The sequence below is a fragment of the Pelomonas sp. Root1237 genome (genome assembly GCF_001425055.1).
GTDB lineage: Bacteria > Pseudomonadota > Gammaproteobacteria > Burkholderiales > Burkholderiaceae_C > Pelomonas.
The window spans coordinates 57,672-112,647 of record NZ_LMDK01000021.1 but is presented as its reverse complement, the minus strand read 5'-3'; the positions used below and the strand labels follow the sequence as shown (position 1 = coordinate 112,647).

Below are 54,976 nucleotides of genomic sequence, written 5' to 3'. Positions count from 1 at the left end.
CGCCCACGGCCTTCTCCAGCTGGCCGCTTTCGTACAGCGCCGCCGCGCTCAGGAAGGCGCGGGCCATGGTGTCCATGCCGCCGATATGGCCTTCGAGCTGGTCGGTCGGGTCGATGGACTGGCGGCGCACCTTGGCGTCGAAGTTGGTGCCGCCGGTCGTGAAGCCGCCCGCGCGGATGATCTCCAGCATGGCCGGCACCAGGGCCGCGTGGTTGTTGGGGAACTGGTCGGTGTCCCAGCCCAGCTGCTCGTCGCCGCGGTTGGCGTCGATGGAGCCGAAGATGCCCAGGGCACAGGCGGTCGCGACCTCATGCTCGAAGCTGTGACCGGCCAGCGTGGCGTGGTTCACCTCCAGATTGACCTTGACCTCGTTCTCCAGGCCATAGGTCTTCAGGAAGCCGTAGACCGTGGCACTGTCGTAGTCGTACTGGTGCTTGGTGGGCTCCTGCGGCTTGGGCTCGATGAGGATGGCGCCCTTGAAGCCGATCTTGTGCTTGTGCTCCACCACGGCCGACAGGAAGCGGCCGTACTGGGCCAGCTCGCGCTTGAGGTCGGTGTTCAGCAGGGTCTCGTAGCCTTCACGGCCGCCCCACAGCACATAGTTCTGACCGCCCAGGCGATTCGTCCACTCGAGCACGTGCTTCACTTGCGCTGCGGCGTAAGCGAAGACCTCGGGGTCGGGGTTGGTGGCCGCGCCGCTCATGAAGCGCGGGTTGGAAAACAGGTTGGCCGTGCCCCAGAGCAGGCCGATCTTCTGATCCTGCATCTTCTTGGCCGCGGCTTCGAGCAGGCCGTCGAGGATGCGGTTGGACTCAGCCAGCGTCGCGCCTTCGGGGGCCACGTCGCGGTCATGGAAGCACCAGTAGGGCAGGCCGAGCTTGCCGAAGAGGTCAAAGGCGGCATCCAGCTTGATCTTGGCGGCTGTGACGGCGTCAGCCTCGGCGAACCAGTTGCGCTGGTGGGCGGTGGCTCCCAGGCCGAAGATGTCCTCGCCCTTCCAGCAGAAGTTGTGCCAGTAGCAGACGGCCGGTCGCAGGTGCTCGGCCAGCGTCTTGCCCATCACGACGCGCTTGGCGTCATACCAGTGGTAGGCCAGCGGGTTGGTGGACTGGGGGCCTTCGTAGGGGACGGTGGGGAGGTCGGAATAGGCGGTGCTCATGGCGGGTCCTTACTGCGGGATCAGGGAAGGGTGGTGAAAGAGGTCAGGCGGTGGCCGGTACGGCATTGGCCGGGCCGTCGTCATCAGGGCCGGCGCCGGCCTTCTGGCGGCGCTGGGCCAGCTCGTCGGCCATCGTCAGCGTGGTCTGCTTGGTCAGCTTGTTGGCGAGCATGCAGACTGTGCAGGCCGCAAACAGCAGGCCGACAAAGATGCTGGACATGAAGCGGTAGCCCTCAACGGCATTGGGCGCCGCAGCCTGCTGGGTGTCGTAGCCGAAGAAGCCGGCCAGGATCCACAGCAGGGCCGCCGAACCGATGGCCAGGCCTGCCTTCAGCGAGAAGCCGATGGTGGCGAAGACCATGCCGGTGAAGCGCCGGCCGGTCTGCCACTCTGAGTAGTCCGCCGCGTCGGCATACATGGCCCACATGACGGCGCAGGTCGGCGCATAGACGACGGAGCCCAGGAAGGCCAGGCCCACCATGCCCCAGGTAGCGGTGGGCGGCAGCAGGTAGAGGGCGGAGGCAGTCAGCGTCGACAGCGCGAAGCAGGTGATGGCGACCGTGCGTTTGCCGAAGCGCGCGGACAGGCCCACCGACAGCATGATGACGACGATGGTGGTGCCTGTGCCCACCATGTTGACGATGCTGTTGAACACGTCGGCCGTGTTGGACTGGGCCAGGCCGTCGCGCGTGCCGTGCACGATGTAGCCCAGGCTGTCGGCCAGGCTGCCAGTGCCTGCCGCGTCGGGCGTCGTCAGGCCCAGGGCTGCAACGAAGTCGAACATGGCGGCCTTGTCGGCGTAGTGGTGGTAGTAGTTGTAGTGGGCGCCGCCGCGCAGCGCCAGCAGCGCAAAGTGGAAGAGCGTGTAGGCCACCAGCGCGATCCACGGGCCGTTCTTCAGCAGGTCGCTGAAATCCTGCCTGGGCGAGGACTTGGCCTGCGCGATGGGCTTGATGCGCTCCTTGGTCGTGAAGAAGGTGACCATGAAGAGCAGCAGGCAGGCCGCGGCCCAGATCGTCATCGTGACCTGCCAGCCGTGGGCGCGGTCGGCGCCTTGCGCGAACTTGGCCACCAGCGGCAGCGTGAAACCGCCCACGACGAACTGCGCGACGTTGACCGACACGAAGCGGTAGGAGTTGAGCTTGGTGCGCTCGTTGAGGTCCGCCGTCATGACGCCGCCCAGCGCCGAGTAGGGCATGTTGTTCATCGAGTACAGCGTCATCAGCAGCGTGTTGGTGATGCCCGCATAGGCCACCACCATGCCGGTGCTCCAGCCCCAGGCCGGGTCGGGTGACGTGTAGGCCAGCACCATGACGACGGCCCAGGGCACCGAGGTCCACAGCACCCAGGGGCGGAACTTGCCCCAGCGCGTCTCGGTGCGGTCGGCCAGCACGCCCATGACGGGGTCGAAGATGGCATCCCACAGCCGCGGCCACAGCAGGATGGCGGCCGCCGTGCTCGCACTCAACCCGAACACGTCGGTGTAGAAGTTGAGCTGGAACAGGATCATGGACATGAAGACCAGGTTCGCAGCCGCGTCGCCGCAGCTGTAACCGGCCTTCTCCATGAAGGACAAGGGCTGGTGGGTGGTGGCCATGGGGTGTCTCGTGTCGTTTTAAGAGAGGCGCGGTCTCAGGGCCGTGCTTCGTAAGAAAGGTAGTCGAAGTCCGCGGCAAGGCGCTGGCCCGACAGGTCCTGGCAGGCAATGCCGATGAAGTTGCCGGTGAAGCCGAAGCTGCGCGCGTAGCCATCGACGAAGCGCGTCACGGCTTCGTCGCTGAGCATGGCGGTGTCCAGCGCCGGGCCGACGTCCTGCCAGGCACCGCCCGCTTGATTGGCTTGAGCGAACTGGAACTGGTAGCGGTCGTGGCGGAACTCGACGGCCAGGTCGACCGGGCCCTCCGCCAGCACGACCGGCGTGGCCGGCTCGCTCAGCGCCGAGTCGCGGTTGACGGTCAGGCGCAGCACGCGCCGGCCGGAATCGACATCGCGGCTGACGTGCAGATAGGCGTGGTTGCCAGTGTTGTAGTAGGCCACCAGGCCGGCCATCTGCTGGAATAGCTCGGGTGCAAATTCCAGGCGCGTCTCGATGCGGCAGTTGAAATGCTGCTGGCGGCGCGCGACGAGGCTCTGGTCGAACAGGCTCATCAGCGATTCGCGGCCCTTCAGGCGCAGCCAGCCGGGGCGCTCGGTCAGCGAGATCCAGCTTTCGTCAAAGGGCACGCGCAGCGAGTTCAGGTGGTGGTTGAGCGTGACGCCGTCGAAATCGTCGCGCGCCGGCTCGGCCGGGAAGACATGCTCGGGAAGGCCCGGCCCGGCCACCTGCAAGTGCGGCGCATTGCCGCCGCCTTCGATCTCCGGCCAGTCGTCATCGCGCCAGTGGATGCGCTGGATGCCGGTCTCGCGGCCCAGCGGGCAGTGCAGGCCGACGTACTCGCCGTTCTGCCTGTCCGCGTTGGGGCCACTCCATTCCAGCGGGCGACCACAGAGGTGGGCGAGGTACCAATCGCCATGGGCCGTCTGCACGAGGCTGGCGTGGCCGCTGCGCTGCAGGCCGTCGGTGCGCTGCTGCCAGGCCGTCAGCAGCGGGTTGCCAGGCAGCGTCTCGTAGGGGCCGTCGATGTTGCGTGAGCGGGCCAGCGTGACGGCATGCTCGTAGAAGGTGCCGCCCTCGGCCGTCAGCAGGTAGTACCAGCCGTTGCGGCGGTAGAGGTGGGGCCCTTCGACCACGCCCAGCGGCGTGCCGGCATAGATGTTCTTCACCGGGCCGATCAGGCGCCTGGCTTCGTGGTCGTACTCCTGCAGCAGGATGCCGTTGAAGTGGTGCTTGCCGGGCTGGTGGATCCATTGCTGGTTCAGCAGCCACTGGCGGCCATCGTCGTCATGGAAGAGGCTGGGGTCGAAGCCGGAGCTGTTCAGGTAGATGGGCTCGCTCCACGGGCCGTCGATGCTGGGCGCGGTGATCAGGTAGTTGTGGGTGTCCTTGAATGCGCCGAAGGTGGAGCGCACGTCGGTGTAGATGAGCCAGAACTGGCCACCCGAGTAACTCAGGCAGGGCGCCCAGACGCCGGCCGAGTCGGGGTGGCCGAGCAGGTCGAGCTGGCTCTTGCGCGTGACGGCGTAGCTGTGGTGGCGCCAGTTTTGCAGGTCGCGCGAATGGTGGATGCGCACCCCGGGCCACCACTCGAAGGTGGAGGTGGCGATGTAGTAGTCGTCACCGCCATCACTTGGAACGCGGCAGATCGAGGGGTCGGCGTGAAAGCCCGGCAGGATGGGGTTGGTGATCATGTGTCGGTGCAGAGAGAGTCAGGCGGCCGCAGCCAGGCGGCTGGCGGCGATCAGGGGGCGGGTGAGACGGTAGCGGGCCAGGGCCGCGGCACCGACGGCGACGGCATCGACGCCGAAGCGCGACAGGGTGACCAGGGGCGGCGCCACGCCGGCGGCGCTGGCATAGGCTTCCAGCGTGCGGAAGGCGTGCTCGAGAAAGGGGGCGCCGATCTCGACGGCGGGGCCGCCGAGCACGATGCGGCCGGGGTCGTAGGCGGCGCAGAGATTACCCAGCAGCATGCCCAGATAGCTGCCGGCGCGGGCGACGGCTTCGATGCTGTCGGGCTGCCTGGCGCTCAGCCGGCGCTGGATCCCGGCCAGGCCACCGCCTTCTTCGCCAGCGGGCAGCATGGTCCGAAAGCCGATCATGGCTTCGGCGCAGCCGCGGCGGCCGCAGCTGCAGCGCGGGCCGTCGATCTCCAGCGTCGTGTGGCCGACCTCCCCAGCCAGGCCGTGAGCGCCGGTCAGCAGCCGGTCCTCGACGACGATGCCGGCGCCCACGCCCAGGCCCAGGCTCAGGTAGATCAGCGGGTCGCGACCGTCTGCGCCGAACTCCAGCTCGCCCAGGGCCGCAGCATCGGCGTCGTTCTGCACGAACAGCGGCACGCCTTGCAGCGGCGTGTTGCGCAGATGCTCGACCAGCAGCCGGCCGACGGGCAGGTCGCGCCAGCCGAGGTTGTGGGCGAAATGCAGATGGCCGCGTTGCTCGTCCACGCCGCCGGGCAGCCCGATGCCGATGCCGATGACCCGCTGAGCCGGCGTGTCCAGGCGCGCGTACACCTGCGTCAGTAGCCGGGCGGCGCGCATCAGCGCGAGAGGGGCGTCCCGTCCGGCGTCCAGCGGCGCGCGCGCACGGGCCAGCACGTCGCCGGTCAGCGAGGTGGCGACGACCTGCACGCCCTCCACGCCCAGCTCGGCGCCCAGCAGCACCAGCCGTCCGGGGTCGACGAAGAGGGGCGTCGGCCGGCGGCCCAGCTCGCCGGTCGCGACGACCTCGCGCTCCAGCAGCCAGCCCTCGTGGATCAGCTCCTTCACCAGCCCGCTGACGGTGGATTTGGTCAGCTGCAGCGACTCGGCCAGCGCCGCACGCGACTGCCCGGGCCACGCGCTCAGCTGCCGCACGACGGCCATGCGGTTGAGGTCTTTGAGCAGGTGCTGATCGGCGGTGAACTGCATGCGGGCCCTAGATGGTTTACAGCCCGTCGGCCGCGAAGGGCCGCTGCAGGGTGGGGAGGTGGTTGACGGTGGCCGCAACGAAGAGCCGCGCGCAGATAACCCAGCGCTGCCGGCCCGGCGGCGTGGCGACAGCCCCGACCATCACGCGGCTTTCAGCGCATCTCCCCGAAGCGCGAGGGCGTAGGGGCAGGTGGCGGGAGCCGGTAGGGCGGGATGAGAATTCAATGCGGTCTCCGTCTTGAGCGGCGTCCTTCCGACACCGCTTGCTATGGACTCAAATGTAGCGCTACCATTTTGCATTGCGCAAGCGAGAAATCTCTAACATTCCCGCGATTCCGGGGTTGCGACCCCGGTCGGCCCATACAGGAGACCTGATGAAGACATGGGCCCGAGGCCTGGCCGGCTTGCTGCTGGCGGCCGCGCTGCAACCCGCATGGAGTGCGGTGGAGGATGGCTTCGAACTGTGGCAGCGCTACCGCGCATTGCCAGCCGTGACTCAAAGCGAGGTGCTGACGCGGGCCCGCAGCATCCTCCCTGCCGAGCCGATGTCACCAACGCTGCAGGCCGCCGTTGCGGAATTGAAGCGCGGCGTGGCGGGCCTGACGGGGCGGGAGCCGGCCGTGTCGGCCCAGCTGGCGGACGGTGCTCTGCTGCTGGTCACGCCGGCCAGCGCGCCGGCCGGGCTGAACTTGCCCTGGGCCGAGCTGGGCCGCGAGGGCTATCTGCTGCGCAGCCTGAAGCTCCAAGGCCGGGCCGTGACCTTGATCGCGGCCAACGCCGACATCGGCCTGCTCTACGGCAGCTTTGCCTGGCTGCGCGCGGCGCAGACGGGCACCAACCTGGGCAAGCTGGACCTGCGGTCCGCGCCCAAGGTCGGCTTGCGCCTGCTCAACCACTGGGACAACCTGGACCGCACGGTCGAGCGCGGCTATGCGGGCGCGTCGATCTGGGACTGGTGGAAGCTGCCCGACATCCGCGATGGGCGCTACGTCGACTACGCCCGCGCGAATGCGTCGCTGGGCATCAACGGCACGGTGCTGAACAACGTCAATGCCAAGGCCGATTCCCTGACCGCGCCTTTCCTGGCCAAGGCGGCGGCGCTGGCCGACGTGTTCAGGCCGTATGGCATCCGCGTCTACCTGTCGGCACGCTTCTCGGCGCCCGTCGAACTGGGCGGGCTGAAGACTGCAGACCCGCTGGACCCGGCCGTGCGCGCCTGGTGGCAGGCCAAGGCCGACGAGATCTACCGGCGCATCCCCGACTTCGGTGGTTTTCTCGTCAAGGCCAATTCCGAGGGCCAGCCGGGGCCGCAGGACTATGGCCGCCACCACGCCGACGGCGCCAACATGCTGGCCGAGGCATTGGCGCCGCACGGCGGCATCGTCATGTGGCGGGCTTTCGTCTACGCGCCGGACGCGGGTGACCGCGCGAAGCAGGGCTATGCGGAGTTTCAGCCGCTGGACGGCCGCTTTGCGCCCAACGTCATCGTGCAGGTCAAGAACGGCGCCATCGACTTCCAGCCGCGCGAGCCCTTCCATCCGCTGTTCGGCGCCATGCCGAAGACGCCGCTGGCGCTGGAGCTGCAGATCACCAAGGAATACCTCGGCTTCTCCACCCACCTCGTCTACCTCGGGCCCCTGTTCGAAGAAGTTCTGCGCGCCGATACCCGCGCGAAGCCACAAGGAGCGACCGTGGCCCGCCAGATCACGGCGATGGCCGGCGTGGCCAACATCGGCAGCGACCGCAACTGGTGCGGTTCGCATTTCGATTGCGCCAATTGGTACGCGTTTGGCCGCCTGGCCTGGGACCAGGATCTCGCCTCGGCCGACATCGCCCGCGAATGGGTGCAGCAGACCTTCACGAGGACACCGCGTGCGGTGGACACCCTCGTCTCAATGATGCTGGCCTCGCGTGAAGCTGTCGTCGACTACATGATGCCCCTCGGCCTGCACCACCTGATGGGCACGGGCCACCACCATGGCCCGGCGCCCTGGGTCGACAACCTGGAGCGGGCCGATTGGAACCCGGTCTACTTCCACCGCGCCGGCCGTGACGGCATCGGTTTCGACCGCTCGCCGCGCGGCAGCAACGCGACGGCCCAGTACGCGCCCGGCTGGGCCGCCCGCCTGGCACGGCCGGAGACGACGCCCGAGGAGTGGCTGCTCTGGTTCCACCACCTGCCCTGGGATTACCGGCTGGCGTCTGGCCGCACGCTGTGGGCCGAATTGGTAGCGCGCTACGACCGTGGCGTCGCGAGCGTCGTCGACATGCGCGCGCGCTGGGCCACGCTGCAAGCCGACATCGACCCCGTCCGCCATGCCGACGTCACCGCCTACCTGGCAGTGCAGGAGACCGAGGCTCGCTGGTGGCGGGATGCCTGCCTCGCCTATTTCCAGTCCGCCTCGGGGTTGCTGCTGCCGCCCGGCGTGCGGCCCCCCGAGCGCTCGCTGGACGACTACAAAGCGCTGCGCTTCAACTTCGCGCCGGGGCGCGGCGGCTGAGAGTCCCCAAGCCAAATATGATTGCGCAAACAAACCCACCACCATCCGAGGGACCCTTTTGAAGCCAACCGCTCGCTCCGGGCGCAGCCCCAAGGTCGCGACCATCGCCGATGTCGCCGCGCTGGCCGGGGTGTCGCCGATGACGGTGTCGCGGGTCATCAACGGGGAGCAGAACGTGCGCCCGGGCACGCGTGAGAAGGTGCAGGCCGCCGTCGCCGAGCTGAACTACCTGCCCAACCAGGCCGCGCGCCACCTGGCCGGCTCCGAGCCCATCCGCATCGGCATGCTCTACATCGATCCGACGGCCGGTTATCTCAATGAATTCCTCATCGGCTTGCTGAACAAGGCCAGCCTGCGCCATGTGCAGCTCGTCGTGCAGCGTTGCGAGGCCGCGCGCGAGGGTGAGGAGAAGCCGGTGGCCGAGATGATCGCCAACGGCATCGACGGCCTCATCCTGCCGCCGCCCTTCTGCGATTCCCAGCCCTTGCTGAAGCTCGTGGCCGAGACCGACACGCCGGCCGTGGTCGTGTCCAGCGGCGTGCCGCCCGAAGCCGTCTGCGCCGTCGGCATCGACGACTACCAGGCCGCCTACGAGATGACGCGGCACCTGCTGAACCTGGGCCACCACCGCATGGGCTTCATCATCGGCGACCCCTACCAGAGCAGCAGCGCCCGCCGCCTGGCCGGCTTCCATGCGGCGATGGCCGACGCCGGCCTCAACATCGAGGAGGAGGAGGTCGTCGCCCAGGGCATGTTCACCTACCGCTCGGGCCTGGACGCGGCCGAGTTCCTGCTTTCGCAGGAGCGCCGGCCGACGGCCATCTTCGCCAGCAACGACGACATGGCCGCAGCCACGGTCGCCATCGCCCATCGCATGGGCCTGGACGTGCCCAGCGACCTGACGGTCGTCGGCTTCGACGATGCGCCGCTGGCCACGACCATCTGGCCCGAACTGACCACCGTGCGCCAGCCCATCATGGAGATGGCCGGTGCCGCGGTGGACCTGCTGGTGCGTCACATCCGCGCGCGCCGCACCGGAGTGCCTCTGCCCTGCGAGCATGAGCTCATGGATTTCGCGCTGGTCCGACGCCAGTCCGACGCGGCGCCGCGGCTGCGCCCGCCCTTGCGCATCGGCGCATGAGTGAGCCGCTCGTCTAAGCCCAAAGCGGGCCGGCTTGGGAGAGGCCCGCGCTCTGCCCGCAATCCACACGCATCGCCCTGAAATGAACCCTCTCTCCGCCCCGCGCTTCAAGCGCCTGCTGCTGACCGGCGCCGCCGGCAACCTCGGCCGCGTGCTGCGGCCGCGCATGAAGCATTACTGCGACGTGCTGCGGCTGTCGGACCTCGCACCCATGGACCCCGCCGGCGAGGGCGAGGAAGTCGTGCAGGCGCCGCTCGAGGATCTGGCTGCCATGCAGTCACTGCTGAAGGATGTCGACGCCGTGCTGCACTTCGGCGGCGTGTCCATCGAGAAACCCTTCGACGTGGTGCTGCCGGCCAATATCGTCGGCGCCTACAACGTCTACGAGTCGGCCCGCCAGCGCGGCGTGAAGCGCATCATCTTCGCCAGCTCCAACCACGTGACCGGCTTCTACAGCCAGGGCGAGACGTTGACGCCAAGGGCCGCGCCGCGGCCGGACAGCTACTACGGGCTGTCCAAGGCCTTTGGCGAGGACCTGGCCCAGTTCTATTTCGACCGCCACGGCCTGGAGACGGTGTCGGTGCGCATCGGTTCCAGCTGGCCCGTGCCGACGGACCGCCGCATGCTGTCGAGCTGGCTGAGCTTTGACGACCTGGAGCGCCTCCTCGTCGCCGCACTGAGCGCGCCCGTCGTCGGCCACAGCATCATTTACGGCATGAGCGACAACCGCTCGACCTGGTGGGACAACAGCGCGTCCAACCACATCGGTTTCAAGCCCCAGGACAGCTCCGAGCCCTGGCGCGCCGAGGTCGAGGCGGCCCAGCCCTATGTCGACCCGAGCCGGCCCGAGGTGCGCTGCCAGGGCGGCCAGTTCGTCATCCTCGGCCCCTTCGAGAAGGCGCCGGCAGACCAATGAAGATCCCCTTCACGCCCAACGCCCGCCGGCCCGACGCGGCCATCGAGGTGCTGGACGACGCCTTCCTGCCGCTGCGCCTCTTCCCTGCGGGCGTCGAGCAACTGGCCACCGGCCTGGCCTGGGCCGAGGGGCCGGTCTGGTTTGGCGACGGGCGCTACCTGCTCGTCTCCGACATCCCCAACAACCGCATCCTGCGCTGGGACGAGATCACCGGTGCCATCAGCGAGTTCCGCAACCCCAGCAACAACGCCAACGGTCACGTGCGCGACCGCCAGGGGCGCCTCGTCAGCTGCGAACACCTGACGCGCCGCATCACGCGCACCGAGTACGACGGCCGCATCACGGTGCTGGCGGATCGCCATCAAGGCAAGCGGCTGAATTCGCCCAACGACATCACCTGCCATCCGGGCGATGGCAGCCTGTGGTTCAGCGACCCGCTGTTCGGCATCGCCAGCGACTTCGAGGGCGAGAAGGCCGAGTCTGAATTGACGCCGGCCGTCTACCGCATCGACGGCGTGACCGGCGAGCTGACACTGCAGATCGACGACCTCAAGGGCCCGAACGGCCTGGCCTTCAGCCCTGACGGCAAGACCCTCTACGTCATCGAAAGCCGCGCCCAGCCGCATCGGTTGATCTGGGCCTATGACGTGGACGGCGTGTCCTTGAGCAACAAGCGGCTGCTGATCGACCCGGGGTGCCCAGGTGCCTTCGACGGCATGGCCGTCGATGTGCAAGGCAATCTCTGGTGTGGCTTTGGCAGTGACGGCAGCGCGGATGCGGATGCGGCGGTGCTGGACGGTGTGCGCGTCTACGGCCCCTTGGGCAAGCCGCTGGCGCATATCCACCTGCCCGAGCGCTGCGCCAATCTCTGCTTCGGCGGCGCCAAGGGCAACCGTCTCTTCATGGCGAGCACGCATTCGCTGTATTCGCTGTACGTGAACACGCGCGGCGCAGTCAGTTGACGGCATGGCCGCCCCACGAAAAAAGCCCTGGCGCTTGAGGCCAGGGCTTTTGGGGACTTCGGCGGATCACTGCGGGAGTGACCCAGAAATCAAATCAATTACAGATCGCGACGACGGCGCGAAGCAACAAAACCCATGACGCCCAGGCCTGCTGCCAGCATGGCGTAGGTTTCAGGTTCCGGCACCGGCATCGCGGTGGCCGAAGCCGAAATCGCGTAGGCCGACGGCGCCTGGTTAGCCAACGCGAACACGTTGAAGTAATAGTTGCCGGCGCTCAGGTTCGTGAAATGCCCGGTCGACGTGGACGTGAAGGCAAAGCCGGTGATGACGGTGTCGTCAGTGCCGCCCACGACGTGATCGGCGCCGGTGCTGACGATGCTGTAGAAGGCCGGCGACAGGCTGCCGAAGATCGTCGTCACATTGCTCTGCACGCTCGAAGCCGACGCCAGCGAGAACGTGAAGGTGTCGTTCACCAGGCTCGGCACGACAGCGACGTTGCCGCTGTTGACCGTGATTGCGCCCAGCGTGCCGGTGCCCAACACGAAGGGGGTGGCCTGCGCCGCAAGGCTGCCCAGGGACAGCACAGAGGCCAAGGCAAGAGACTTCAACATAGTTAATTACTCCCAAAGAAAGACCTGAACGAATTAGCAAGCATCGTGCCATCAGAGAAAACCCTGCTGTGGCGGTGATTTGCTTGCGGTCAGCTTTCTGGGTGTAAAGAACGCCGACACCAACGGGCCTTGTCATCGAGAAAGTAGTCCTCGCCCGGCGGCTCGATGGGCTCGCCCTCAAAGAGCCCCGCAGGGAACCCGTAAGCCCTTGGCAGCCGCGCGTCCGCGGTGAAGACATGCGATCCGCATGTCTTGCAGAACGAGCGCTGCAGGTTGGGCGTGGGACAGAACACCGACAGCCCCTCGGGGTTGTTCACGACGACCTGATCGCGCGGCGCTGTGATCCACGTGGTGAATGCCGCACCGCTCAGGCGCCGGCATTCGCCGCAGTGGCAGTTGTCCGGGCGGCGCAAAGGCGATGGGACCGTGACGGAGACGGCGCCACAGTAGCAGGAGCCGCGGGCGGCGAGAGGCGGGGTCATCGGCTTCAAGGCAAGGGAAGAGCCAGGACTATGCCCGTTGCCGCGTTGCTGAACTCCGTTGCCCGCTCGCGATCGGCGTGGGCAGGACTCACCGGCTGGCGGGGTGCCTTCTGCTGACAAGCCGTTGTCGCGACCTCCCGCCATCATGGCGATTCCCAATTTGCGCACGAGGCGCTCCGATGAAAAACGCCACCCTGTGGGAGGAATCGGCACAGGCCGGCACGGCCGCGCCGCGCGGCAACTGGATTGCCGTGGCCAGCGCCACCCACGCACGCCGAGGCTGCGCGGAACGCGGCGCAGGCTATATGCAGGTGTGCCATGGCAAGGTCGCGCCGTTGCGGCGCGTGAGGCCCGGTGACCGCGTGGCCTACTACGCGCCCACAGTCACCATGGGCGGCAGCGACAAGCTGCAGGCCTTTGTGTCGCTCGGGCTGGTCAGGCCCGGCGAGCCCTACGCCTTTGACATGGGTGGCGGCTTCGTCCCCTTCCGCAAGGACGTGGACTATGTGCCCGCACGCGAAGCGCCCATCGCCCCGCTGATCGACCGCTTCGAGTTCGTGCAGGACCGCGCGCGCTGGGGCTATTCGTTTCGTTTCGGACTGTTTGCCATCAGCGACCATGACATGAGGCTGATTGCCGATGCCATGGCTGCCGATGCAGATGCCCTTCATTTTCTGAACTGCACAGATGATCCCTCCCTCCATCAACTCCGCGGGTGACCGCAACGCCGGCGCGCTCGACCCCGCAGTCGCTGCTCGTGCCTGGGCCTGCGGCTGGGCGATTTCGCGGTGCACGCCAGCGCCGGTCCGGCGCTCCGGCTGCTTTCAGATTTCGGTCGGAAAGCCCGGGCAGACGACTCGCTATGTTCTTCCCGCCCTTGATCGACATCTCCTTCAAGAACTTGTCACCGAGACCGGCCCCGGCAGCTGGCTGAAGATCTGCGCACCACGTGAAAGCGTGTCTCCCTTGCTCTCCCATCATTGGCAGTTTCACGAACCCGAGTTTCTGATGAGCACCGATCTCAGGGGCGGCGACGCCACCGCCCCTGAGGGCTATCGCATGCAGACCGACAAGGTGGGAGAGGTCGCGTTTGCCAGGCTGATCGCAGGTTCAGGAGAAATCGCGGCCGGCGGCCAGGTGGCGATCGAGGGTCCGTTCGCCACCTTCGATCAAATCGTCACGGCCGAGGCCCACAGGAGGAAGGGGCTGGGGCGACGCGTCATGACCATCTTGTCAAGCATCGCGCTCGATCTGGAGGCAAGGCAAGGCGTGTTGGTGGCCACGGAATCAGGCGCTGCGCTGTACAAGGCGATGGGTTGGTCCCTGGTCTCGCCGGTCACTGCAGCGTCGTATCCAACCGCGCAGGCAGGCTGACGGGTGGTGGGGATGAGCCTTTTCACCTGACCGTCTTGCGTACCGGGTTGTCCCCTTCGATGAACCGAAGGTTTCAGCCCTGCCACGAAAGACCGCCATGTGCCGACTGCTCGCCCCGCTGCTCCTTGCCACGCTCACCCTCCTGGCTGGCGTGCCGCCAGCCGCCGCGCAAACTGCTGCGCCGACGGTCTCCGTCGGCAGCGACAACGGCTCGGCCATCAAGGGTGCGCGCCGTGTCGCCATCGACCAGTTCGGGATTGAATTCGTCACCACGCTGAAGGCGAGCGGCAGCGGCGGGGGCAACAGCACCTCGGTGCAGGCCGAACTGCGCGGCGTGCCGGATGCGGCGATGCAGGCGCTGACCGACCGCGTCTACCGCGACACCGTCGAGGCACTGACCGCTGCCGGCTTTGAAGTCGTCGGCATGGACACGGTTCGCGCTCGCCCCGAGTACGCCGAAGTCGAGGCCCGCATGGGCAAGCCGGCGCCCTACGTCATCGACGACACGGGCGCCGTCTCCAAGATCTTCGCGCCCACCGGCATGCCGGCCTTCTTCCAGACGGCAGGAGGCCGCGGCACGCTGAGCGACCGCATCACCGCGCTGGATGGCGCCAACGGTGCAAAGGCCAGCGCGGTGGCGCAGGCGCTTGACCTGCATTTCGTGCGCCTGCACTTCTTCGCGAGCTTCGGCACCGCCTCCGGCAGCAAGGGCTTCCTGGCCAATATCGCGCGTCGCTCACAGTCCTCCATCGAGGCCGGCCCGGTGCTTTACCCCAACGAGACCCAGCTGCAGATCGTGTCGCAGGAAGGGCAGCGCATCTTTCGCACGACGTCGCGCAGTGGCGTCAACGGCGCCTTCTACGTCGACCGCCTGGTTCAGGGCGCTGCCGACGGCTTCGCGCTCGTCGACACCACCACCGACGAGTCACGCAAGTCAGACAACACGAGCAACGCGCTGTCGATGGGCCTGGCGCTGCTGACCGGTGGCCGCTCGCGTGGCACCAGCAATGCGACTGCCGCGGTCACGCTCGACGAGGCCACCTTCGAGCGGGCCTACCTGCCCATGATCGGCAACGCGCGGGATGCGCTGGTGCAACGGCTGAAAAGCGCCAGGTGAACCGCTGCCCTCGCGTCAGGTCAATGGCGCGGCGCCCAGTTCGCGGCGCAGCCAGGCGCGGGCCAGCGCCCAGTCGCGCTTGACGGTGGCGAGCGACAGATCGAGCGCCTGCGCGATCTCGTCGTTTTCGAGCCCGCCGAAGAACTTCAGCTCCACCACCTTGGCCGCGCGCGGGTCGACGGCTTCGAGGGCCAGGATGGCCTCGTGCACGGCCACCACGTCGGGCTCGGCCTGCACGCCGATCTCCGGTGCACCGGTGATCGACAGCGACACCAGCTGCGCCTCGCGCTTCTCGGTGCGTTTGGCCAGCGCGTGGTTCACCAGAATGCGCCGCATCATGGTCGAGGCCACCGACAGGAAGTGCGCCCGGTTGGCCCACTGCGTGCGGGTCTGCTCGGCCATGCGGAACCAGGCCTCGTGCGTGAGCACCGTCGGGCTCAGCGTGTGCGCGTTCGCCTCGCGGCCCATGTGGGCGCGCGCGATGCGGTGCAGCTCGCCGTAGAGCAGCTCGAAGAGCTGGTTCGACGCGCCGGCCGCGTCCGTGTCGAGCCGGCGCAGCCACTCGGTGACATCGGCGGCGGCGGGGTTCGAAGCGGACAGGGCAGTCATAGCGGTCATGGCGCCGCGCATTTTGCGCGCGGCGCCGCGACATGCCTGCGAAGGATTGCTCGGTTCATGCGTGCCTGTTTTCAAGCCCGATGAGCCTTTTGGCCGCGCCACGCTGCGTACCCCGGCATGCCCCTCGAATCGGCGAGGGGTGCCACCCCTCCCACCGGACTCCACCATGACATCGACCCCTTGCCCAACTCCCCACGGCCTGCGTGGCCTCGTGATCGCGGCGGCCACCGTGGCCGTTGCCACCTTGGCCGGCTGCGGGGGTGGCGGCACCACGGCGCCCGCAGTACCGGCTCCTGCACCGGTCGCAACAGCGCCTGCGCCCGTCCCCGCGCCTGCACCCGCCCCAGCCCCTGCGCCCGCGCCTGCGCCTGCCCCGGCGGTTGTCAAGGCCACATTGACCGGCGTGGCTGCGAGCGGCGCGCCCGTCGTTGGCGGCACGGTCACGGCCACCTGTACCAGCGGGCCGGCCACGGTCTCGCTGCCGACCAGCGCCACCGGCACCTGGACCGTCGACGTGCCGGCCAACACGCTGCCCTGCGCACTGCAGGTGTCGGGTGGCAAGGTGGGCGGCGTGCCGAATGCGCTTTCGCTGCACAGCATTGCCGTGGCCGCCGGGCGCGTGAACATCACCACCCTCACCGACCTGACCATTGCGCGCGCTGCCGGCATGCCGCCCGCGACCTGGTTTGCGGGCCTGGCCGCCGCACCGGCGGGCACCCGGCTCGACACCGCCGGAGCGCTCACCCAGCTGATTGCCACCCTCACGGCCGGCAGCTACGTGCTGCCCACCGGGCCGTTCGACCCCTTCACCGGCGTGTTCGACGCCAAGCCGGGCGATTCCACGGACGCGCTGCTGGACAGTGTCATGGCCGCCGCGCTTGCCAGCCACAAGACCTACATCGACCTGATCGCCGACTTCAGCGCCGCAACCAATGGCATCTACCGCTTGCCGCCCGCGCTGACGGGCACCGATCCCACGCCACCGGCGCCGCACGCCATCGTGCTCACGCCCAAGGGGCAGGCGATGGCCGCAGACGTCGCGCCGGCCATCGGCACCTGGCAGGGCCAGCTCGGGCGCGTCTTCACGCCGGGCCAGGCGACGCAGGAGACCACCTCGTGCAGCATTGCCGTGGCCAAGGACGGCATGCTGACCGTCTCGGCCGGTGGACGCAGCCTGCAGGCCGCCGTCAACGGCGACGTGGGCGACCTCATCCTCAATGTCGTCAGCCTCACGCGGGTCCAGGCCAGCGATGTGCCGAACGACCGCTACGCCCAGCTCACCCTCGTCAAGGGTGTGATGGCGCAAGGCGTGGCGCGCCAGGGCGGCACCGGCTTCACCACGGCCACGGACCGGGTGGAGTGCTGGCTGAGCAACCCCAACCCGACCAGCGCAGGCGGCGCCAACGTCGCGACGCTGAACGGCGCCACCGCGGCCGACATGTCGGCGGCACTCGTCGGCCACTACACGAGCAGCAGCTGCACGCTGGACGTGTCGAGCAGCGGCGTCTTCCACCTGGTGAGCGGCAATGTTGACGTGACGACCCGCCTCGCCGGCGACGAGGACGACGTCATCGTCACCTTTGGCGAGAGCGTGGCGGTGCAGGCGCAGGACTACTTCACCGCCGGTGAACAAACCTGGGTGACGCTGGCCTACCAGCCGGCCAACGCGGCGCTGAACGTGCCGGCGTCGTACAGCGCCGACGCCAGCCACCGCATGCCGCGACCGGTCAAGTCGCTTGCGCAGTGCAGCGGCCTCGTCAAGCAGTGATGGCACGGGGGGCGGTTCCCCCGCTCCCCCGCATGCCGGTGCGTCACTACAGTCGCGTCGCCACCGCCCACCCCGAGCCCGCCGATGACCACCCCCACCCCCACGCCCGCCGACTGGGCCGCCCTGCGAAGCCTCTTCGATGAGGCGGTGGCGCTGCCTGCGGCCGAGCGTGCGGCGCATGTCGACGCGCTGCCCGTGAGCGCCGCGATGAAGGCCGAGCTGCACTCGCTGCTCGCCCATCACGCCGACCACACCGACGGCGATCCGCTGCTATCGCGGCCCATCGCCGAGAGCGTGGCCGCCAGCCTGTCCCGCGACGGCGAGCGTTTCGGTGCCTGGGCCGTCGTGCGCAGCATCGGCAGCGGCGGCATGGGCGAGGTGTACGAGGCGCGTCGCGCTGACGGCAGCTTCGAGGGCCGCGCGGCCATCAAGGTGATCAAGCGGGGCATGGACAGCGACGCCGTGCTGCAGCGCTTCGCGCAGGAGCGCCAGGCGTTGGCGCGGCTGCATCACCCGCACATCGCCCAGCTCTTCGACGCCGGTCTCAGCGCCGACGGGCTGCCCTATTTCGTCATGGAGTTCATCGATGGCCTGCCCATCGATGAGGCGGCGCGCTCACGGCCCATCGACGCGCGCCTCGCGCTCTTCCTGCAACTGGCCGACGCCGTTGCCCACGCTCACCGCAACCTGCTCGTGCACCGCGACCTCAAGCCCGGCAACGTGCTCGTCACGTACGACGGACAGGTCAAGCTGCTCGACTTCGGCATCGCCAAGGCGCTCGACCCGGCCGAGGCGCAAGGGAACGACAGCACCCTTGGCGCCGTCCGCCCCTTCACGCCCAACTACGCCAGCCCCGAGCAGGTGCGCGCCGAGCCGGTGGGCACGGGTACCGATGTCTACTCGCTGGGCGTGCTGCTCTACCAATTGCTGACTGGCCAGCGTCCTTACGGCCGCAATGCGCGCGGCCCCGCCGAGGCCGCGCGCGCGGTGCTCGACGAAGCGCCGACCCGCCCCTCGCAACTGAGCAGCCCCGACGCTGCGGCGCCCGATGCCCAGGCCTGGCTGATCACCCGGCAGCGCCTCAAGGGCGATCTCGACAACATCCTGCTCAAGGCGCTGGAGAAGGACGTGGGCCGCCGCTATGCCAGCGTCGAGCAGTTCGCCGCCGACCTGCGCGCCACGCTTGCGGGCTACCCGGTCAGCGCCCGCGCGCCCAGCCGCGGCTACTTGTTGTCCAAGTTCGTGCGGCGCAACCGCCTGCCGGTGGCCTTGGGTCTGGGCGTCGTGCTGGCCCTGGCCGGGGGCCTGGCTGCGGCATCCTGGCAGGCACACGTGGCCGGCCAAGCGCGCGCCGCGGCCGAGTTGCGGCTGACGGCGGTCAAGGGCATCACGGCCGACCTGGTGTTCCGCTTCGGCGATGCGATCGCCTACCTGCCCGGCGGCAGCAAGGCCCAGGATGCGCTGCTGGCACAGACCCTCGCCGCGCTCGACCCCCTGGTGCAGGGCGAGCAGCCCGATGGCGACCTGCAGGCGCTCAGCGCCGCCATCCTCGCCCGCCGCGCCGAGTTGTTGGGCAATGACACCACCGGCACGGCCGAACTCGGTGCCCAGACCGACGCGATGGCCCAGCGCGCCGTCGAGCTGGGCGAGCGCCTGTGGGCCAGCCAGCATCACGACTGGCGTTTTGCGCAGTGGCATGCCCGCGCGCTGCAGGTGCAGTCGGTTCGGCTGCGCAACACCGGCCAGCGCGAGCGTGCGGTGGCCAACAGCCGGCTCATCCTCCAGCGCCTCGAACAGGCACGCCCGTTTGCCAGGGACGACGTGCTGGGCCGCGCAGCCCTGGGCGTGGAGCTGGCCAACACCACCCTGAGCCTCGGGCAGACGCTGAGCGCGGCAGGCCAGCTTGACGAAGCCCTGGCCCTGTACGCCAAGGCCGAGCCGGTCTACCGCGAACTGCTGGCTGACACCGCCATGCATGCCGAGAGCGACCGCCGTGCCGCACCCGGCGAGATGAAGACCGAGGTCTACCTCCGCCACCAGCTCGGCGTCGCTCTGGCATCCCGCGCGCTGACGCTGCTGCGCCTGGACCGGCTCGACGACGCGCTGGCCCAGCTGCAGGCCGCGATGCCGTTGCGCCGCGCCAATGTCGAGGCCGAGCCCGCCAACATCGCCTGGCACGATGGCCTGCTGCAAGAGGCCAATACCCTGTCGCTTGTGCACCTGCGCCGTGGCGAATGGGCCGCAGCGCTCGAGGCCTCGACCCTGGCCTGGACCGAGAACGAGCGCCTGGCCCGGCAGGAGGGCCCGCAGAGCAAATGGGTCCAGTTGCCGCGGACGCTGGCCGCCCAGCATGGTCTCGCGCTCTGGCGCAATGGCCAGCCCGTCCAGGCGCTGGCAGTGGTCGAGCAGGGCCTTGCCGCGTGGAAGGCGTCGCCCGGCACCGCGCCCAATCCCACGGCCGACCTGCGCTGGAGTGCCCTGCAAGCGGTGTACGGCGCCCTGCTGGCCGAGCTTCACAAGCCCGGCGCGCAAGCGCAACTGCGCGAGGCCCTGGCCCGGCTGCAGCCGCTGTTTGACGACCCCAGCCTGGGTCGCCCGGCGCGGTTGGCCTGGGCCGAGGCAGCCGCCTGGCTGGTGGCACTGAAGCCGGCGGATGGCGAGGCGCTGCGCCGGCAGGCGCTGGGCGCGCTGGCGGCTGCGGCCAGCGTGACGCCGCTGGCGGCCGACCATGCCGCGTTGAAGGGTCGGCTGGAGACCTGAGCCGGCATCGGGCTAGCCGGTTGCGCGGTCAAGTCCTACACCTGCGGATCGGCCTTGCGAGGAGAGTCGGCACAGGTTCAAGGCGCTTCAGCGCCGTTGAATCGTGAGCCCCAACTACCAAGGAGACTGCCATGAGTCTAGGTGCCATTCTGCTCGTCGTGCTGATCCTTCTTCTGCTCGGCGCCATCCCGGCGTGGCCCCACAGCCGCGGCTGGGGCTATGGGCCAACGGGAGGGATCGGCCTGGTTTTGCTGATCGTGCTTGTGCTGTTCTTTATGGGCCGGATATAGCCGTCTCGACGTGAGCGCGTCTACCCTTGGCCGGTGTCGCCCGGCTCGTTGGGTGGCCGCCCTCGCCGGGGCGCCGGGCTGGCGGCCGGCTTGATGCCGCGCCGCGCCAGCGCCTCGCGCAGCAGCACTTCGACCTGCGCATTGGCCGAGCGCAGCTCCTGGGCTGCCAAGCGTTCGATTTGTGCCCACAGCGCCGGGTCCACCCGCAACGCGAAGGCCTTCTTGTCCGGGCTGGCCATGCCGCAGCGCGCTCAGGCGTAAAGCGTGCCAGCGTTGATGATGGGTTGAGCGTCCTTGTCCGAACACAGCACGACGAGCAGGTTGGACACCATGGCGGCCTTGCGCTCGTCGTCCAGCACGACGATCTCGCGCTCCGACAACCCGCGCAGCGCCTCCTCCACCATCGTCACCGCGCCCTGCACGATCTTCTTGCGTGCGCTGATGATGGCCTCGGCCTGCTGGCGGCGCAGCATCACCTGAGCGATTTCCGGGGCGTAGGCGAGGTGGGTGATCTTGGCCTCCAGCACCGCCACGCCGGCCTGGGCGCAGCGCTCCTGCAGTTCGGCGACCAGCGCCTTGACGACCTCGTCCTGGCCGGCGCGCAGCGTCGTTTCGTCGGGGTCCAGGTCTTCGCCGTCGTCGTAGGCGAACTGCGTGGCCAGATGGCGGATGGCCGTCTCGGCCTGCACGCCCACGTAGGTTTCGAACTTGTCCACCTCGAAGACGGCGCGCGCCGTGTCCTGCACGCGCCAGACGATGGCGGCGCTGATCTCGATCGGGTTGCCGCGCTTGTCGTTGACCTTGATGTGCGGCGCGTTCAGGTTGCGCGCGCGCAGCGAGATGCGCTCCCGCATCGCGAACGGGTTGGCCCAGCGAAGGCCTTCATGGCGGTCGGTGCCGACATAGCGGCCGAACAGCGTCAGGATTCGCGCCTCGTTGGGCTCCTGCATGTAGATCCCGATCAGCATGAGCAAACTGGCCGCGAAGAGGAGCACGGTCAGCACCATCAGCGCCAGGTTGCCTATGGACCACACGAACAGCGCCGCCGCCACTGCCGCCCCGCCCAGGCTGCAGGCAATGGGCACGAAGCCGCTGAACGCGCGAGCCGGCAGTTCGAGACGAGAGAGCTGTTCGAGGGCGGGCATGGCGATATCTCAGAAAAAGGAGATATCACTTTAATGCACTTTGCCCGGCGTGACCACACAGGGCCTGTTAACGCTACGGCAACGGGTCGCGTTGTGGCCAGAAAAGCCGCGAGCAAGGCGCAAAGCGGAGCCGGGTTGCACACCCGGCGAGCATTTGCAACGCTGGACGCGGCTTTTCTGGCCACAACCCGAAGGGAAGGCCCTCCGCCAGGGGCCACTCGGCGTTGCGTCACTGGCTCGCACCCGAGTGCGAGCGGCGTGCCGCGCCTTGATTGACCCCTGGCGGAGGGCCTTCGCGACCCATTGCCGTAGTGTTAGCAGGCCCTAATGGTTGTGCCGCGGCGGCGTGTCGATCACGCCGCGATACGGCACGGCGAGTTCCAGGCAAGCGCCGGTCGACAACTGCCCCACCGTCGAGCGGTAGATCTCCTGCCACGGTGTCTGGCTCGGCGGTACCGCAGTTGGTGCATCTTCAGCGCGGCGGCGCGCCAGCTCCTCATCACTGAGCAGCACATCGCAGCGGCCCGCGATCAGGTCGACGCGGATGACATCGCCCGTGCGCAGCCAGGCCAGCCCACCGCCGATGGCGCTCTCGGGCGAGGCATGCACGATGGAGGGGCTGTCCGACGTGCCCGACTGGCGGCCGTCGCCCAGCGTGGGCAGGCTCATCACGCCGCGCTGGATCAGCGCGTCCGGTGGCTGCATGTTGACGACCTCGGCGGAGCCCGGCCACCCCATCGGCCCGGCGCCGCGCATGACGAGGATGCAGCCCTCATCGATGCCGAGCGCGGGATCGTTGATGCGCGTGTGATAGTCGTCGGGGCTGTCGAAGACGATGGCCCGGCACTCAAAAGCGCCGTCCTTCAGGTAGCGCTCGCGGAAAGCCGCCGAGATGACGCTGGCCTTCAGGATGGCGAAGTCGAACAGGTTGCCGCTCAACACGACGAAGCCGGCGTCGGGCTTCAGTGGCGCGCTGACCGGGTAGATGACTTCACGGTCCTGCGTCTCGCGGCCGTCGAGATTGGCGGCCATCGTGTGGCCGGTCACCGTCGGCCGGATGGTGCGCAGCAGGCCGGCCCGCTGCAGCTCCCACATGACGGCCGGCACGCCGCCGGCGCGGTGGAAGCGCTCGCCGAGGAACTGGCCGGCCGGCTGCATGTTCAGCAGCAGCGGCACGTGCTGGCCCACCTCGGTCCAGTCGGCAGCTGTCAGCTCGATGCCGGCATGGCGGGCCATGGCCATCAGGTGCGGCTGGGCGTTGGTCGAGCCGCCGATGGCCGCGTTGACGACGATGGCGTCGAGAAAGGCGTCGCGGCTGAGGATCTTCGACGGCCGCAGGTCCTCGCGCGCCATGTCGACGATGCGTCGGCCCGTCTCATAGGCCATCTGGCCGCGCTCGCGGTAGGGCGCCGGGATGGCCGAGCAGCCGGTCAGCGACAGGCCCAGGCACTCGGCCAGCGCATTCATCGTCGAGGCCGTGCCCATGGTGTTGCAGTGGCCGGCCGAGGGCGCGGAGGCCGCAGCAATCTCGATGAAGGTCTCTTCGTCGATCTCGCCCGCCGCGAGCCGCCGCCGGCCGGCCCAGATGGCGGCGCCGGAGCCGACGAGCTGCCCCTCGAACCAGCCGTCCAGCATCGGGCCGCCGGACAGCACGATGGCCGGGATGTCGACGGTGCTTGCTGCCATGACCTGGGCCGGCGTCGTCTTGTCGCAGCCCGTCGTCAGCACGACGGCGTCCAGCGGGTAGCCGTGCAGGATCTCGACGAGGCCGAGGTAGGCCAGGTTGCGGTCCAGCGCCGCGGTGGGGCGGCGGCAGTTCTCGAAGATGGGATGCAGAGGGAACTCCATCGCGATGCCACCCGCGTCGCGAATGCCATCGCGCACGCGCTTCGCCAGCTCCAGATGGATGCGGTTGCAGGGGCTCAGGTCGCTGCCGCTCTGGGCGATGCCGATGATGGGCCGGCCCGAGCGCAGCTCCTGCGGCGTGAGGCCGTAGTTCATGAAGCGCTCCAGATAGAGCGCCGTCATGTCGATGTGATCGGGGTTGTCGAACCAGTCCTGGGAGCGCAGTCGGCGCGTCATCGTGCGCGGCTCCGCAAGTGCTTCATCAGCGCGCCGACGCCATGGGCCGTCGTGGCGGCTTGGGCGGAGATGTCCACCAGGGCGCCTTCGGCGTCGGCGGGAAGGAAGCTGGGGTCGGTCGGGGTCATGCGGCTCGCGGTGCGGTAGGGAGGCGGCCCGAATTGTGAGCGCTACCGATTGCGCCTGCCAAGCGGGGGGCGAAGCGGGCGGCGCTTCAAGAGAGGATGAGGTACTCGGGGTAGCGTTGCTGGATCTCTTCCACCGAGGCCAGCGTGCCCGACAGGTGCTCGCGCACGGCCTGTTGCGCGCCTTGCGCGTCACCCGATTCGATGGCTTGCAGGATGGCCAGGTGGCCGGCCAGGATGGACTCGGCCTTGCCCTCGCTCGGCGCGTGCAGCAGCCGCAGCCGGTCGATGTGGCCCGACATGCGCGTCACCACCGACCACAGCCGCGGCAGGCCGGCGGCGACGTACATCAACCGGTGGAACTCCTTGTCGGCCGCAATGAAGGCGGGATAGTCCTTGCTGGCGGCGAGGCCCACCTGGCGCGCCAGTTGGGCTCGCAGGTCGTCGATCACTGCCTGGTCGTGCGAGAGTGCCAGCAGGCGTGCGATTTCGATTTCGATGGAGCGGCGCAGGAAATGCGCCTCGCGGGCCGCCGGCACGTCGATACGGGTGACCTGGGTCGTGTACTGGGCGCGGATGAGCACCAGGCCTTCCTCGCTGAGCCGCATGAGCGCGTCGCGCACGGGCGTCTGGCTGACGCCGAAGCTCTGGGCCAGCTCGGCGCGGTCGAGGGCGCTCCCTGGCGCCAGTTCCAGCGAAATGATGGCGGCGCGAAGCGCTTCGACGACCTGGGGCGCCGCATGGCGGGTGGGATCTAGCGTGGTGTTCATCTCGAGGGGCGAGCCAAATCTGCCGTTGGCGCGCGGAGGCTGGGCGCCATTGTCATCGCGGGCTTGATGCGTCTTGGCGCGGCTGACGGGGCGCGGTCTGGCCCGTCGGCCGACAAGCCTGAGAGCGCTATCCAATGTTCGATCACCTTGCAATTCTTAGCCGCCTTTCTGTCTCGCAGCTCACTAATACATTAGTACACACCCTCGTTGACTGAGGTTTCCTATGGACGTAAATTGAAAATGTGCGCGCTACCATTTTGGTGGTGACGGCGTCATAGAACCAATCAGGAGACAAGATGATCAAGACCAATTCGCGGCCGCGCCGCCGCGCCCGCCTGGATCGACAGCTGGCCCTGGGCACTACGCTGCTGGCCAGCCTGATCACGCAGGCGTATGCGCAGACCGCGCCGGCACCATCGGCCCAGCAACTGGAGACGGTCGTCGTGACCGGCATCCGCAGCTCGTTGGCTGCCTCGGCGCTTTCGAAGCGCGAGAACATCGGCCTGTCGGACTCGATCCACGCCGAAGACATCGGCAAGTTCCCGGACAACAACCTCGCCGAGTCGATCTCGCGCATCCCCGGCGTCCAGGTGAACCGCGACGTGACGGGTGAGGGTTTGAACATCCAGGTCCGCGGCCTGGGTTCCAACTTCACGCGCATCCTGATGAACGGTAACCCCGTCGCATCGGCCTCCACGAGCTTCAGCAGTGCCGGTAGCGCCAACCGCGAAGTCGACCTGGACTTCATGCCGGGCGACCTGTTCTCGCGCATCACGGTGTCCAAGAGCCCCACGGCCGGGATGCTGGAAGGCGCTATCGCCGGCGTCGTGAACATGCGCAACGCCCGCCCATTCGACAAGGCCGGCACGCGCGGCACCGTCAAGCTGCAACTGGCCAAGAACGACCCCGCGCCCAAGCCCAGCACGCGCGGCACGGCGCTCTACAGCACGACGTTCGGCGACACCTTCGGCGTGCTGGCCGGCGTGTCCTTCGCCCGCAACAAGATCACCACGCGCGGCTTCGAGGACGGCACCGACTGGGTCACGCCCCGTCTGACCAACCCTTTGCAGACCGGCGCGGGTACCTCAACCACCAACGGTGCCTGGGGCATCCCGACGACTGTGCCCGCTGCGGCCGCCGGTACCTATGGTTCGACGACATTGGCAGCCGGCCAGTCCGTCGATATGGCGCTGCTGAAACAGCTGAACCCCAATGCCACGATCCAGCAACTGGACAACGGCTACATGCCGCGCCTGCCGCGCCCGGTGAACTTCACGGGTGAGCGCAACCGTGCCAATGGCCTGCTGAGCTTCGAGTTCCGCCCGACCTCAGATTTCGACGCCTACCTTGATTTGCTGACTGGCAGCAAGACCAGCAAGCAGGAGCGTGTCGACTTCGACATCAACGTCCGCAACAGCGCCGTCATCCCTTCGGCAATGAGCTATGACCGCAGCGACTGCGCGGTCTACTGCTTCGTGACGGGCGGCACCCTCCTCAACGGCACCGGTTTCCTTGAATACCGCCGCATGGACGAGAGGAGCAGCTTCACGTCCGTGAACCCGGGCTTCGAATGGCGCATCTCCGACAAGTGGACGCTGGACGCGCAGGCCAATCAGGCCAGCAGCAAATTCAGCCGCACCGCGCCCACGCTCCTGGTCCCGACCGACGCGGCCAAGCCGTTCACGGTGAAGATCGGCGCCAACGCCAATTTCCCGGTCTACACGCCCAACGGCTTCGACCCGAACAGCCCGGCCGGCTACACCTGGGATCACCACGGCAACGCGACGGGCGCCCAGATCAGCGTCAATCGTGAGGACCGTGAGATCAAGACGAGGGGTGCACGCTGGAATCTGGCCTGGGGAGACGAGAGCCTGACCCTCAAGGGTGGCATGGCCTATGACACCTACCACCGCCTGATCACGCCGTTCAACGACGATGGCCGTCTGCAGAACGTCGTCTGCGGCGGCAACCTGAACGTGCGCATGTACGCGCCCAACAACACCAACCCGAATGGCTGCGCGATCATTCCGATCACGGCCAACCCGGCGACGCAATACCCTGGCTACGGCCAGGGCGCGACGGCTGGCGGGCCCGCGCTGGCCTATCAGGGCTCGGCCGTGCCGGACATTTCCAAGTACCTGGTGCCCGGCCCCAACGGCTTCGTCACGATTGACTGGAGCCGCTTCGCTAGGGCCACCAGCTACGACAGCATCACCGCCGGCATGGTCCAGCTCGCGGGCAGCAACGCCCTCAGCGGTGCGTCTCCGCAGGACTTCGGTGAAAACGTCTTCGGCAACTACATCGAGGTGTCCGGCCAGACGCGCGTCTTCGACCGCCTGCTGCGCTATGACGCGGGCCTGCGCCGCACGCGCACCTCGCAGAGCGTCGGCGCATACACGGGCAACGTGGCCGATCCGCGCAATGCAGGCCTGGCCAACGGCGGCCTGTACCCGAACCTGGTCACGGAGACGACGGGCCAGACTTCCTACAGCAACACCCTGCCCAGCGGCACGCTGGCGTACAACTTGGCTGACGACATGATCGTCCGCGCGGCGGCTTCGAAGGCCATCACCCGTGCTGACCCCAAGGCGCTGCAGCCGCTGAGGGCGACGTCCAATGATGTGGCCCTGTCCAACGCCACCGCCACCAACCCGGGGCTGAAGCCCTTCGAGTCCAAGAACCTGGACTTTGGATGGGAGTGGTACACGGACAAGAAGGGCAGCTATGTCGCGGCGGCCTATTTCGAAAAGAAGATCAAGAACTTCCCGCGCACTGTCGTGCGCCAGATGACGCTGTCGCAGATCCGCCAAGAGTTCGGTGCCGACTCGCTGCAGTACGCAGCGGGCAGCGCGATCGACCTGGCGGTGACTGCGGCCGGCGGCCCCGACAAGTTCAACATTCCGCTGTCGCAGCCGCTCAACACGGAAGACATCATGAAGCTCAAGGGCTGGGAGTTGAGCTGGGCGCAGTCGCTGGACCGCTTCCTGCCGATCAACGGCTTCGGCTTCTACGCCAACTACACCCGTACCAAGCAGGATGCAGGCACCAGCGGCCAGGTGCCGATTGGCGCGGCGCCCTATACGGCCAACCTGACCGTGTACTTCGAAAACAGCCGCGGCTCCATCCGCCTGAGCAACAGTTACCAGGCCCGGACTCCGTTCGAGTCGAAGAACACGGATTCCATCCCGGCAGGCACCATGTTCAAGTACAACAAGGCCTACTACCAGGCGGACCTCTCGACCCGTCTCGAAATCGGCGACTGGGTGGGGTGGAAGCAGGGCGTGTCGCTCAACTTTGACGTTGCCAACCTGAACAAGGCCACGCAGAAGTCCTACATCCAGGAAGAGCTCGCCGTGCGTGGCTACTGGGATCCGGGCCGTACCTATCAGCTGACCGCTCAGATGAAGTTCTGACCAGAGGCAGGCCATGTTCGGCGTCGTCCACCTGACCCGCGCCTCGCAGCGCACCAGCTTCCAGTTGGCCAACGCGCCGTACGCGCTCTGCGAGCCGGGTCGCACTTGCCAGGTGGGTCTGCGCGCCAGCTTCTGATTCATCGCCTGTGTCTCCGCCAGTGGTCCGGGTGTGGCCCGCTGGTGTTTCGATGAGGGTCCTCGCCGGCCGATGGCGAGCGCCCTCATCTTTTTATTGGCACCGCCGCCCGCTCGTGCCGGAGCTCGGTGACGGTGCGGCCGGCAACGCCCCAGTTGTCGGTGTCGACCTCGTCGATGACGACGAAGGTGGCCGCCGGATCCTTGTTCAGCACGCGGACCATCAGGTCGGTCGCCTCGGCAATCAATTGCTTCTTTTGATCCAGCGTCACGCCTTCGCGGGTGATCTCGATGCGGATGTAGGGCACGGTCAGGTCTCCTGATGGGTATAGAGCTTGGCAACGATGGACCAGCGGCCGCCATCCTTGAGCAGGCTGAGCTGGTCCAGGTAGTCGAAGCCCAGCATCTGGCAGCGCGCCGTCGCCAGCGCGACCGAGCCGTCGATGCGCAGGGCCTGCAATTGCATGCGCTGGGTCTCGCCCTGGCTTTGCGGGCTGGCCCGCTTGGCCACCACCTGCAGATAGGGCTCGACGTCGCGCAGCAGCACCTGGCCGCTGACCTCGCCGTAGAGCCGCGCCTGCGAGTGGAAGACCTGCGCGAGCAGATCCACATCGCCACGGTAGAGGCCGTCGAAATAGCGCTGCAGCAGCGCCAGCAGTTCTTCGCGGTCGGTCATGGCATCACCATTTGCCGGAGCTCATGCCGCCATCCACGGGCAGCACGACGCCGGTCGTGAAGGCCGCGCCGGCGAGATAGAGCACCGCATCGGCAATCTCCTGCACGGTTGCGATGCGGCCGGCCGGCTGCAGCGTGTTCAAAAAGCCATGCATGTCGGCCGTGTACATCGGCGTGTCGACGATGCCGGGTGCAACGGCGGCTACCTGCACGTTGTGCGGTGCCAGCTCCAGCGCCAGGGCTCGGGTGGCGTGGTTGATGCCGCCCTTGATCAGCACCGGCAACACCGCTGGCACGCCCTGGATGGGTTGCGACGCGATGGCGGCCGTGATGTTGATGATGTGGCCGGCCTTGCGCTCCACCATGTGGCGGGCCGCGGCCTGCGACGGGTAGACAAAGCCCTTGAGGTTGGTGTCGACGAGGGCATCCAGCTCGGCCGGCGTGTAGTCGACAAAGGGCTTGGCGTTGAAGATGCCGGCGTTGTTGACGAGCACGTCGACGCGGCCGAAGCGTTCGATGGCCGCCTGTACGAGGCGGGTGCCGGTGGCCGGGTCGGCCACGTCGCCGGCGACGGTGAGCAGGTTGTCGGGCTTGCCGAGTTCGACGGCGGCCTGCTGCAGGCGCTCGGCGTTGCGGCCGTTGGCGACGACGTTGTCGCCCTGCTTCAGGAAGGCGGCAGCGATGGCCAGACCGATGCCGCTGGAGGCGCCGGTGACGATGACGGTGCGAGGAGAGTGGTTCATGGATGACTCCATTGGGTTGCGATGGACTCAAATCTATTGGCGACGTCGTGATCAATAAATAAGATCCTGGCCACTTCAGTATTTACATGATGTGATGGCATGAATCGGCAATTCGACGACCTGATGCTGGGCAGCCTGGAGCTCTTCTGCGCGGCGGCGGAGCTGGGCGGCTTCACGGCGGCGGCTACGGCGGCGGGCGTGACGCCGGCGGCTGTCAGCCGCACGGTGGCGCGCCTCGAAGAGAGGTTGGGCGTGCGCCTGTTCGTGCGCACGACGCGGCAGATCCGCCTCACCGACGCGGGCCAGGCCTATTACGAGCAATGCCGCCAGGTGCTGAACCAGCTGATGGAGGCCGAGCGCGAGGTCAGCGGCCGGCAGGCGGCGCCGAGCGGCCTGCTGCGCATCAGCGTGCCGACGACCTATGGCCACCACCGCCTGCTGCCGCGCCTGCCGGCCTTCCGCGAGCGCTACCCGGAGATCCGCGTGGATGTGCACGTCAGCAACCGCAACATCGACTTCGCGGCCGAGGGCTATGACCTCGCCGTGCGCGTGCGCGCGCCAGCCGACTCGACGTTGATCGCGCGGCACCTGGAGGACGCCGAGCTGTTGCTCGTCGCCGCGCCCGACTATCTGCGCCGGCGTGGCGAGCCGCAGTCACTCGACGAGCTGGCGCAGCACGACTGCATCCAGTTCGAGCTGCCCAGCAGTGGCCGCACCATTCCCTGGTTGTTCCGTGTCGACGGCAAGGACGCCGAACGCCAGACCACCGGCGGCACCAGCTGCTCCGACGATGTGCTGGCCGGCGTGACCTTGGCTCGCCACGGCGCCGGCATCTTCCAGGCCTATCGCTTCACGGTGGAGGAAGAGCTGCGCCAGGGCCGCCTCGTCGAGCTGCTGAAGCCCTTCGGCGGCCGCTCGCGACCCTTCAACTTGCTCTACCCGCATCAGCGGCATGTGCCGCTGCGGGTGAGGTGCTTCGTGGACTACCTGCTGGCGACTTAGAGAACCTCGAAGCGCAGGTCGATATTGCCCCGCGTCGCATGGGAGTGGGGGCAGAGCTGGTGGGCGCCGTCAAAGGCTGGCCATCGCTGGACTTGCCCCAGCCATCGCGGCCTCCGGCGGTGTGGGTATGGGCCGTGTAGACGACTTTCTCGATGGCGCGCATGGTGCCGGGGCTTGTGGCTGGATCAGGCCTCGGCCTGGAAGTGGCGCAAGGCCGACAGAGCCATGCGCACGACATTGCGGGTCTCGGTGACGCTGGCGCCCGCCTTGGCGCTCAGGCGCAAGCCACGCATGACGGTCAGCACGAAGTCGGCGGCAGCGGTCTCGTCGAGGCTGGGCGGCAGTTCGCCCTGCTGCTTGGCCTGCGCCAGCGCGGCGGCGACGTCGGCCTTGGAGCGCCTAGCGCCCTCGCGCAGGATGGCGGCGACCTCTTCGTCACTGGTGCCGATCTCGGCGGCGGTGTTGACCGACATGCAGCCGCGCGTGCGCGCCACGCCGCTGGAGGTGGCGATGGACGTCAGCAGCGTCTCGATGCCGGCCAGCGGCGAGGGCGCGGATGCCAGCACCTTCTGCAGCGACTTGGCGCGCTCGGCCTGGTAAAGGCGCAGAGCCTCCAGGAAGAGGCCGCGCTTGCTCTCGAAGGCGTTGTAGAGGCTTTGACGGCCGATGCCCATGGCCTCGACGAGGTGGGGCATGCCCGTCGCCTCGAAGCCCTGGCACCAGAACACCTCCATCGCGCGGTGGAGGACTTCGTCCCTGTCGAATTCGGAAGGTCTTGCCATGAATGAATTGGACTTGTTTTTGAACGATCGGTCAATAATAATGAACGCCATCGATTTCGCAACCCGCAGTTCCACGTCATGAACTTCGCCAGAAGGCTCTCCGTCGCCGCCGCGCTCGCCCTGTTCATGACCGCTCACGCCTCGGCCGACCCGCGCCTGGACGGTGGCGGCGAATGGATCAACTCACCGCCGCTGGCACTCGCCGGCCTGCGCGGCAAGGTCGTGCTGGTCGACTTCTGGACCTATTCCTGCATCAACTGCCAGCGCACCCTGCCGTACTTGCGCGCCTGGTCGCAGAAATACGGCCCCCAGGGCCTGGTCGTCGTCGGCGTGCATGCGCCTGAGTTCGGCTTCGAGCGCGATGTGAAGCGCGTGCGCCAGGCCGCGATGGAAGGAAAGCTCGACTACCCCATCGTGCTCGACAACGACTTCACCATCTGGCGCGCCTTTGGCAACCAGGCCTGGCCCGCGCTGTATTTCGTTGACGCCCAGGGCCGCGTGCGCCACCAGCAGCTCGGCGAGGGCGACTATGAGCGCGCCGAGCGGGTCATCCGCGAGCTGCTGCGCGAGGCTGGCAAGGCGCCGGAGGCGGGCATGGCCCAGGTTGCGGCGACCGGCATCGGCCTGGCGCCCGACATCGCCAATGTGCGCTCACCCGAGACCTATCTCGGCCATGGGCACGGTGCAGCCCGCGGCATCCTGCCCGACCGCCTCAAGCGCTATGCCGGTGGCACCCCCCGGCTCAATGAGTGGTCGCTGGCCGGCGACTGGACCGTGCGCCCCGAGTACGCCGAGCTGTCGGGCGACAGCGGCAGCGTGGCGCTGCGCTTTCAAGCGCGCGACCTGCACCTCGTGCTTGGTCCCGCAACTGACGGCAAGCCGCTGCCATTCCGCATCACCCTCGACGGCCAGCCGCCTGGCACCGACGCGGGCCTGGACGTGGGCGCCGACGGCCGCGGCCTGGCCAGTGGCGAGCGCCTCTATCAGCTGGTGCGCCAGCGAGGCCCGGTGCGCGCACGCACGTTCGAGATCCGCTTCGATGCACCCGGCGCCCGCGCCTATGCCTTCACCTTCGGTTGACTTCACTGAGGACTTCAGATGAACACCTTGCCCCTGCCCACGGTTCCGCGGCCGCAGCCGCAGCCGCGCCCGGTCGTCTCCTTCGCCCGCATGCTGGTGCTGGCTCAGCGGCGCTTTCGCGATCAGCAGCAGAAACCCGCGGCAGGCGTCTAGCGTCGCGCCCGCGCGGTGGCCAGCGCGCTGTCCAGCGCCTCCAGCAGCCGCCGCGGCTCCAGCGGCTTGGTCAGGTAGCGGAAGAAGCCTGCGGCCAGGCCCGCCACCGCGGCATCGGGCATGGCGTTGGCGGTCAGCGCGATGATGGGGATATGGGCTGTTCGCGGGTCCATGTGCAGGATGGACTGGGCCTCGCGCCCGGTCATGCGCGGCATGTTGTTGTCCATCAGGATGACGTCGGGCACATATTGCCGGGCCATCTCGACCCCGCGCTGGCCGTCGGGCGCCGTCAGCAGCCGGATGTCGCCGCGTGCGGCCAGCAGCTCCTCGACGAGCTGGCGGCTGGCGGGGTTGTCTTCCACATAGAGCACGGTGGCTGGCGCCTCGCCCTCACGCGGCGCGGCCGTCAGGCTGGCCAGGTCGCCCCAGTCAGTTTCGGCGTGCGGCACAGCGGGGAGTTCGCTGGCCCGCAGGTCGACCCAGAACACGCTGCCCTCGCCGGGCACACTGTGCACGCCGATCTGGCCGCCCATCAGCTCGACCAGGCGCTGGGTGACGACCAGGCCGATGCCGGTGCCTTGCTCGGGGCCGCCCTCCTGGCCGAGGCGGTTGAAGGGCTGGAACAGCGCCTCGACCTGCTCGGGCTGGAGCCCAGCGCCGGTGTCCTTCACCGAGATGCGCACATGCCCGGCATTGAACCGGTCGCAGTCCACGCGCACCGAGCCGCCGGGGCGGTTGTACTTGATGGCGTTGCTGACGAGGTTGAGCACCACCTGCTTGAGCCGCATGCGGTCGGCCAGCGCCACGCAGCCGCTGCTGTTGACGAACTGGGTGGCGATGGCGCGCTGGCTGGCCATCGGCTCGATCATCTTGCGGCACTCGGACAGCACATCATCCAGCGGTACCGGCTCGACCGACAGCTCCACATGGCCGCTCTCGATGCGCGCGAGGTTGAGGATCTCGTTGATCAGCGTCAGCAGATGCTTGCCGGCGCCGACGATGTGGTCGACGAACTCCTGGCGCCGCTCGGGCTTGGCGTCAGCGATGTTGGTGCCCAGCAGTTGGCCGAAACCGATGATGGCGTTCAGCGGCGTGCGCAGCTCGTGGCTCATGCTGGACAGGAATTCCGACTTCGCGCGGTTGGCCTTCTCGGCCACGGCGGTGGCGAGCCGCAAGTCCTCATTGGAGGTCTCGAGCTGGGCGGTGCGCTCGTGCACGCGCGCTTCCAGCTGCTCGTTGAGCCGCATGACTTCCTGGGCGTGCTTCTCGATCTCACCGAGCATGCCGTTGAAGGAATCGGCCAGCACGCCGACCTCGTCGTCGGTCATCTTGGCGGCCCGGCGCGAATAGTCCTGGCGCTGCATGACGTCGCGGGCCACATCGCTGATGGCGAGGATGGGCTGCACCACGGCGCGCTGCAGCCGCATGGAAAACAGGAAAGCGATGCCCAGCGCGGCCAGGGCGACCACCGCGGCGATGCCGAGATAGGTCAGCACGCGGTCATGCAGCGCGTACTCGGCGCGCAGATAGACGCTGCCGATGGCGCGCCCGTCCTGCACGATGGGCAGGGCGACGGCGATGTCGCGGTCGGCACGGTGCACGCCCTGCTTTTCAGCATGCGCGGGCAGCGGCGCGTCGGCGCCCGCGGCCGTGTAGGAGGCGAAGCGCTCGCCCTGGGCGCCGTAGATGGCGGCGGCACGCACGCGCGGCTGCAGGCGCAGCAGCGCAAGGTTCTCGCTGGCCACCTTGACGTCGTCGAACTCCAGTGCCGGCGCCGTCGAATGGCCGAGCAGCTCGGCCTGGGCCTTGAGATCAGCCACCCAGCCTTCGTGATAGGACTTCAGGTCATAGGCCACCATCGCGCCCAGCGCGACAAGCAACGCGACCAGGGCCGTCAACATCGTGACGCCGAGCAGTCTCCGTTGGAGTGAGAGCCTGAACATCTATGACTTGCCTTCAACCCGACGCGCGACGCCGAGCAGGCGCACGCTGATCTTGAGGCCGCTTTGCGTGGCGGGCGGCAACAGGATGTCAAAACGCACCTTGTCGTCGATGACCACGAAATTGATCATGCCCATTGCGCCGCCGGGGTCAAACTCGGTGACGGTGAGGACTGGCCTCCCTTGTACGGCCGCGAGCAGGTTGGGTGTGTAGGAGACCATGCCGCGCGAAACGAAGAGGGCGTGGACGCCCTCTGGCACTTCGCCGCGCACGAGCCGGCGCACCTCGACGGGCCGCCCGGCCACGGAGGTGGCCGTGGCGGTGCGGCGGAACTCCTCGACGACCGCCTCGCTGGCCAGCACGCCGATGCGAAACGGCTCGCCCACCGGGCCCAGCGACTGCGGTGGCCAGTCGATGTAGTTGCCGAACTTGCAGACGAAGGCGGCCTTGACCTGGTATTCGGCCAGGCCGTCATCGTCGCCCGCACGCGCGCCGCCCGCGATGGCCAACGCCGCGAGCAGCAGCGTTCGGCGGGCGAGGCGGGCGGCCTTCATCAGAAGAAGCGCATGCGCATCTGGAGCATGAGGTTGCGGCCGAACTCGGTGCGGGTTTGGATGGCGGTGAACTCGCCGTGGCTGCCGAACAGGTTCTGGGCCACCAGCGCGAGGTCGACATCGGGACCGATGCGCCGGCCCAGGCGCAGGTCCACGGCCGTGTAGGCCGGCACGTCTGGCGCGCTCAGGGCGCCGACATGGCGCAGCATGAGGTCCAGTTCGGCATCGCTGGGCAGGTTGAAGGCCGCACGCAGCCGCCACAGCTGGCGTGGCATGGCGCCGGCGGCGGCGGCCACGGAGTCGGCGGTGTCGATGCTGCCCGGCTTGAGCTGCAGGCGCGGCCTCAGCAGCGTGACGCCGCCGTGCAGGCGCAGCCAGGACGCAGCCTGCAGGCTGCCCCATGCCTCCAGGCCGCTGACGCGGCCTTTCATGCCGTTGCCGAAATAGACCGACATGCCGCTGGGCGCCAGCTCCTGGGTGCGCAGATGGTCGTAGTTGCCATGAAAGGCCGTGGCCGACAGCGTCAGTGCGGGCAGTGGCTGGCCGCGGTAGCCGAGCTCCAGCACATTGGCCGTCTCGGCGCGAAAGCCCGCGCCGCCGTCGAGGATGAAAGGCGGCTGGGCAGGGATGTAGATGTCGCGATCCAGCCGCGAGGGCGCGCGCACGGTGTGTGCGGCCGAAGCCCACCACAGCTGGCCGGGCGAAGGCTTCCATGCCAGGCGCAGATTGGGCAGGAACTCGTTGCCCGTGTAGTCATTGCGTTCGACACGCGCACCGAGTGTCACGCGCAGGCCCTCGGCAACCGCGACCTCGTCCTGAACAAACAGGCTGGTCCAGGCCTGGTTCAGTCGCTCGGGCAGGAAGGCGAACTCAGGCGCGCCGTGGCCGACGCGGTCCTGCGAGCGGCGATGGTTGGCGCCCAGCACGACGGTGTGGTCAGGCGTGGGCCGCAACGTGTACTGCACTTCGAAGTCGGCGATCTCCAGCGTCTCGTCGAAGGTGGGCGGGTTCACGCGCACGGTGCGGTCCAGATAGCCCTGCACGCTGAGTTCGCCGCCGCCGACCGGCCCATCCCAGCGCGCCAGCAGGTTGGCACCGGAGAGCCGGATGGTGTCCAGCGCGAAGTTCACGCCTGTGACGTCGATGCTGCCCGGCAGCGGCTGGCCGTGATTGCCGCGATAGGCATTGCCCTGCAGTGTGACGCGATCGTTGCCGCGGCCCCAGTCGGCGCGAAAGCCGCCCCTGAGCATGTGGCCCGCATCCTCCACGGGCGTGCCCGCCGCCGTTTCGGTGCGGCCTTGGCTGGTGTGCTTGAGGTAGAGGCGCATGTCGCCGCCGCCGCCCAGCGACCAGCCATGGCGCAGCACCGTGTCGCGCTCGTGGCTGCCCGCCGCCGCCGATACCAGGCTGCCGCGCGTGGCCGAGGCACTGCGCGTGATGATGTTGATGACGCCGTTGACGGCGTTGACGCCCCACAGCGTGCTGCCGGGGCCGCTGCTGACCTCGATGCGATCGATGTCTTCCAGCGCCACGTCCTGCACGTCCCAGAACACGCCGGCAAACAGCGGCGTGTAGACCGAGCGCCCGTCGATAAGGACGAGCAACTTGTTGGCCGAGCCGGCATTGAAGCCGCGTGCACTGATCGCATAGTCGCCGCTCGAGGTTTCGGCGACGTGCAGATTCGGCGCCAGGCGCAGGGCCTCGGGCAGGCGGGTCACGCCAGCGCGGCGGATGTCGTCGGCGGTGATGACAAAGAGTGAGGCCGCCGCATCCCCCAGGCGCTGTTCACGCTTGGCAGTGGAGGTGATGGTGACGCTACCGAGCTCTTCCAGGCTGAGGTCGACCAGAGGGGCCTGGGCCGCCGCGGGCGCCGCCCATAGCGCAGCTGCTGCAATGCAACATGCCCGGCTTTGTGGCTGCCCCATGCACCCCCCCAACGGTGACCCGGTCGCTCGACGATAACGCAGCGACCGGATGGCGGCAACGCGACATCGGCCCGCATGTGGCACCAGACGGCAACCCGTGACAAACGCCTCGTTTCAGGGGCGCTGCGTGCCTGCGCCGGGATTCGGCCACGTCGGGTGAGTGGCAGCGCGCAATGGCGCCAGCATCCGCCTGGCCGCCGGGCCGGGGGGCGCGGCCTGCTCGTCAGCGTGGACTTTTCCTGGGCACGTTCTTCTGCAACTGCCACAGCAGCACACAGACGATCAGCGTCGTGCCGATCAGCACGTTGCCGACCCACGGAAAGTGCTCCAGCCTGCCGTCGGTGCCAATGCTCACGATATGGCCGGACACCAGCGCCGCCAGGCCGCCAGCCAGCTGCTGCAACGCCGCATTGATGGCCGTGAAGGCGCCGCGCTGCTCCGGCGCGGGGATGCCGGTGACGACAACCTGCCAGGGCACCATGCGCGAGAAGATGCCGGCGAAGAGGATGACGTTGACGACGACCAGCGTCGTCAGCGATGACGTGCCCAGCCGCGTGTAGATCGCCACCATGGCGATGGTGATCGCGCTGCCGACGTAGAACACCGGCAGCGGGCCGAGGCGGTCGGTGAGGCGGCCCACCAGCGGCGCGACGAACATCGTGCTGATGCCGGTGACGAGATAGACCATGGGCAGGTGCTGCAGGTCGATGCCGACGTTGTTCACCGAGAAGGCGCTGGCGAAGGGCATGATCATGAAGCCGCCGGTCGTCAGCAGCGCCGTGATGACGAAGGCGTGCACATGGCGGGCCTTGGCGACGGTGTGCCAGAGGTGGGCGAAGGCGCTGCGGTCGCTCTGCAGCTTCAGGTGGGCGTCCACCGGCTTCATGCGCCAGGCGATCAGCAGGCCACCGACCGCTCCGAAAGCCACCAGCGCCATGAAGGGCGCGTGCCAGTCCCAGTGCGTCGCGAGGTAGAGGCCGAAAGGCAGGCCCAGCACCTGGCTGGCCGCAAAGCCGCCCTGCAGCAGGCCCATGACGCGCCCACGCAGTGCCGGCTCGAAGAGGTCGGCGGCGATGGCCATGACGATGGAGCCGATGACACCGCCGAACAGCCCGGTGACGATGCGCGCCATCAGCAGCGACTCGAAGCTGGTGGCCAGGCCGCACCACAGCGTGCCGAGCAGAAACCCGCCGTAGAAGAACAGCAGCAGTTTCTTGCGGTCGAAGCGGTCGGCAAAGCCTGCCGTCAGCAGGCCGGAGATGCCGGCGCTGAAGGCATAGGCCGACACGACCAGGCCGAACTGCTGGGCCGTCATCGACATGGCCGGCATGATCATGGCGCCGAGCGGCGACATGATCATGAAGTCCAGGATGACGGCGAACTGCAGCAGTGTCAGCAGGCCGGTGGCAAAGCGCTGGTAGGGGGTGAAGGCGAGCGGCGGGGCAGTGGCTGGAGCGGTGGCTTCGGGCATGGGCGGCGGCGGTGGCAGGCGCGGGGCCTGATGGGGGGATGTTGGGCGCTGGCGTGCCGCTCGATGGCGGCGTTGGGACTGCCACGCAGTGTGCGCGAGGGCGTGCCCGGACATGGCAGCAGAGACTGGAGCAGGATGAGACGCCGAGCTCGCTGCATAGGAGCCTATTCATATTAAGATAGGCGCCTATGTAAAGTCAAGGACCGTTCATCAGTCCTTTCTGTGCGTCCATGCCCGAGCCTCGAGAACCCCAACCGCCGCTGAAGCTGATCGGCCATGTCCACCGCGGCTTCCAGCGCATGGCCGACCAATTGCTGCGCGAGCAGGGCTTTGCGCTGGGCCAGCTGCCGGTGCTGATGGCGCTGAAGGACGGCAAGCCGCGCTCCCAGGCGGAGCTGGCGCGCCTGGCCCATGTGGAGCAACCCAGCATGGCCCAGCTGCTGGCGCGCATGGAAAGAGACGGCCTCGTCGAGCGAGTGCCCGACCCCGAGGACGGCCGCAGCCGCCTCATCTCGCTGACGACCGCCTGCCGCGAGCGCATGCCCAAGGCGCGCGGCGTCATGCAGGCGTTGAGCGCGGAGGCGCTGCAGGGCTTCAGCGCCGAGGAGGTGGCGGTGCTCGGCGGGCTGCTGAGCCGCCTGGCGGACAGCGTCGATGCGATGCTGGAGCGTCGCCTGGGGGACTGAGGCGGGCCTGGCGCGCCGTCCTACACGGCGTCGCGCCGCAGGCTCACGCGGGTGCGGAGGTGGCCGCGCGAGAGTGAAGCATCCCGATTTGCGGAGATGCAATCATGGACACGATGATGGACAGCCCGCCCCGGCTGGAAACAGCACCTTCGCAGGCTGCGGATGTGCTGATCTGCGTGGTCGGTACGGCCGATGTGATGCAGGCTTGCGAGGCCGATCTGGCGGTGCTGGCGGCAAACAGCAGCGTGCATCGCCTGGACTGGCGTCTGGACGACGAGTTCGGCGAGCCGCCCGTCGAGGCGGATTGGGCCGACGGCCTTATCGTGCTGAATTCCGACGCCTGGGCCGCACCAACCGGCTGCGCCAAGTTGCAAGCCCTGCTGAAAATGGCCTGGCGCTGCGGCCGCACCGTGGCGCTATGCGGCGACGCGATGAATTCGCTGAGCACACTGGGCTTTGCGGCCGATGTGCCCGCCGAGGCCGAAGGCCTCTTCCTCTGCCCCCAGGGGCCTTGCAGCGAGACGCTGCGCGAGTTCCTCGACGCCATCCAGGAACAGCCCCATCGCGGCCGTTGAGCGCCTGGCCGTCGATTGATCCTTGCTCCGAGCCTGTCAGCTTGTGGCAGGCCTGTCGGAACTGCACCAAAAAGCGTGGCCCGCGTCGCGCTTCTTCTCGAAGCTGAACGCGGGCCACGCGCAGGGACGAACCGAGTCGCTATCTGCGCATCAGCCCCACCACCAGGCTGATGATGGCCAGGATGATGAAGCCATAGAACAGCAGCTGGGCAATGCCTGCGGCGCTGGCGGCGATGCCACCAAAGCCGAATAGGGCCGCCACGAGGGCGACAACAAAGAAGATGATCGCGTAACGCAGCATGAGGTTTCTCCTTGGACTGTTGGCATCGCTAATCTAGGGCTGGCGCTGGTGCTGGGGTGCCGGCCCCCGCCGCGCTGCCGGGTAGGAAGCCGCCGACGCGGTTACAGCCGGCTTGGCGCTCGCATCCGCACGTGGCGCCGCAGCCGGGCCATCGCAGCTCACGGGTGGCAGGTCCTCCCCGGGATCGACGAAGGCCAACAGGGCGGCCGGCGGCGCCAGCGCCCCCAGGGCGATGGCGGCAATGGCCTTGCCGCCCAGGGCCTTGCCCTCCAGGGCGATGCGCGGGTCGCCCAAAGTGCCCTGCACGCGCACCGGTGAACGCAGCGTCAGCAACGAGAAGTCCTTGGGCCTGGCGACCACCCGCAGGTCCAGCGTCTCGTCGGCCAGGCTGATACGGCCGTCGATGTCGATGCGGCTGTCGCGGTTGTCCACCACCGCCGAGCGTGGCCTCAGCACACCCGCCTTGAAATTGCCGTCCAGGCGGGCGCAATTCAGCGCCAGGTTCTTGTCGCCGCGCAGCAGGATGCCCAGGCCTTGAGCCAGGTCCAGCCCGGTGGCTTCGGTCAGCAGATGGGAAATGCTGCCCTTGTCGAGCTGCAGGCGAATAGGGCCGTTCAGGCTGGCCAGCAATGCGGCCGTGCTGCCCCCGTGGCCCTGCACGTCGATGTCGGCGCGCATGCGGCCGGTCACGGGGTGTTCACTCAGGCTCTTGGCCTGGAACTTGAACCACTGCTCGATGGCCATGCCGCGTACGTCGGCATGCACCTGCCACAGCGGCGGGCTGGGGCGCGTGTCCAGCCGCAGCCGGCCGGCCAGCTCGCCGCCGGCCACGCCGGCATTGAAGTTCTCCAGCGTCAGCACGCCGCCTTCCAGCACCACGCTGGTATTCACCGGTGCCAGCGGCGCAAGCTTGGCGCTGCCGAGGTCGAGCTGGGTCAGCGCGACGGCGACGCGCGCGTCCATCGTGCTCAGCGACGGCAGGTCCAGCGGCCGGTCGGGCAGCACGCGGCCCGGGCGGCTGGGTGGCGCATCCGCGCCGACGGCTGGGCCTAAGTCGGCCAGGCGCAGCGGGCCGCCACGCAGCATGCCGCTGAGCATGGGGCGCCGTGTTGACTTCTCGCGGGTGTCGAAGCTGAAATCGCCGGCCAGTTGGCTCTTGCCGATGCGGGCACGGGCACCGCCCAGCTGCCAGACGCCCGAGGCATGCTGCAGCCGCCCGCTGAGCTCCAGCGGCGGCGTGCTGGGCAGGGTGATGCCGAAAGGGCGGCCGACGTCGGCCAGCGAGTTGCCGCGCACCTGCAGCTGGCCGTCCAGCGCGCGGGCGTCGAGCAGCGATGCGGCCGTGCCGGCGAAAGCGATGCGGCCGTCACGCTGGGTCAGTTCGGCACGCAGCTGCACCGGCGGCAGGCCGGTGTCGGCGGGCGCGAGCAGGGCCAGCCCGGCGCCGGCTTCGGCCTTCAGCGCGAGTTGCTGGCCGCGCAACTTGCCCTTCAAGTCGGCCGTCCACTTGCCGTCGGCCTGGGTCGCGAAGCGGGCGTCGCCGACCAGCAGCAGCGGCGCATCGTCCAGCTGGGCGCTGCCGTGGCGGACGACGAGGTGGTCGATCTGCGGCAGCTCGGCCGGCTCATCGCGGGCGCCCGAGGGTTGCACCGGCCAGGCCGTGCGGCCGGCGGCGTCACGCTGCCAGTTCAGGGACAAGGACTCGGCCTGTACCAGGCGCAGCCGCAGCGGTGCGCCGCGGCGCCAGGCCCAGATGTCACTCCATTGCCAGTTCAGCAGTACGTCCTTGGCGTCGGCCAGGGGCTCGCCGCGAGTGCCGTTGACGCGCAGCCGGGGGGCCTCGAGCCGAGGTTTCCACAATAGGTGCAGCCGAGCACCGGCGTCCATGTCCAGGCCGCGCTCGGCCTGGGCGGCCAGCCGGGGCGCGAGGCCAGGCCAGCCGGCCAGATCCATGCCCACGACGGCAATGACGACCAGCACGACGGCGCCGGCAATGGTGACGGCGACTTTCATGAAGGCCATGCTCGCGGCCGGTTGCCGGGACCGGCGTGGGACGGGGGGCCCCATGCCTGTAGGACGCTGGCTGACACACGCGCCTGTCGGTTCGGTCCGACAGGCGATCGGCGCCTGGGCCGAAATCGGGTGCGGCCAGAGGCGTCCAAAGTATGAAAACCGGCCTGATGGCCTCGCACCGGAAAGGACGCCCCAATGAAACAGCACACCACTGCCCGCCTGCCCCTGCTGGCCACTCTCGCCCTGGCCGCTGCGCTTGGCGCCTGCAGCCGCCAGCCCGACGATGAACTGAGCGCCGGCCAGCGCGCGGACAACGCCGTGGCCGATGCCAAGCGCGAAGGCAGCGAAGTCCTGGCCGACGCCCGCATGTCGGCGCGCGAGGCCGCGGATGCGACAGCCCGCGTTTCTTCAGACATGAACATCACGGCCAAGGTCAATGCCGCGCTGGCCGTGGATGACCAGCTGAAGGCCACGCAGATCAATGTCGACACCCGTGACGGGCAGGTGACGCTGTCCGGTCAGGCGCCCGACCCGAGGTCGCGCGAGCGCGCTACGACGCTGGCCGCGGCCATCGACGGGGTGAAGCAGGTCAACAACCAGCTGGTGGTCACCCGCAACGGCTGACCCTGCAACTCGCCAAAGCAAAGGCGCCCCGCGAGGGCGCCTTTGCTTTGGCCGCGTCGGCATGCCGTCCGACAGTCCACCGCCGGCCGTAACGATAGCCTTGTCTAGACAACTGCAATCGCTTACTCATGGCCGCCCCTGTTTCTGCATTGAAACGCTTCATGACCGTGGCCAAACCCTATTGGGTGGGCGACCGGCGCGTCTGGGCCTGGGCCTTTCTGGTCGGGCTCATCGTGCTGATGCTGGCCGAGACGCAGTTCGCCGTGTTGCTGAACAACCAGACCGGCGAGCTGACCTCGGCACTGGCGGCGCGCGACGAGCCGCGCTTCTGGGCCGCGGTGCGCGCCATGCTGTGGATCATGGCCTTCGCGGTGCCTATCTTTGCCATCTACTACTACGCCCGCGACGCCTATGCCAACGACTGGCGGCGCTGGCTGACCCACCGCTTCCTGGACGGCTATCTGCGCGAGCGCCGTTACTTTCACATCGCCGGCGACGAGATCGACAACCCGGACCAGCGCATCGCCGACGACATCAACACCTTCACCAGCCGGTCGCTGCACTTCCTGCTCATCCTGCTGGGCTCGCTGATGCAACTGGTGGCCTTCAGTGCCGTGCTGTGGTCGCTGTCGCATTCGTTGGTGGGCTTTCTCGTCGTCTACGCAGTGGCCGGCACCCTGCTGTCTCTCGGCCTGTTCGGGCGGCCGCTGATCCGGCTCAACTACTGGCAGCTCAAGCGCGAGGCGGACTTCCGCTTCCGGCTGATGCGCGTGCGCGAGAACGCCGAGTCCATCGCCTTCTATGGCGGCGAAGACCAGGAGCGCCACCAGCTGCAGCAGCGCCTGCGCGCCACGCTGCTGAACACACGCAAGCTGATCCGCGCGCAGTTCGGGCTCAACCTTTTCCAGCGGGCCTTCAGCCAGCTGAGCCTGCTGGTGCCCAGCGTCGTGCTGGCCGCCGACGTGCTTGGCGGGCGACTCGAGGTGGGCCAGGCAGTGCAGGCCGGCGGCGCCTTTGCGGCGGTGCTGGGGGCGGTGTCCCTCATCATCGACAACTTCGAAAGCCTCTCGCGCTTCGTGGCCGGCATCGACCGCCTGCATGTGATGACCGAAGTGCTGGATGCGGCACTGCCCGAGGCCGGCATCGACCGCCAGGAAGGCCGCGAGCTGAACATCAAGGACCTCACCGTGCACGCGCCGGGCAGTGACCGGGTGCTGGTCGAAAAGCTCTCCCTGCACGTGCCGGAAGGCGGCTCACTGTTGATCACCGGTGCCAGTGGCTGTGGCAAGAGCTCGCTGCTGCGCGCCATCGCCGGCCTGTGGACCCAGGGCAGCGGCCAGGTACTGCACCCGCCGCGCGAGGATGTCTTTTTCCTGCCGCAGCGGCCCTATCTGCAGGTGGGCACGCTGCGCAGCCAGCTCATCTACCCCAGCACGCAAAGCAAGCTCGACGATGAAGCGCTGCTGAAGGTGTTGGACGAGGTGCAGCTGCGCCACCTCGCCGAAGGCGACAGCGGCCTGGACCGCAGCGAGGACTGGGAAAAGCTGCTCAGCGGCGGCGAGCAGCAGCGCCTGGCATTCGCGCGCCTGCTGGTGCATGCGCCGCGCCTGGCCATCCTGGATGAGGCCACCAGCGCGCTGGATGATGCCAACCAGAAGCGGCTGTACCAGCGGCTGGCCGAACGCGGCACCACCCTGATCAGCATCGCCCACCGCGCCGCCGTGGCGGGCTTTCACCGCCATGTGCTGAAGCTGACCGGTGGGGGGCGCTGGACGCTGGCGAAGACGCCGCGCCGGCCAGCTGACAAGCCGGACAAGTGAGGGTTCGCGCAAGGGTCGAGTAGGAAATCGTCGCTACGATCCGCGCACTTTCCTGCTGCTAGCCTGCGCGCCTCCCCGATGGACCTGACGATTGCCGCGATCCTGGGCCTGGATGGCCTGACCAACGGCGCGATCTACGCGCTGGTCGCCCTTGCCCTGGTGCTGGTGTTCTCGGTCACCCGCGTCATCTTCATTCCCCAGGGCGAGTTCGTCGCCTTCGGCGCGCTGACGCTGGCCGCCCTGCAGATGGGCAAGGTGCCGGGCACGGTCTGGCTGCTGCTGATGATGGCCATTGCGGTCGCGGTGCTGGACGTGATTCAGGGTCTGCGTGAACGCTGGCCGATGGCGCGCTTCAAGTCCCGCCTCATCATGCCGCTGGGCCTGCCCGTCGCCATTGCTGTGGCGACGCCGTCGATCGTCCAGCGCCAGCCCGCGCTGTGGATGCAAGTGCTGCTGACGCTGGCCATCGTCACCGCCATGGGCCCGCTGCTCTACCGCCTGGCCTACCGCGCGCTGTCCGGCGCCAGTGTGCTGACGCTGCTCATCGTGTCCGTCGGCGTGCACTTCGCGCTGACCGGCGTCGGCCTGGTCTTCTTCGGTGCCGAGGGCTATCGCACACCGGCCTTCTGGGAAGCGCGTTACGACGTCGGGCCGCTGAGCTTCACGGGCCAGACGCTGATCATCTTCGGCGCCTCCATCGCGCTGCTCGTGGCGATGTTCTTCTTCTTCGAGCGCACGCTGATGGGCAAGGCCTTGCGCGCCACCTCGATCAACCGCACCGGTGCGCGGCTGATGGGCATCTCGGGCGATGCGGCCGGCTCGCTGAGCTTCACGATGGCGGCCTTCATCGGCGCGCTGTCGGGCCTGCTGATCTCGCCGTCGACGACCATCTATTACGACACCGGCTTCCTGATCGGCCTGAAGGGCTTCGTCGCCGCGGTGTTCGGTGGCTTGGCCAGCTTCCCGATGGCGCTGGCCGGCGCGATCGGCGTCGGCCTTATCGAGAGCTTCGGCTCCTTCTGGGCCAGCGCCTTCAAGGAGGTCATCGTTTTCACGGTGATCCTGCCCATCCTCCTCTGGCGGTCCTTCGTGGATCCGCACCACGAGGAGCATTGACGCGATGAACCGCACGCATCTCGCCATCGCTGCCGCCATCGCTGTCCTGGTCCTGCCCTTTGTCCCGGTGCCGGACTTCTGGATCACGCAGCTCAACTACATCGGCCTCTTTTCGCTGGTCGTGCTGGGCCTGGTGCTGCTGACCGGCGTGGGCGGCCTGACCTCGTTTGGCCAGGCCGCGTTTGCCGGTGTCGGTGCCTACGCAACCGGCTATCTTTGCAACGCGCTGGGCATGTCGCCCTGGCTGGGGCTGGTGGCGGGCCTCGCGATCACGCTGGTGCTGGCCCTGGTGATCGGCGCGCTGACGCTGCGCATGTCGGGCCACTACCTGCCGCTGGCCACCATCTGCTGGTGCCTGGCGCTCTATTTCCTCGTCGGAAACCTCGAGCCTCTCGGCAAATACGACGGTCTGCTGGGCCTGCCGGCCATCACGCTTGGTGACTTCAGCTTCCAGAGCGAGCGCCGCATCTATCTGCTGATCTGGCTGGCGGCCCTGCTCGCCGCTTTGGGCGTCACGCGGCTGCTGGATTCGCGGCCAGGCCGCATCATGCGAGCGCTCAACACCAACCGCGGCGGCGGCTCGACGATGCCCGAGGCCATGGGCGCGTCGACCTTCCGCTACAAGCTCATCATGTTCGTCATCGCGGCGCTGCTGGCCTCGGTGTCGGGCTGGCTGTATGCCCACATGCAGCGCAGCGTGAACCCCTCGCCCTTCGGCATCAAGTTCGGCATCGAATACCTCTTCATGGCCGTGCTCGGTGGCATCGGCACGGTCGGCGGCGCCTTCACGGGGGCGGCGCTGGTGAAACTGGCGGAGGACCAGCTCAAGGTCGTGCTGCCGCTGGTGTTCGGCGGCTCGGGCAATTACGAGATCATCGTCTTCGGCGTCGTGTTGGTGCTGGTGCTGCGCTTTGCGCCGGATGGCCTGTGGCCGCTGATTGCACGCTGGCTGCCGGCGGGCCGTGCGAAGGCGGTGGACGAATCGGTGCCGGCCTTGAGTGCACGCAGCCACCCCGAGCGCGGCGCGGCCCTGCTGGACGTGCGCAAGATCCGCAAGCAGTTCGGTGGCCTGGTCGCCGTCAACGACATCAGCTTTGCGATCCGCGCCGGCGACATCGTCGGCCTCATCGGCCCCAATGGCGCCGGCAAGAGCACGACCTTCAACCTCGTCTCAGGCGTGCTGCCGCTCACCAGCGGCGAGGTCGAGCTGCTCGGTCAACGCATGGACGGCCGCGAGAGCCGCGACATCGCCCGCGCCGGCTTGAGCCGCACCTTCCAGCATGTGAAGCTGGTGCCCGACATGACGGTGCTGGAGAACGTCGCGCTGGGCACCTATCTGCGCACCAAGAGTGGCACCCTGCGCGCGATGCTGGGCCTGAATGCGGCCGAAGAGGCTCAGGCCCGCGCCGAGGCCATGCGCCAGCTGCGCCGCATCGGCTTGGGCGACCAAGCCCATGAGCTGGCCGGCAACTTGGCGCTGGGGCCGCAGCGCCTCGTCGAGATCGCCCGCGCGCTGGCCAGCGACCCGTCGCTGCTGCTGCTGGACGAACCCGCCGCCGGCCTGCGCCACAAGGAGAAGGAAGCGCTCGCCGAAGTGCTGCGGCAGCTGAAGGGCGAGGGCCTGTCGCTGCTGCTCGTGGAGCACGACATGGACTTCGTCATGAGGCTGACCGACCGCATCGTCGTCATGGAGTTCGGTCGCTGGCTGATGGAGGGCACGCCAGCTGAAGTGCAGGCCAGCCCGGCGGTGCGTGCGGCCTACCTGGGAGCGGACGAATGAGCGCCTTGCTGGAGGTCGTCGACCTGCACGCCGGCTATGGGCGTGCCGAGGTGTTGCATGGCCTGAGCTTCACCGCGGCGGAGAAGAGCGTCGTCACCGTCATCGGCCCCAACGGCGCCGGCAAGTCCACGCTGCTGGGCGCGCTGATGGGCCTGATCCCGTCGCGCAGCAGCAGGCTGCGCTTTGCGGGCGAAGACATCGCCAAGCTGACGCTGGAAGAGCGCGTGCTCGCCGGTCTGGCCCTGGTGCCCGAGAAGCGCGAGCTGTTCGGCACCATGACCGTCGAGGACAACCTGCTGCTAGGCGGCTGGCGGCCCAAGAAGCTCGGCGACAAGCGCTGGCGCGACGGCATGGACAGCGTCTACACGCGCTTCCCGCGCCTGAAGGAGCGCCGCGCGCAAGCGGCTGGCACCTTGTCCGGCGGCGAACGCCAGATGCTGGCCCTGGGCCGCGCGCTGATGGGCCAGCCCAAACTGTTGATGCTGGACGAACCCAGCCTGGGCCTGGCGCCGCTCATCGTGCGCGAGATCTTCACCATCGTCGACGACCTGCGCGCCAGTGGCGTCAGCATCCTGCTCGTCGAACAGAACGCGCGTGCGGCGCTGCGAGTGGCCGATCACGGGCATGTGCTGGAGACGGGGGAGTTCGGGCTCAGTGGACCGGCGGATCAGCTGGCGGCTGATCCGAGGGTCATTGAGACGTATCTGGGCGCGGGGCGCAAGGACTGAGGTGCACACGGAGCTCTATTCAGCGATCAATCACATCATCGAGCACGGCCCAAATCCAGCCGAGTTCCTGGTGACGCGTGCGCCTAAGGAGCTTGCAGTCGACAGAGTGGACCGATTGCTGGAGGCGTGGGCGCTAGCCTATGCGCACCAACTTCGTCCGCCGGAGGGACGTAACCCTGTTCAGTTCCATAGCAGGGATGAGGGGCTGCGAGAGCTGGTTGACCGACTTGAGCGCGACATCGTTTTCCGTTGGCCGGGATTTGATTCGGACGAAGCTAATCAAGTTGCACGATGCGTCTTCGAACAACTGGCTGTGGTCGACGCGGCAGTCATCACCTTTCCGATTCGGGACTGGACATTTTCCGAAGTGGTTCTCCTTCGTGGTGAAGAGAATGCGCTGGTGCTTGCCTTCCTCGGAGAGGACTGACGCGTAACCATCGCAACGTTCCGCCCACTAAGGCCTGACCAACATCGTCGGCGCGATGCCGAACATGCGCCGACACGTCCGGCTGAGATGGGCCGAATCCGCAAATCCCCAGGCCTGCGCTGCTTCCGTCCACGACACCCCACCCATGGCCGCACCAACGGCGGCTTCGACGCGGGCCCAGAGCAGATAGGCCCGCAGCGACATGCCGGTCTGCGCGACAAACAGGTGGCGGAAGCGGCTGGGTGACAGATGCGCCGCGGCGGCGGCCTGAGCGAGCGTCACCGGCTCGCTCAGGCGCTCGCGCATGAATTCGATGGCGCGGCTGATGCGCGGGTCCACGCTGAATGCAGGCAGTGCCTGGCCGCACAGCGTGTCGACGAGGCGGTGGCTGATGGCGATGAGGGCCTCGTCCGGCGCTTCGCTGGCGAAGCCGTCGCGCAAGGCAGCGAGCAGGGGCTGAATCGTCTCGCTGGGCAGGTCGACGATGGGCGCTGCGTCGTGCAGCTGCAGCAGGGCGCGGCCTTGCGTGGTCTCTGGTTCCACAAAGATCTGTGCCACCGTCTCGCCGCCGCCATCGAACTGGTGGCGCTGGTGGGGGTGAACCATGGCGACGGCGTGGTCCCGCCACGGCGTTTCGGCGCCGCACAGGCGCAGCCGCCCCGTGAGCGCCATCGAGACCTGGATGGCGTGATGGGCATGGGCCTGCGCGTGGCCCGTGGCACGGCCTATCCACAGGCTGCCGCCGCTCCACAGCAGCACACGGCCGATGCCGACGATGGGCTTGGCCGACGGCATCAACGCCTCCCGCTGCGCCAGCGCAGATCAGCCGTTTTGTTCAAGCCGGCAGGGCCCGCAATGAACAGAATTCTTTTCACGGACAAACCGGTCCGCATCTTTGTCACTTCACGGAGCTATCCATGCAAAACACCACCACCCCCGCCTGCAATTGCGCCAACTGCCCCGGCGCCTCCTGCACCTGCGGTTGCCAGTCGCTTGCGACCCAACTGGCCGCCGCGGCAGCCACTGCCGGCTGCGCCTGCGGACCGAACTGCGCGTGCCAACCCGTCTGCCGTTGCGCCTGAGACACACCGTGCGGCACAGGCTAACACCCGCGCCGCACGGTCGCGGCGCCTACTGCGCCGTGAACCCCCCATCCACCGCCAGCGACTGCCCCGTCAGATAGCGCGCCTTGTCGCTTGCCAGGAAGACGATGGTCTGCGCGATCTCGTCCACCGTGCCGGCGCGCTTGGCCGGGATGGCGGCGAGCAGGCCGGCCTTGGCGTCTTCGCTGCGGCCGAGGAAGCGTTCCATCATGTCGGTCTGGACAGGTCCCGGCGCGACGGCGTTGACGCGCACGCCGGCGGCGGCGCCTTCGAGCGCGGCGCTCTTGGTCAGGCCTTCGACCGCATGCTTGCTGGCCACATAGACCGACGCGCCCGCAAAGCCGATCAGCCCGGCCACCGACGACAGGTTGACGATGGCGCCGCTGCCCTGGGCCAGCATGGCGCGCATCTCGTGCTTCAGCGAGAACAGCATGCCGCGCACATTGGTGTCGAAGATGGCGTCGTAGTTCTCGGTGCTCTGCTCGGCGATCGGGCCGTTGCTGCCCTCGGTGCCGGCGTTGTTGACGGCCACGTCCAGGCGGCCGAAGCGCTCGACCGTCTGCTCGACGAGCGAGCGCACCTCGGCCTCGTGGCGCACGTCGGCGCGGATGAAGGTGGCGTCTGCGGCGCCTTGCGTTTTCAGTTCGGCGGCCAGAGCCTGGCCTTCGGGTTCGCGGCGACCGCTGACGACGACGACTGAGCCTTCCTTGGCAAAGGCGAGGGCGGTGGCGCGGCCAATGCCGGTCAGGGCGCCGGTGATGAGGACGATGCGAGACGAGGTCATGGAAATGACTCCAGTGGTTGAGTGAACTCACTGTGATTGCTGCCTCCTCAATGCAGAAGCCGGCCGGTTTGCCTAAGATTTATTCCAATCAAGACTGAAACAAGCAGGCATGGACCGATTGCAGTCAATGCAGACCCTGGTGCGGGTCGTCGAGCTGGGCAGCTTCTCGGCGGCGGCACGCGAACTGGGCAGCACGCAGAGCGCCGTCAGCAAGCAGGTGGCGGCGCTGGAGAAGGCACTGGGCGCGCAGCTGCTGGCCCGCAGCACGCGGGCGCTGAAGCTCACCGAGGCGGGTGAGCGCTATGTGGAGCAGGCGCGGCGGCTGGTGGCCGAGATCGCCGAGGCCGAGAGCGAGTTGCGCGCGGGCGAGCACCGGTTGCAGGGTTGGCTGCGCGTCGCGACGTCGGTCAGCTTCGGCCGGCTCAAGCTGCTGCCGCTGGTGCGCAGCTTCCTGGCTGCACACCCTGGCGTGAGGATCGACCTGCGCGTCAGCGACGGCTTTGTCGACCTCATCGAGCAGGGCATCGACGTGTCGGTGCGCATCGGCGAGCAGCCGGACTCCAGCCTTGTCGCGCGCCGCATCGGCACGACGCGGCGCTTGGTCGTCGCGCGGCGCGGCTACTTCGAGGGGCGGGGTGATCCGCCGCGCGAGCCGGCGGATCTGTTGGCTCACAACTGCCTGGTCTACAGCGAACTGCGCTCGCGTGACGCCTGGACGCTGGCGGCCGGCCCGGGCGCCAGCGCCGCGCCGGGCAGCCTTGTCACGGTGCAGGTGGGCGGCAATCTGCAAACCAACAATGGCGAGGTCATTCGCGAGGCGGTGCTGAGCGGCATGGGCCTGGCCCTCGGGCCGACCTGGCTGTTCGAGGCCGAGCTGGCCAGCGGCGAGGTGGAGCCTGCATTGCCGCATTGGCCAGGCCGCGATATTCCCATTCAGCTCGTCAGCCCGCCGCAGCGGCGCAACTCAGCCAAGGTCAGGGCTTTTGGCGATCACCTGGCGGCCGGGCTGGCCTGAGAGATGCGCTGCCAGGCGAGCAGCAGGTTGTTGGCCGGCATGTCCAGCCGTTCGCGCAGTTGCAGACCCGCGGCCGCGGCTTGCTCCGCGACATCGTTCAACCGGCGGATGCCCCATGCTGGATTGCGCTCGCGCAGGTCGGCATCGAAGGCGAGATTGCTCGGCGCCGTGGCCTCGCCGTCGACGAGGTAGGGGCCGTAGGTGATCAGCAACCCGTCGGGCGCGAGATGCCGCGCGGCGCCCTGCATCAGCCCGGCCGTGCTGGCCCAGGGCGCGATGTGGATCATGTTGGCGCAGTAGATCGCGTCGACCTGCGCCGGCACGCCCGCCCAGTCGGCGTCGAGCACGTTCAGCGTGATGGGCGGGCGCACGCGGGCCAGGCCTTCGCACCAGGCGGCAATCGATGGCAGCGAGGCCGCATCGAAGTCGCTGGGCTGCCATTGCCAACCCGGCAACCCTTCGCTGAGAAAAGCCGCATGCTGGCCCGTGCCGCTGGCGATTTCCAGCAGCAGGCCTCCTGACGGTCGATGCGGCAACAGGCGCTGCAGGGCCGCGAGGATGGGCGGGCCGTTGCGTTCGGCGGCGGGGCTGTGGCGGCGAGGGTTGTCCATGGCGGCATCTTGCCTTGCCGCCGCTAACCTCGCCCCTCATGGCCTATCTGCACCGCGATGCCATCGCCGACGACCTGCCGCGCATCGTCGACATCTACAACTTCGCCGTCGCGACGCGCACCTGCAGTTGCGACCTCGAACCGACGACCGTGGCCAAACGCCGCCCGTCTTTCGACCAGCACACGCCCGACCACCGGCCGCTGTGGGTGGCCGAGGACAGCGACAGGCCCGGCCGGGGCGCCATCGGCTATCTCGGCTTCTTCCACTTTATGAACGAGAGGCCGGGCTACTTCATCACGGCCGACCTGGCCATCTACCTGCACCCCACCTACCAGGCCAGGGGCCTGGGCAGCTATCTGTTGGCACAGGCCATTGCCAGTTCGCCCGCGCTGGGCATCGAGACGCTGACGGCGACGATCTTTGCGTCCAACGTTGGCAGCCTGCGCCTGTTCGAGAAGCATGGCTTCGAGCGCTGGGGCTTCATGCCGCGGGTGGCGCGGCTGGAGGGCGTGGAGAAGGACCTGGTGCTGGTGGGGCGACGGCTGAGCTGACGGCGACTCCCATCGGCCGCGGAAAGAATGACTTGCGGCGCGCGCCGTTTCGCCAGGGCGCGGCGCTGGGCACAGTGGTCCCGTCTTCAACGGAGCCTTCCATGACCCTCAAGCTGTACCGCCACGCGCTGTCTGGCCACGCCCACCGCGCCGAGCTCGCACTGTCCCTGCTGGGCCTGCCGCATGAACTCGTCGACATTGACTTCGCCACCCGCGCACACAAGACGCCCGAGTTCCTCGCCCGCCATCCCTTCGGCCAGTTGCCGCTGCTGGATGACGACGGCCATTGCGTCTGGGACAGCACGGCCATCCTGGTCTACCTGGCCAGCAAGTACGACCCGGCGGGCCGCTGGCTGCCGGCCGACGCCGCCGGTCGCGCGGCGGTGCAGGCCTGGCTGTCGGTGGCCTCGGGCCTGATCGCCTTCGGCCCCGCGGCGGCCCGCCTCGTCACCGTGTTCGGCGCACGCTTCGATGCTGACGAGGTGATCAACCGGGCTCACACCTTGTTCAAGGTCATGGAAGGCGAGCTGGCTCGTCGCTCCTTCCTCGTCGGCGGCCACGCCACGCTGGCCGACATCGCCGGCTACAGCTATATCGTCAACGCGCCCGAGGGCAATGTGGACCTGGCGCCTTATCCGGCGCTGCGTGCCTGGCTCGCGCGCATCGAGGCGTTGCCGGGCTTTGTGCCGTTCAAGACCACGCCGGCCGGCCTGCGGGCCGCCTGAAATGAAGCCCCTCGCCCGGTCCCATCCCGCTGAACGCGGCTGTGCCCGGCCGGTCCCCCGAGGGGACGGCGATGCTCCCGGCATCGAGCCGCGAGCACATCGCCAGGGCGGGCCGGCTAGGGAGCGGCCCGGCGCTCGGCCCGCAAATACGAAAGGCCACTGAAAATGGATCAACCCTTCCACGCCGGCGAGGTCGCCGTGCAGTCTCGCGTCGGCGTCGCCGAGCGCATGGCCGAGGTCGGTCGCCGCGTCGTGCGCGACCACATGCCCGAGCAGCACCAGCGCTTCTACGAGCAGCTGCCGCTGATGCTGGCCGGCAGTGTGGACCCGACCGGTCGGCCCTGGGCCACGGTGCTGGTGGGGCCGCCGGGTTTCGTGCAGGCGCCGGATGCCTGGCATCTGACCTTCGCGGCCACGCCCATCCCGGGTGATCCGGCCGCGGCCGGCATGACACCGGGCGCGCGGCTCGGCTTGCTGGGCATCGAGCTGCACACGCGGCGGCGCAACCGCGTCAACGGCAGGCTGCTGGCGGTCGAGCCCTCAGGGTTGCGGCTGCAGGTGGAGCAGACGGTAGGCAACTGCCCGCAGTACATCCAGGGCCGCGAGGTTGAATGGGTGCGCGATGCGGCGGACACGCGGCCGCGCGTCATCGAGCGCGTGTCGCAACTGGACGGCGACGCGGCCTGGCTGATCGCCGCCGCCGATACCTTGTTCGTCGCCACGCATGCGGGCGCTGCAGGGGCGGATGTGTCGCACCGCGGCGGTCCCGCCGGCTTCGTCACGCAAGAGGACGCACGCACGTTGCTGGTGCCGGACTACTCCGGCAACCGCATGTTCATGACGCTGGGCAATCTGCAACTCGACGGACGCGCGGGCCTGCTCTTCATTGACTTCGAGCGCGGCGATCTGTTGAGCCTGACGGGTCGCGCCGAGATCGTCTGGGACGGGCCGGAACGGGCCGCGCTCGACGACAAGGCCGAGCGCGCCTGGCGCTTCCACCTGGATGAGGGCTGGTGGCTGCGTGATGCGCTGCCGCTGCGCTGGCGGTTCCGCGACTGGGCACCGCAGAACGTTTAGCGCAGGGCGGGATTCGCGCGCAGGCTGTCCACCGCCAGGTCGACAAAGGCACGCACTTTCTGTGTCATGTGCCGGCCCTCGTGATGCACGATGTGGACGGGGATGGTCGGCGGCTCGAAATCCTCGAGCAAGGGCAGCAACTCGCCCCGGGCCAGCGCGTCGGCGGCCTGGTAGCTGAGCAGGCGCACGATGCCCAGGCCGGCCAGCGCGAAGGAGCGGGCGGCATCATTGGTTGTCGTGCGCAAGCGGGGGCGGATGCGCTGCACCAGCGGTCGACCCGCTTCGGCAAAGCGCCATTCAGGGTAGGGCGCTACCTGGGTGGGCTGGATCAGCGTGTGTCCCGACAGCCCATCGGGGCGCTGCGGCCGGCCATGCGTGGCCAGATAGCCGGGCGACGCCAGCAGCATGCGCCGCACCTGGCCAACGCCGATAGCGCGCAGGGAGGAGTCCGGCAGCTCGCCGATGCGCACGGCCACGTCCAGGCCCTCGTCGACGAGGTTGACGACGCGGTCGACGAAGACGCATTGCGCGTCGACGTCCGGGTAGCGCTGCAGATAGTCGGTGACGATGGGCGTGACGTGCAAGTTGCCGAACAGCACCGGCGCCGTGACGCTGAGCAGGCCCTTGAGCTGGCTGCGGCTGCCGCTGGTGGCGGCCTCGGAGTCGCCCACGTCGGCGAGGATGCGCCGGCAGTCCTCGGCATAGCGGGCGCCGGCCTCGGTGACGCGCACGGCGCGGGTGGTGCGCGTCAGCAGGCGCACGCCCAGGCGCTCTTCCAGTTCGGCCACAGCGCGCGTGACGACTGGGGCCGACAGGTCCAGCTTGCGCGCCGCGCTCGCGAA

Annotated in this window: 53 protein-coding genes (2 of these 53 only partly in view); 27 read left to right on the top strand and 26 right to left on the bottom strand. The window is 68.3% G+C overall.

What is annotated here, in order from left to right; translation table 11 throughout:
* The 4 genes in view from xylA to ASC91_RS26765 are tightly spaced (at most 43 nt apart) and all read right to left on the bottom strand, a layout consistent with a single transcriptional unit that may run on beyond the window.
* On the bottom strand, positions 1-1,159 hold the 5' portion of the coding sequence (gene xylA, locus ASC91_RS26780) for a xylose isomerase (protein ID WP_056204795.1). The gene continues 158 nt to the left of window position 1, outside the view; only the first 1,159 of its 1,317 coding nucleotides appear in the window; the start codon lies at positions 1,157-1,159; the stop codon falls past the left edge of the window.
* A 43-nt stretch (positions 1,160-1,202) separates the two neighbouring features.
* Entirely contained in the window at positions 1,203-2,756 is a 1,554-nt protein-coding gene (locus ASC91_RS26775) for an MFS transporter (RefSeq protein WP_056204793.1), read from the bottom strand.
* Between the two features lie 35 nt (positions 2,757-2,791).
* Positions 2,792-4,447, bottom strand: a complete 1,656-nt coding sequence (locus ASC91_RS26770; RefSeq protein ID WP_056204792.1) for a glycoside hydrolase family 43 protein — start codon at positions 4,445-4,447, stop codon at positions 2,792-2,794.
* 18 nt (positions 4,448-4,465) lie between these two features.
* Complete coding sequence (locus ASC91_RS26765) at positions 4,466-5,662, bottom strand: ROK family transcriptional regulator (protein WP_056204789.1); 1,197 nt, start codon at positions 5,660-5,662, stop codon at positions 4,466-4,468.
* 374 nt (positions 5,663-6,036) lie between these two features.
* Between ASC91_RS26765 and ASC91_RS26760 the strand changes: the two genes are divergently transcribed.
* From ASC91_RS26760 to ASC91_RS26745, 4 genes are all read left to right on the top strand, one after another.
* Entirely contained in the window at positions 6,037-8,163 is a 2,127-nt protein-coding gene (locus ASC91_RS26760; protein WP_056204786.1) for an alpha-glucuronidase family glycosyl hydrolase, read from the top strand.
* A 58-nt stretch (positions 8,164-8,221) separates the two neighbouring features.
* Complete coding sequence (locus ASC91_RS26755) at positions 8,222-9,304, top strand: LacI family DNA-binding transcriptional regulator (RefSeq protein ID WP_056204784.1); 1,083 nt, start codon at positions 8,222-8,224, stop codon at positions 9,302-9,304.
* An 82-nt stretch (positions 9,305-9,386) separates the two neighbouring features.
* Entirely contained in the window at positions 9,387-10,220 is an 834-nt protein-coding gene (locus ASC91_RS26750; RefSeq protein WP_056204780.1) for an NAD(P)-dependent oxidoreductase, read from the top strand.
* Positions 10,217-11,182, top strand: a complete 966-nt coding sequence (locus ASC91_RS26745; protein WP_056204777.1) for an SMP-30/gluconolactonase/LRE family protein — start codon at positions 10,217-10,219, stop codon at positions 11,180-11,182. The genes ASC91_RS26750 and ASC91_RS26745 overlap by 4 nt, the downstream gene beginning before the upstream one ends.
* A gap of 98 nt (positions 11,183-11,280) precedes the next feature.
* On the opposite strand, the gene ASC91_RS26740 is transcribed toward ASC91_RS26745, so the two are convergent.
* Positions 11,281-11,793 (bottom strand): FxDxF family PEP-CTERM protein, encoded by a 513-nt coding sequence (locus ASC91_RS26740; RefSeq protein ID WP_082533051.1) that lies wholly within the window; start codon positions 11,791-11,793, stop codon positions 11,281-11,283.
* Between the two features lie 89 nt (positions 11,794-11,882).
* Complete coding sequence (locus ASC91_RS29085) at positions 11,883-12,275, bottom strand: GFA family protein (RefSeq protein ID WP_162247874.1); 393 nt, start codon at positions 12,273-12,275, stop codon at positions 11,883-11,885.
* A gap of 179 nt (positions 12,276-12,454) precedes the next feature.
* Here ASC91_RS29085 and ASC91_RS26735 point away from each other — a divergent pair, with 179 nt between their 5' ends.
* The 3 genes from ASC91_RS26735 (at position 12,455) to ASC91_RS26725 (ending at position 14,766) form a co-directional block, all read left to right on the top strand.
* Entirely contained in the window at positions 12,455-12,994 is a 540-nt protein-coding gene (locus ASC91_RS26735) for an EVE domain-containing protein (RefSeq protein ID WP_056204771.1), read from the top strand.
* On the top strand, positions 12,963-13,649 hold the full coding sequence (locus ASC91_RS29745; protein WP_157282167.1) for a GNAT family N-acetyltransferase: 687 nt from the start codon (positions 12,963-12,965) through the stop codon (positions 13,647-13,649). The genes ASC91_RS26735 and ASC91_RS29745 overlap by 32 nt, the downstream gene beginning before the upstream one ends.
* A gap of 97 nt (positions 13,650-13,746) precedes the next feature.
* A complete protein-coding gene (locus ASC91_RS26725) occupies positions 13,747-14,766 on the top strand; it encodes a hypothetical protein (RefSeq protein WP_056204766.1) in 1,020 nt (339 codons plus the stop codon).
* A gap of 15 nt (positions 14,767-14,781) precedes the next feature.
* Here the strand turns inward: ASC91_RS26725 and ASC91_RS26720 are convergent, their stop codons facing one another.
* A complete protein-coding gene (locus tag ASC91_RS26720) occupies positions 14,782-15,375 on the bottom strand; it encodes an ECF-type sigma factor (protein WP_162247873.1) in 594 nt (197 codons plus the stop codon).
* Between the two features lie 175 nt (positions 15,376-15,550).
* On the opposite strand from ASC91_RS26720, the gene ASC91_RS30090 reads away from it, so the two are divergent.
* From ASC91_RS30090 to ASC91_RS29080, 3 genes are all read left to right on the top strand, one after another.
* A complete protein-coding gene (locus tag ASC91_RS30090; RefSeq protein WP_200955357.1) occupies positions 15,551-17,152 on the top strand; it encodes a hypothetical protein in 1,602 nt (533 codons plus the stop codon).
* A gap of 84 nt (positions 17,153-17,236) precedes the next feature.
* Complete coding sequence (locus ASC91_RS26710) at positions 17,237-19,912, top strand: serine/threonine-protein kinase (protein ID WP_056204757.1); 2,676 nt, start codon at positions 17,237-17,239, stop codon at positions 19,910-19,912.
* A 131-nt stretch (positions 19,913-20,043) separates the two neighbouring features.
* Entirely contained in the window at positions 20,044-20,202 is a 159-nt protein-coding gene (locus ASC91_RS29080; RefSeq protein ID WP_082533047.1) for a DUF3309 family protein, read from the top strand.
* A 20-nt stretch (positions 20,203-20,222) separates the two neighbouring features.
* Here the strand turns inward: ASC91_RS29080 and ASC91_RS26705 are convergent, their stop codons facing one another.
* The 5 genes from ASC91_RS26705 to ASC91_RS26690 form a co-directional block, all read right to left on the bottom strand.
* Positions 20,223-20,441 carry a hypothetical protein gene (locus ASC91_RS26705; protein WP_056204755.1) on the bottom strand — a complete coding sequence of 73 codons (219 nt, stop codon included), beginning with the start codon at positions 20,439-20,441 and terminating at the stop codon, positions 20,223-20,225.
* Between the two features lie 12 nt (positions 20,442-20,453).
* Positions 20,454-21,347: an SPFH domain-containing protein gene (locus ASC91_RS26700; protein WP_082533046.1), complete on the bottom strand. Its 894-nt coding sequence runs from the start codon at positions 21,345-21,347 to the stop codon at positions 20,454-20,456.
* 324 nt (positions 21,348-21,671) lie between these two features.
* Positions 21,672-23,429 carry an IlvD/Edd family dehydratase gene (locus ASC91_RS26695; RefSeq protein WP_056204753.1) on the bottom strand — a complete coding sequence of 586 codons (1,758 nt, stop codon included), beginning with the start codon at positions 23,427-23,429 and terminating at the stop codon, positions 21,672-21,674.
* A complete protein-coding gene (locus ASC91_RS30730) occupies positions 23,426-23,557 on the bottom strand; it encodes a hypothetical protein (protein WP_268795295.1) in 132 nt (43 codons plus the stop codon). Before ASC91_RS30730 ends, ASC91_RS26695 begins: the two co-directional genes overlap by 4 nt.
* Before the next feature lie 86 nt (positions 23,558-23,643).
* Positions 23,644-24,324, bottom strand: coding sequence for a GntR family transcriptional regulator (locus tag ASC91_RS26690; RefSeq protein ID WP_056204750.1), 681 nt, complete (start codon positions 24,322-24,324; stop codon positions 23,644-23,646).
* A 296-nt stretch (positions 24,325-24,620) separates the two neighbouring features.
* Between ASC91_RS26690 and ASC91_RS26685 the strand changes: the two genes are divergently transcribed.
* The gene (locus ASC91_RS26685) at positions 24,621-27,737 is read left to right on the top strand and encodes a TonB-dependent receptor (protein ID WP_056204747.1); all 3,117 of its coding nucleotides are present in this window, start codon (positions 24,621-24,623) and stop codon (positions 27,735-27,737) included.
* 13 nt (positions 27,738-27,750) lie between these two features.
* Positions 27,751-27,873: a hypothetical protein gene (locus ASC91_RS30725; protein WP_268795294.1), complete on the top strand. Its 123-nt coding sequence runs from the start codon at positions 27,751-27,753 to the stop codon at positions 27,871-27,873.
* Positions 27,874-27,958: 85 nt separating this feature from the next.
* Here the strand turns inward: ASC91_RS30725 and ASC91_RS26680 are convergent, their stop codons facing one another.
* From ASC91_RS26680 to ASC91_RS26670, 3 genes are read right to left on the bottom strand one after another with little or no spacing between them, the layout of a single operon-like run.
* Positions 27,959-28,180, bottom strand: coding sequence for a 4-oxalocrotonate tautomerase family protein (locus ASC91_RS26680; protein ID WP_056204744.1), 222 nt, complete (start codon positions 28,178-28,180; stop codon positions 27,959-27,961).
* Positions 28,181-28,182: 2 nt separating this feature from the next.
* Positions 28,183-28,548, bottom strand: a complete 366-nt coding sequence (locus ASC91_RS26675; RefSeq protein ID WP_056204741.1) for a nuclear transport factor 2 family protein — start codon at positions 28,546-28,548, stop codon at positions 28,183-28,185.
* Positions 28,549-28,552: 4 nt separating this feature from the next.
* Positions 28,553-29,290 (bottom strand): SDR family NAD(P)-dependent oxidoreductase, encoded by a 738-nt coding sequence (locus ASC91_RS26670; protein WP_200955355.1) that lies wholly within the window; start codon positions 29,288-29,290, stop codon positions 28,553-28,555.
* A 99-nt stretch (positions 29,291-29,389) separates the two neighbouring features.
* On the opposite strand from ASC91_RS26670, the gene ASC91_RS26665 reads away from it, so the two are divergent.
* Positions 29,390-30,292: a LysR family transcriptional regulator gene (locus ASC91_RS26665; protein WP_056204737.1), complete on the top strand. Its 903-nt coding sequence runs from the start codon at positions 29,390-29,392 to the stop codon at positions 30,290-30,292.
* Between the two features lie 185 nt (positions 30,293-30,477).
* Here the strand turns inward: ASC91_RS26665 and ASC91_RS26660 are convergent, their stop codons facing one another.
* A complete protein-coding gene (locus tag ASC91_RS26660; protein WP_162247872.1) occupies positions 30,478-31,074 on the bottom strand; it encodes a TetR/AcrR family transcriptional regulator in 597 nt (198 codons plus the stop codon).
* A gap of 78 nt (positions 31,075-31,152) precedes the next feature.
* Here ASC91_RS26660 and ASC91_RS26655 point away from each other — a divergent pair, with 78 nt between their 5' ends.
* Both ASC91_RS26655 and ASC91_RS30720 read left to right on the top strand, forming a co-directional pair.
* Positions 31,153-32,154, top strand: coding sequence for a thioredoxin family protein (locus ASC91_RS26655; protein WP_056204731.1), 1,002 nt, complete (start codon positions 31,153-31,155; stop codon positions 32,152-32,154).
* An 18-nt stretch (positions 32,155-32,172) separates the two neighbouring features.
* Positions 32,173-32,307, top strand: a complete 135-nt coding sequence (locus ASC91_RS30720; RefSeq protein WP_268795293.1) for a hypothetical protein — start codon at positions 32,173-32,175, stop codon at positions 32,305-32,307.
* On the opposite strand, the gene ASC91_RS26650 is transcribed toward ASC91_RS30720, so the two are convergent.
* The 4 genes from ASC91_RS26650 to ASC91_RS26635 form a co-directional block, all read right to left on the bottom strand.
* On the bottom strand, positions 32,304-34,208 hold the full coding sequence (locus ASC91_RS26650; protein ID WP_235532118.1) for an ATP-binding protein: 1,905 nt from the start codon (positions 34,206-34,208) through the stop codon (positions 32,304-32,306). The genes ASC91_RS30720 and ASC91_RS26650 overlap by 4 nt on opposite strands.
* A 42-nt stretch (positions 34,209-34,250) precedes the next feature.
* Positions 34,251-34,802, bottom strand: coding sequence for a YfiR family protein (locus ASC91_RS26645; protein WP_056204725.1), 552 nt, complete (start codon positions 34,800-34,802; stop codon positions 34,251-34,253).
* On the bottom strand, positions 34,802-36,727 hold the full coding sequence (locus ASC91_RS26640; protein WP_082533044.1) for a TonB-dependent siderophore receptor: 1,926 nt from the start codon (positions 36,725-36,727) through the stop codon (positions 34,802-34,804). Before ASC91_RS26640 ends, ASC91_RS26645 begins: the two co-directional genes overlap by 1 nt.
* A gap of 223 nt (positions 36,728-36,950) precedes the next feature.
* On the bottom strand, positions 36,951-38,198 hold the full coding sequence (locus ASC91_RS26635; protein WP_056204723.1) for an MFS transporter: 1,248 nt from the start codon (positions 38,196-38,198) through the stop codon (positions 36,951-36,953).
* A gap of 230 nt (positions 38,199-38,428) precedes the next feature.
* Between ASC91_RS26635 and ASC91_RS26630 the strand changes: the two genes are divergently transcribed.
* A complete protein-coding gene (locus tag ASC91_RS26630; RefSeq protein WP_056204720.1) occupies positions 38,429-38,884 on the top strand; it encodes a MarR family winged helix-turn-helix transcriptional regulator in 456 nt (151 codons plus the stop codon).
* Between the two features lie 104 nt (positions 38,885-38,988).
* Positions 38,989-39,459, top strand: a complete 471-nt coding sequence (locus ASC91_RS26625) for a hypothetical protein (protein ID WP_056204716.1) — start codon at positions 38,989-38,991, stop codon at positions 39,457-39,459.
* Between the two features lie 139 nt (positions 39,460-39,598).
* Here ASC91_RS26625 and ASC91_RS29075 read toward each other — a convergent pair whose 3' ends face one another.
* Positions 39,599-39,760 (bottom strand): DUF1328 domain-containing protein, encoded by a 162-nt coding sequence (locus ASC91_RS29075; RefSeq protein ID WP_082533043.1) that lies wholly within the window; start codon positions 39,758-39,760, stop codon positions 39,599-39,601.
* Between the two features lie 33 nt (positions 39,761-39,793).
* On the bottom strand, positions 39,794-41,773 hold the full coding sequence (locus tag ASC91_RS26620) for an AsmA family protein (protein ID WP_056204714.1): 1,980 nt from the start codon (positions 41,771-41,773) through the stop codon (positions 39,794-39,796).
* 195 nt (positions 41,774-41,968) lie between these two features.
* On the opposite strand from ASC91_RS26620, the gene ASC91_RS26615 reads away from it, so the two are divergent.
* The 6 genes from ASC91_RS26615 to ASC91_RS26590 all read left to right on the top strand — a co-directional run bounded on the left by ASC91_RS26615 (position 41,969) and on the right by ASC91_RS26590 (position 48,268).
* Complete coding sequence (locus ASC91_RS26615; RefSeq protein WP_056204712.1) at positions 41,969-42,397, top strand: BON domain-containing protein; 429 nt, start codon at positions 41,969-41,971, stop codon at positions 42,395-42,397.
* 128 nt (positions 42,398-42,525) lie between these two features.
* Positions 42,526-44,217, top strand: coding sequence for an ABC transporter ATP-binding protein/permease (locus ASC91_RS26610; protein ID WP_235532117.1), 1,692 nt, complete (start codon positions 42,526-42,528; stop codon positions 44,215-44,217).
* A 78-nt stretch (positions 44,218-44,295) separates the two neighbouring features.
* A complete protein-coding gene (locus ASC91_RS26605; protein WP_056204706.1) occupies positions 44,296-45,333 on the top strand; it encodes a branched-chain amino acid ABC transporter permease in 1,038 nt (345 codons plus the stop codon).
* A 4-nt stretch (positions 45,334-45,337) separates the two neighbouring features.
* A complete protein-coding gene (locus tag ASC91_RS26600) occupies positions 45,338-47,113 on the top strand; it encodes an ATP-binding cassette domain-containing protein (RefSeq protein ID WP_056204703.1) in 1,776 nt (591 codons plus the stop codon).
* Entirely contained in the window at positions 47,110-47,841 is a 732-nt protein-coding gene (locus ASC91_RS26595) for an ABC transporter ATP-binding protein (RefSeq protein ID WP_056204699.1), read from the top strand. Before ASC91_RS26600 ends, ASC91_RS26595 begins: the two co-directional genes overlap by 4 nt.
* 1 nt (position 47,842) lies before the next feature.
* Positions 47,843-48,268, top strand: coding sequence for a hypothetical protein (locus tag ASC91_RS26590; RefSeq protein ID WP_056204696.1), 426 nt, complete (start codon positions 47,843-47,845; stop codon positions 48,266-48,268).
* 27 nt (positions 48,269-48,295) lie between these two features.
* Here the strand turns inward: ASC91_RS26590 and ASC91_RS26585 are convergent, their stop codons facing one another.
* Together ASC91_RS26585 and ASC91_RS26580 are read right to left on the bottom strand one after the other, a co-directional pair.
* Positions 48,296-49,063, bottom strand: a complete 768-nt coding sequence (locus ASC91_RS26585; RefSeq protein ID WP_056204695.1) for an AraC family transcriptional regulator — start codon at positions 49,061-49,063, stop codon at positions 48,296-48,298.
* A 336-nt stretch (positions 49,064-49,399) separates the two neighbouring features.
* Positions 49,400-50,155: a glucose 1-dehydrogenase gene (locus ASC91_RS26580; RefSeq protein WP_056204691.1), complete on the bottom strand. Its 756-nt coding sequence runs from the start codon at positions 50,153-50,155 to the stop codon at positions 49,400-49,402.
* A gap of 109 nt (positions 50,156-50,264) precedes the next feature.
* On the opposite strand from ASC91_RS26580, the gene ASC91_RS26575 reads away from it, so the two are divergent.
* Complete coding sequence (locus ASC91_RS26575) at positions 50,265-51,170, top strand: LysR family transcriptional regulator (protein ID WP_056204688.1); 906 nt, start codon at positions 50,265-50,267, stop codon at positions 51,168-51,170.
* Here ASC91_RS26575 and ASC91_RS26570 read toward each other — a convergent pair.
* The gene (locus ASC91_RS26570) at positions 51,146-51,781 is read right to left on the bottom strand and encodes a DUF938 domain-containing protein (RefSeq protein WP_056204684.1); all 636 of its coding nucleotides are present in this window, start codon (positions 51,779-51,781) and stop codon (positions 51,146-51,148) included. The two genes, ASC91_RS26575 and ASC91_RS26570, sit on opposite strands and share 25 nt — an antisense overlap.
* A 38-nt stretch (positions 51,782-51,819) precedes the next feature.
* Here ASC91_RS26570 and ASC91_RS26565 point away from each other — a divergent pair, with 38 nt between their 5' ends.
* From ASC91_RS26565 to ASC91_RS26555, 3 genes are all read left to right on the top strand, one after another.
* Complete coding sequence (locus ASC91_RS26565) at positions 51,820-52,332, top strand: GNAT family N-acetyltransferase (RefSeq protein WP_056204681.1); 513 nt, start codon at positions 51,820-51,822, stop codon at positions 52,330-52,332.
* Between the two features lie 101 nt (positions 52,333-52,433).
* A complete protein-coding gene (locus ASC91_RS26560; protein ID WP_056204678.1) occupies positions 52,434-53,057 on the top strand; it encodes a glutathione S-transferase family protein in 624 nt (207 codons plus the stop codon).
* A 165-nt stretch (positions 53,058-53,222) separates the two neighbouring features.
* Positions 53,223-54,134: a pyridoxamine 5'-phosphate oxidase family protein gene (locus ASC91_RS26555; RefSeq protein ID WP_056204676.1), complete on the top strand. Its 912-nt coding sequence runs from the start codon at positions 53,223-53,225 to the stop codon at positions 54,132-54,134.
* On the opposite strand, the gene ASC91_RS26550 is transcribed toward ASC91_RS26555, so the two are convergent.
* Positions 54,131-54,976, bottom strand: the 3' portion of a protein-coding gene (locus ASC91_RS26550; RefSeq protein ID WP_056204673.1) for a LysR family transcriptional regulator. The gene runs 54 nt beyond the window's last position; 846 of the gene's 900 nt are visible here — the last part of the coding sequence; its start codon lies beyond the right edge, outside the window; its stop codon occupies positions 54,131-54,133. The genes ASC91_RS26555 and ASC91_RS26550 overlap by 4 nt on opposite strands.

Coding starts and splice junctions, on each gene's coding strand:
- ASC91_RS26775 (WP_056204793.1), bottom strand. CDS start 2,756: ATGGCCACCACCCACCAGCCCTTGTCCTTCATGGAGAAGGCCGGTTAC.
- ASC91_RS26770 (WP_056204792.1), bottom strand. CDS start 4,447: ATGATCACCAACCCCATCCTGCCGGGCTTTCACGCCGACCCCTCGATC.
- ASC91_RS26765 (WP_056204789.1), bottom strand. CDS start 5,662: ATGCAGTTCACCGCCGATCAGCACCTGCTCAAAGACCTCAACCGCATG.
- ASC91_RS26760 (WP_056204786.1), top strand. CDS start 6,037: ATGAAGACATGGGCCCGAGGCCTGGCCGGCTTGCTGCTGGCGGCCGCG.
- ASC91_RS26750 (WP_056204780.1), top strand. CDS start 9,387: ATGAACCCTCTCTCCGCCCCGCGCTTCAAGCGCCTGCTGCTGACCGGC.
- ASC91_RS26745 (WP_056204777.1), top strand. CDS start 10,217: ATGAAGATCCCCTTCACGCCCAACGCCCGCCGGCCCGACGCGGCCATC.
- ASC91_RS26740 (WP_082533051.1), bottom strand. CDS start 11,793: ATGTTGAAGTCTCTTGCCTTGGCCTCTGTGCTGTCCCTGGGCAGCCTT.
- ASC91_RS29085 (WP_162247874.1), bottom strand. CDS start 12,275: ATGACCCCGCCTCTCGCCGCCCGCGGCTCCTGCTACTGTGGCGCCGTC.
- ASC91_RS26735 (WP_056204771.1), top strand. CDS start 12,455: ATGAAAAACGCCACCCTGTGGGAGGAATCGGCACAGGCCGGCACGGCC.
- ASC91_RS29745 (WP_157282167.1), top strand. CDS start 12,963: ATGATCCCTCCCTCCATCAACTCCGCGGGTGACCGCAACGCCGGCGCG.
- ASC91_RS26725 (WP_056204766.1), top strand. CDS start 13,747: ATGTGCCGACTGCTCGCCCCGCTGCTCCTTGCCACGCTCACCCTCCTG.
- ASC91_RS26720 (WP_162247873.1), bottom strand. CDS start 15,375: ATGACTGCCCTGTCCGCTTCGAACCCCGCCGCCGCCGATGTCACCGAG.
- ASC91_RS30090 (WP_200955357.1), top strand. CDS start 15,551: ATGACATCGACCCCTTGCCCAACTCCCCACGGCCTGCGTGGCCTCGTG.
- ASC91_RS26710 (WP_056204757.1), top strand. CDS start 17,237: ATGACCACCCCCACCCCCACGCCCGCCGACTGGGCCGCCCTGCGAAGC.
- ASC91_RS29080 (WP_082533047.1), top strand. CDS start 20,044: ATGAGTCTAGGTGCCATTCTGCTCGTCGTGCTGATCCTTCTTCTGCTC.
- ASC91_RS26705 (WP_056204755.1), bottom strand. CDS start 20,441: ATGGCCAGCCCGGACAAGAAGGCCTTCGCGTTGCGGGTGGACCCGGCG.
- ASC91_RS26700 (WP_082533046.1), bottom strand. CDS start 21,347: ATGCCCGCCCTCGAACAGCTCTCTCGTCTCGAACTGCCGGCTCGCGCG.
- ASC91_RS26695 (WP_056204753.1), bottom strand. CDS start 23,429: ATGACGCGCCGACTGCGCTCCCAGGACTGGTTCGACAACCCCGATCAC.
- ASC91_RS30730 (WP_268795295.1), bottom strand. CDS start 23,557: ATGACCCCGACCGACCCCAGCTTCCTTCCCGCCGACGCCGAAGGCGCC.
- ASC91_RS26690 (WP_056204750.1), bottom strand. CDS start 24,324: ATGAACACCACGCTAGATCCCACCCGCCATGCGGCGCCCCAGGTCGTC.
- ASC91_RS26685 (WP_056204747.1), top strand. CDS start 24,621: ATGATCAAGACCAATTCGCGGCCGCGCCGCCGCGCCCGCCTGGATCGA.
- ASC91_RS30725 (WP_268795294.1), top strand. CDS start 27,751: ATGTTCGGCGTCGTCCACCTGACCCGCGCCTCGCAGCGCACCAGCTTC.
- ASC91_RS26675 (WP_056204741.1), bottom strand. CDS start 28,548: ATGACCGACCGCGAAGAACTGCTGGCGCTGCTGCAGCGCTATTTCGAC.
- ASC91_RS26670 (WP_200955355.1), bottom strand. CDS start 29,290: ATGAACCACTCTCCTCGCACCGTCATCGTCACCGGCGCCTCCAGCGGC.
- ASC91_RS26665 (WP_056204737.1), top strand. CDS start 29,390: ATGAATCGGCAATTCGACGACCTGATGCTGGGCAGCCTGGAGCTCTTC.
- ASC91_RS26660 (WP_162247872.1), bottom strand. CDS start 31,074: ATGGCAAGACCTTCCGAATTCGACAGGGACGAAGTCCTCCACCGCGCG.
- ASC91_RS26655 (WP_056204731.1), top strand. CDS start 31,153: ATGAACTTCGCCAGAAGGCTCTCCGTCGCCGCCGCGCTCGCCCTGTTC.
- ASC91_RS30720 (WP_268795293.1), top strand. CDS start 32,173: ATGAACACCTTGCCCCTGCCCACGGTTCCGCGGCCGCAGCCGCAGCCG.
- ASC91_RS26650 (WP_235532118.1), bottom strand. CDS start 34,208: ATGTTGACGGCCCTGGTCGCGTTGCTTGTCGCGCTGGGCGCGATGGTG.
- ASC91_RS26645 (WP_056204725.1), bottom strand. CDS start 34,802: ATGAAGGCCGCCCGCCTCGCCCGCCGAACGCTGCTGCTCGCGGCGTTG.
- ASC91_RS26640 (WP_082533044.1), bottom strand. CDS start 36,727: ATGGGGCAGCCACAAAGCCGGGCATGTTGCATTGCAGCAGCTGCGCTA.
- ASC91_RS26635 (WP_056204723.1), bottom strand. CDS start 38,198: ATGCCCGAAGCCACCGCTCCAGCCACTGCCCCGCCGCTCGCCTTCACC.
- ASC91_RS26630 (WP_056204720.1), top strand. CDS start 38,429: ATGCCCGAGCCTCGAGAACCCCAACCGCCGCTGAAGCTGATCGGCCAT.
- ASC91_RS26625 (WP_056204716.1), top strand. CDS start 38,989: ATGGACACGATGATGGACAGCCCGCCCCGGCTGGAAACAGCACCTTCG.
- ASC91_RS29075 (WP_082533043.1), bottom strand. CDS start 39,760: ATGCTGCGTTACGCGATCATCTTCTTTGTTGTCGCCCTCGTGGCGGCC.
- ASC91_RS26620 (WP_056204714.1), bottom strand. CDS start 41,773: ATGAAAGTCGCCGTCACCATTGCCGGCGCCGTCGTGCTGGTCGTCATT.
- ASC91_RS26615 (WP_056204712.1), top strand. CDS start 41,969: ATGAAACAGCACACCACTGCCCGCCTGCCCCTGCTGGCCACTCTCGCC.
- ASC91_RS26610 (WP_235532117.1), top strand. CDS start 42,526: ATGGCCGCCCCTGTTTCTGCATTGAAACGCTTCATGACCGTGGCCAAA.
- ASC91_RS26605 (WP_056204706.1), top strand. CDS start 44,296: ATGGACCTGACGATTGCCGCGATCCTGGGCCTGGATGGCCTGACCAAC.
- ASC91_RS26600 (WP_056204703.1), top strand. CDS start 45,338: ATGAACCGCACGCATCTCGCCATCGCTGCCGCCATCGCTGTCCTGGTC.
- ASC91_RS26595 (WP_056204699.1), top strand. CDS start 47,110: ATGAGCGCCTTGCTGGAGGTCGTCGACCTGCACGCCGGCTATGGGCGT.
- ASC91_RS26585 (WP_056204695.1), bottom strand. CDS start 49,063: ATGCCGTCGGCCAAGCCCATCGTCGGCATCGGCCGTGTGCTGCTGTGG.
- ASC91_RS26580 (WP_056204691.1), bottom strand. CDS start 50,155: ATGACCTCGTCTCGCATCGTCCTCATCACCGGCGCCCTGACCGGCATT.
- ASC91_RS26575 (WP_056204688.1), top strand. CDS start 50,265: ATGGACCGATTGCAGTCAATGCAGACCCTGGTGCGGGTCGTCGAGCTG.
- ASC91_RS26570 (WP_056204684.1), bottom strand. CDS start 51,781: ATGGACAACCCTCGCCGCCACAGCCCCGCCGCCGAACGCAACGGCCCG.
- ASC91_RS26565 (WP_056204681.1), top strand. CDS start 51,820: ATGGCCTATCTGCACCGCGATGCCATCGCCGACGACCTGCCGCGCATC.
- ASC91_RS26560 (WP_056204678.1), top strand. CDS start 52,434: ATGACCCTCAAGCTGTACCGCCACGCGCTGTCTGGCCACGCCCACCGC.
- ASC91_RS26555 (WP_056204676.1), top strand. CDS start 53,223: ATGGATCAACCCTTCCACGCCGGCGAGGTCGCCGTGCAGTCTCGCGTC.